The sequence below is a fragment of the Shouchella rhizosphaerae genome (assembly GCF_036700015.1).
GTDB lineage: Bacteria > Bacillota > Bacilli > Bacillales > Bacillaceae_D > Shouchella > Shouchella rhizosphaerae.
In genome coordinates this window covers 2125776-2183446 of sequence record NZ_CP144921.1, presented here as the reverse complement: position 1 = coordinate 2183446, position 57671 = coordinate 2125776, and the positions used below count along the sequence as shown (strand labels likewise).

Annotated in this window: 57 protein-coding genes and 1 other annotated feature (2 of these 58 cut by a window edge); of the genes, 18 read left to right on the top strand and 39 right to left on the bottom strand. The window is 45.2% G+C overall.

What is annotated here, in order from left to right; genetic code table 11:
* The 3 genes from V5G21_RS10960 to V5G21_RS10950 form a co-directional block, all read right to left on the bottom strand.
* Window positions 1-492 carry the start of an iron-containing alcohol dehydrogenase gene (locus tag V5G21_RS10960; RefSeq protein WP_338464676.1) on the bottom strand. It extends 693 nt beyond the left edge of the window, so 492 of the gene's 1185 nt are visible here — the first part of the coding sequence; the start codon lies at window positions 490-492; the stop codon falls past the left edge of the window.
* Window positions 493-617: 125 nt separating this feature from the next.
* On the bottom strand, window positions 618-2327 hold the full coding sequence (locus V5G21_RS10955; protein WP_338464675.1) for a sigma-54 interaction domain-containing protein: 1710 nt from the start codon (window positions 2325-2327) through the stop codon (window positions 618-620).
* A gap of 82 nt (window positions 2328-2409) precedes the next feature.
* The gene (locus tag V5G21_RS10950) at window positions 2410-2598 is read right to left on the bottom strand and encodes a hypothetical protein (RefSeq protein ID WP_338464674.1); all 189 of its coding nucleotides are present in this window, start codon (window positions 2596-2598) and stop codon (window positions 2410-2412) included.
* Between the two features lie 109 nt (window positions 2599-2707).
* On the opposite strand from V5G21_RS10950, the gene V5G21_RS10945 reads away from it, so the two are divergent.
* Both V5G21_RS10945 and V5G21_RS10940 read left to right on the top strand, forming a co-directional pair.
* Window positions 2708-2896 (top strand): hypothetical protein, encoded by a 189-nt coding sequence (locus tag V5G21_RS10945; RefSeq protein WP_035202298.1) that lies wholly within the window; start codon window positions 2708-2710, stop codon window positions 2894-2896.
* A 271-nt stretch (window positions 2897-3167) separates the two neighbouring features.
* Window positions 3168-3491 carry a 2Fe-2S iron-sulfur cluster-binding protein gene (locus V5G21_RS10940; protein ID WP_035202297.1) on the top strand — a complete coding sequence of 108 codons (324 nt, stop codon included), beginning with the start codon at window positions 3168-3170 and terminating at the stop codon, window positions 3489-3491.
* A 128-nt stretch (window positions 3492-3619) separates the two neighbouring features.
* On the opposite strand, the gene V5G21_RS10935 is transcribed toward V5G21_RS10940, so the two are convergent.
* The 13 genes from V5G21_RS10935 to murQ form a co-directional block, all read right to left on the bottom strand.
* On the bottom strand, window positions 3620-4141 hold the full coding sequence (locus V5G21_RS10935) for a 5' nucleotidase, NT5C type (protein WP_011245184.1): 522 nt from the start codon (window positions 4139-4141) through the stop codon (window positions 3620-3622).
* 232 nt (window positions 4142-4373) lie between these two features.
* Window positions 4374-4598, bottom strand: coding sequence for a hypothetical protein (locus tag V5G21_RS10930; protein WP_011245183.1), 225 nt, complete (start codon window positions 4596-4598; stop codon window positions 4374-4376).
* Between the two features lie 21 nt (window positions 4599-4619).
* Window positions 4620-4874 carry a hypothetical protein gene (locus tag V5G21_RS10925; protein ID WP_035202295.1) on the bottom strand — a complete coding sequence of 85 codons (255 nt, stop codon included), beginning with the start codon at window positions 4872-4874 and terminating at the stop codon, window positions 4620-4622.
* Between the two features lie 180 nt (window positions 4875-5054).
* Window positions 5055-6014 (bottom strand): glycoside hydrolase family 5 protein, encoded by a 960-nt coding sequence (locus V5G21_RS10920; protein WP_035202294.1) that lies wholly within the window; start codon window positions 6012-6014, stop codon window positions 5055-5057.
* A 19-nt stretch (window positions 6015-6033) separates the two neighbouring features.
* Window positions 6034-7299, bottom strand: a complete 1266-nt coding sequence (locus V5G21_RS10915; protein WP_011245180.1) for an ABC transporter substrate-binding protein — start codon at window positions 7297-7299, stop codon at window positions 6034-6036.
* Between the two features lie 154 nt (window positions 7300-7453).
* Window positions 7454-8386, bottom strand: coding sequence for a carbohydrate ABC transporter permease (locus tag V5G21_RS10910; protein WP_035202293.1), 933 nt, complete (start codon window positions 8384-8386; stop codon window positions 7454-7456).
* Window positions 8387-8398: 12 nt separating this feature from the next.
* Window positions 8399-9301: a sugar ABC transporter permease gene (locus V5G21_RS10905; RefSeq protein ID WP_338464669.1), complete on the bottom strand. Its 903-nt coding sequence runs from the start codon at window positions 9299-9301 to the stop codon at window positions 8399-8401.
* 24 nt (window positions 9302-9325) lie between these two features.
* Window positions 9326-10258, bottom strand: coding sequence for an ROK family protein (locus tag V5G21_RS10900; protein ID WP_050748925.1), 933 nt, complete (start codon window positions 10256-10258; stop codon window positions 9326-9328).
* Entirely contained in the window at window positions 10248-11636 is a 1389-nt protein-coding gene (locus tag V5G21_RS10895) for a glycoside hydrolase family 1 protein (RefSeq protein WP_035202292.1), read from the bottom strand. The genes V5G21_RS10900 and V5G21_RS10895 overlap by 11 nt, the downstream gene beginning before the upstream one ends.
* A gap of 183 nt (window positions 11637-11819) precedes the next feature.
* The gene (locus V5G21_RS10890; RefSeq protein ID WP_035202290.1) at window positions 11820-12824 is read right to left on the bottom strand and encodes a LacI family DNA-binding transcriptional regulator; all 1005 of its coding nucleotides are present in this window, start codon (window positions 12822-12824) and stop codon (window positions 11820-11822) included.
* Between the two features lie 151 nt (window positions 12825-12975).
* On the bottom strand, window positions 12976-14034 hold the full coding sequence (locus tag V5G21_RS10885; RefSeq protein WP_035202289.1) for a DUF871 domain-containing protein: 1059 nt from the start codon (window positions 14032-14034) through the stop codon (window positions 12976-12978).
* Between the two features lie 18 nt (window positions 14035-14052).
* A complete protein-coding gene (locus tag V5G21_RS10880; RefSeq protein ID WP_011245173.1) occupies window positions 14053-15405 on the bottom strand; it encodes a PTS transporter subunit EIIC in 1353 nt (450 codons plus the stop codon).
* Between the two features lie 22 nt (window positions 15406-15427).
* Window positions 15428-16318 carry an N-acetylmuramic acid 6-phosphate etherase gene (gene murQ / locus V5G21_RS10875; protein ID WP_063609442.1) on the bottom strand — a complete coding sequence of 297 codons (891 nt, stop codon included), beginning with the start codon at window positions 16316-16318 and terminating at the stop codon, window positions 15428-15430.
* Between the two features lie 201 nt (window positions 16319-16519).
* Here murQ and V5G21_RS10870 point away from each other — a divergent pair, with 201 nt between their 5' ends.
* The 4 genes from V5G21_RS10870 (at window position 16520) to pdxA (ending at window position 21548) form a co-directional block, all read left to right on the top strand.
* On the top strand, window positions 16520-18115 hold the full coding sequence (locus V5G21_RS10870; protein WP_095327233.1) for a sigma-54-dependent Fis family transcriptional regulator: 1596 nt from the start codon (window positions 16520-16522) through the stop codon (window positions 18113-18115).
* Window positions 18116-18254: 139 nt separating this feature from the next.
* The gene (locus V5G21_RS10865; RefSeq protein ID WP_011245169.1) at window positions 18255-19241 is read left to right on the top strand and encodes a 2-keto-3-deoxygluconate permease; all 987 of its coding nucleotides are present in this window, start codon (window positions 18255-18257) and stop codon (window positions 19239-19241) included.
* A gap of 16 nt (window positions 19242-19257) precedes the next feature.
* The gene (locus V5G21_RS10860) at window positions 19258-20559 is read left to right on the top strand and encodes a four-carbon acid sugar kinase family protein (RefSeq protein ID WP_095327232.1); all 1302 of its coding nucleotides are present in this window, start codon (window positions 19258-19260) and stop codon (window positions 20557-20559) included.
* On the top strand, window positions 20556-21548 hold the full coding sequence (gene pdxA, locus V5G21_RS10855; protein ID WP_011245167.1) for a 4-hydroxythreonine-4-phosphate dehydrogenase PdxA: 993 nt from the start codon (window positions 20556-20558) through the stop codon (window positions 21546-21548). The genes V5G21_RS10860 and pdxA overlap by 4 nt, the downstream gene beginning before the upstream one ends.
* Before the next feature lie 67 nt (window positions 21549-21615).
* On the opposite strand, the gene V5G21_RS10850 is transcribed toward pdxA, so the two are convergent.
* From V5G21_RS10850 to V5G21_RS10835, 4 genes are all read right to left on the bottom strand, one after another.
* Window positions 21616-22464: a MurR/RpiR family transcriptional regulator gene (locus V5G21_RS10850; RefSeq protein WP_011245166.1), complete on the bottom strand. Its 849-nt coding sequence runs from the start codon at window positions 22462-22464 to the stop codon at window positions 21616-21618.
* Window positions 22465-22586: 122 nt separating this feature from the next.
* Complete coding sequence (locus V5G21_RS10845; protein WP_338464665.1) at window positions 22587-24329, bottom strand: ABC transporter ATP-binding protein; 1743 nt, start codon at window positions 24327-24329, stop codon at window positions 22587-22589.
* The gene (locus V5G21_RS10840; RefSeq protein WP_035202282.1) at window positions 24319-25092 is read right to left on the bottom strand and encodes a MerR family transcriptional regulator; all 774 of its coding nucleotides are present in this window, start codon (window positions 25090-25092) and stop codon (window positions 24319-24321) included. Before V5G21_RS10840 ends, V5G21_RS10845 begins: the two co-directional genes overlap by 11 nt.
* A 205-nt stretch (window positions 25093-25297) precedes the next feature.
* Entirely contained in the window at window positions 25298-26272 is a 975-nt protein-coding gene (locus V5G21_RS10835; protein ID WP_011245163.1) for a substrate-binding domain-containing protein, read from the bottom strand.
* 159 nt (window positions 26273-26431) lie between these two features.
* Here V5G21_RS10835 and V5G21_RS10830 point away from each other — a divergent pair, with 159 nt between their 5' ends.
* From V5G21_RS10830 to V5G21_RS10815, 4 genes are read left to right on the top strand one after another with little or no spacing between them, the layout of a single operon-like run.
* Window positions 26432-27445 carry a TRAP transporter substrate-binding protein gene (locus tag V5G21_RS10830; RefSeq protein ID WP_011245162.1) on the top strand — a complete coding sequence of 338 codons (1014 nt, stop codon included), beginning with the start codon at window positions 26432-26434 and terminating at the stop codon, window positions 27443-27445.
* Complete coding sequence (locus V5G21_RS10825) at window positions 27438-27938, top strand: TRAP transporter small permease (RefSeq protein WP_035202280.1); 501 nt, start codon at window positions 27438-27440, stop codon at window positions 27936-27938. Before V5G21_RS10830 ends, V5G21_RS10825 begins: the two co-directional genes overlap by 8 nt.
* 28 nt (window positions 27939-27966) lie before the next feature.
* Window positions 27967-29268 carry a TRAP transporter large permease gene (locus tag V5G21_RS10820; protein WP_011245160.1) on the top strand — a complete coding sequence of 434 codons (1302 nt, stop codon included), beginning with the start codon at window positions 27967-27969 and terminating at the stop codon, window positions 29266-29268.
* 37 nt (window positions 29269-29305) lie between these two features.
* The gene (locus V5G21_RS10815; RefSeq protein ID WP_338464662.1) at window positions 29306-31711 is read left to right on the top strand and encodes a glycoside hydrolase family 31 protein; all 2406 of its coding nucleotides are present in this window, start codon (window positions 29306-29308) and stop codon (window positions 31709-31711) included.
* Window positions 31712-32008: 297 nt separating this feature from the next.
* On the opposite strand, the gene V5G21_RS10810 is transcribed toward V5G21_RS10815, so the two are convergent.
* From V5G21_RS10810 to V5G21_RS10800, 3 genes are all read right to left on the bottom strand, one after another.
* A complete protein-coding gene (locus V5G21_RS10810; RefSeq protein ID WP_035202278.1) occupies window positions 32009-32395 on the bottom strand; it encodes a hypothetical protein in 387 nt (128 codons plus the stop codon).
* A 414-nt stretch (window positions 32396-32809) separates the two neighbouring features.
* A complete protein-coding gene (locus V5G21_RS10805) occupies window positions 32810-33418 on the bottom strand; it encodes a PepSY domain-containing protein (RefSeq protein WP_051881122.1) in 609 nt (202 codons plus the stop codon).
* A gap of 606 nt (window positions 33419-34024) precedes the next feature.
* A complete protein-coding gene (locus V5G21_RS10800) occupies window positions 34025-35560 on the bottom strand; it encodes an NAD(P)H-hydrate dehydratase (protein ID WP_212930032.1) in 1536 nt (511 codons plus the stop codon).
* Between the two features lie 184 nt (window positions 35561-35744).
* Between V5G21_RS10800 and V5G21_RS10795 the strand changes: the two genes are divergently transcribed.
* From V5G21_RS10795 to V5G21_RS10785, 3 genes are all read left to right on the top strand, one after another.
* The gene (locus tag V5G21_RS10795; protein ID WP_035202275.1) at window positions 35745-36839 is read left to right on the top strand and encodes an AI-2E family transporter; all 1095 of its coding nucleotides are present in this window, start codon (window positions 35745-35747) and stop codon (window positions 36837-36839) included.
* 156 nt (window positions 36840-36995) lie between these two features.
* Window positions 36996-37490, top strand: coding sequence for a ferritin (locus V5G21_RS10790; RefSeq protein ID WP_035202273.1), 495 nt, complete (start codon window positions 36996-36998; stop codon window positions 37488-37490).
* A gap of 116 nt (window positions 37491-37606) precedes the next feature.
* The gene (locus tag V5G21_RS10785; protein WP_011245150.1) at window positions 37607-37849 is read left to right on the top strand and encodes a CotD family spore coat protein; all 243 of its coding nucleotides are present in this window, start codon (window positions 37607-37609) and stop codon (window positions 37847-37849) included.
* 66 nt (window positions 37850-37915) lie between these two features.
* On the opposite strand, the gene V5G21_RS10780 is transcribed toward V5G21_RS10785, so the two are convergent.
* The 4 genes from V5G21_RS10780 to V5G21_RS10765 all read right to left on the bottom strand — a co-directional run bounded on the left by V5G21_RS10780 (window position 37916) and on the right by V5G21_RS10765 (window position 41675).
* A complete protein-coding gene (locus V5G21_RS10780; RefSeq protein WP_035202272.1) occupies window positions 37916-38437 on the bottom strand; it encodes a DNA topology modulation protein in 522 nt (173 codons plus the stop codon).
* A gap of 219 nt (window positions 38438-38656) precedes the next feature.
* Window positions 38657-39874, bottom strand: coding sequence for a NupC/NupG family nucleoside CNT transporter (locus V5G21_RS10775; RefSeq protein ID WP_011245148.1), 1218 nt, complete (start codon window positions 39872-39874; stop codon window positions 38657-38659).
* Window positions 39875-40127: 253 nt separating this feature from the next.
* Window positions 40128-40994, bottom strand: coding sequence for an alpha/beta fold hydrolase (locus V5G21_RS10770; RefSeq protein WP_011245147.1), 867 nt, complete (start codon window positions 40992-40994; stop codon window positions 40128-40130).
* A 21-nt stretch (window positions 40995-41015) separates the two neighbouring features.
* Window positions 41016-41675 (bottom strand): potassium channel family protein, encoded by a 660-nt coding sequence (locus V5G21_RS10765; RefSeq protein WP_011245146.1) that lies wholly within the window; start codon window positions 41673-41675, stop codon window positions 41016-41018.
* A gap of 301 nt (window positions 41676-41976) precedes the next feature.
* Here V5G21_RS10765 and V5G21_RS10760 point away from each other — a divergent pair, with 301 nt between their 5' ends.
* Entirely contained in the window at window positions 41977-43875 is a 1899-nt protein-coding gene (locus V5G21_RS10760; protein WP_035202264.1) for a BCCT family transporter, read from the top strand.
* A 55-nt stretch (window positions 43876-43930) separates the two neighbouring features.
* On the opposite strand, the gene V5G21_RS10755 is transcribed toward V5G21_RS10760, so the two are convergent.
* Entirely contained in the window at window positions 43931-44404 is a 474-nt protein-coding gene (locus V5G21_RS10755; protein WP_304527773.1) for a GNAT family N-acetyltransferase, read from the bottom strand.
* A 35-nt stretch (window positions 44405-44439) separates the two neighbouring features.
* Window positions 44440-45051: an NUDIX hydrolase gene (locus tag V5G21_RS10750; protein WP_011245143.1), complete on the bottom strand. Its 612-nt coding sequence runs from the start codon at window positions 45049-45051 to the stop codon at window positions 44440-44442.
* 269 nt (window positions 45052-45320) lie between these two features.
* On the opposite strand from V5G21_RS10750, the gene V5G21_RS10745 reads away from it, so the two are divergent.
* Entirely contained in the window at window positions 45321-45761 is a 441-nt protein-coding gene (locus V5G21_RS10745; protein ID WP_035202409.1) for a YndM family protein, read from the top strand.
* A 79-nt stretch (window positions 45762-45840) separates the two neighbouring features.
* On the opposite strand, the gene V5G21_RS10740 is transcribed toward V5G21_RS10745, so the two are convergent.
* The 3 genes from V5G21_RS10740 to V5G21_RS10730 are packed head-to-tail and all read right to left on the bottom strand — an operon-like array spanning window position 45841 to window position 48220.
* Complete coding sequence (locus tag V5G21_RS10740) at window positions 45841-46212, bottom strand: SLAP domain-containing protein (RefSeq protein WP_338465511.1); 372 nt, start codon at window positions 46210-46212, stop codon at window positions 45841-45843.
* On the bottom strand, window positions 46199-46807 hold the full coding sequence (locus V5G21_RS10735) for a GNAT family N-acetyltransferase (RefSeq protein WP_422397433.1): 609 nt from the start codon (window positions 46805-46807) through the stop codon (window positions 46199-46201). Before V5G21_RS10735 ends, V5G21_RS10740 begins: the two co-directional genes overlap by 14 nt.
* A gap of 6 nt (window positions 46808-46813) precedes the next feature.
* The gene (locus V5G21_RS10730; protein ID WP_338465509.1) at window positions 46814-48220 is read right to left on the bottom strand and encodes a PLP-dependent aminotransferase family protein; all 1407 of its coding nucleotides are present in this window, start codon (window positions 48218-48220) and stop codon (window positions 46814-46816) included.
* Window positions 48221-48319: 99 nt separating this feature from the next.
* Between V5G21_RS10730 and V5G21_RS10725 the strand changes: the two genes are divergently transcribed.
* Complete coding sequence (locus tag V5G21_RS10725; RefSeq protein WP_338465508.1) at window positions 48320-49174, top strand: DMT family transporter; 855 nt, start codon at window positions 48320-48322, stop codon at window positions 49172-49174.
* Here V5G21_RS10725 and V5G21_RS10720 read toward each other — a convergent pair.
* The 7 genes from V5G21_RS10720 to V5G21_RS10690 form a co-directional block, all read right to left on the bottom strand.
* Entirely contained in the window at window positions 49171-49878 is a 708-nt protein-coding gene (locus V5G21_RS10720; RefSeq protein ID WP_035202402.1) for an SAM-dependent methyltransferase, read from the bottom strand. The genes V5G21_RS10725 and V5G21_RS10720 overlap by 4 nt on opposite strands.
* 54 nt (window positions 49879-49932) lie before the next feature.
* On the bottom strand, window positions 49933-50922 hold the full coding sequence (locus V5G21_RS10715; protein WP_338465507.1) for a tryptophan--tRNA ligase: 990 nt from the start codon (window positions 50920-50922) through the stop codon (window positions 49933-49935).
* A gap of 59 nt (window positions 50923-50981) precedes the next feature.
* Window positions 50982-51228 (bottom strand) — a binding site (T-box leader).
* A gap of 32 nt (window positions 51229-51260) precedes the next feature.
* Window positions 51261-52052: a class I SAM-dependent methyltransferase gene (locus tag V5G21_RS10710; protein WP_338465506.1), complete on the bottom strand. Its 792-nt coding sequence runs from the start codon at window positions 52050-52052 to the stop codon at window positions 51261-51263.
* 107 nt (window positions 52053-52159) lie between these two features.
* On the bottom strand, window positions 52160-52672 hold the full coding sequence (locus tag V5G21_RS10705; RefSeq protein ID WP_035202399.1) for a hypothetical protein: 513 nt from the start codon (window positions 52670-52672) through the stop codon (window positions 52160-52162).
* A gap of 1 nt (window position 52673) precedes the next feature.
* Window positions 52674-53189 carry a GNAT family N-acetyltransferase gene (locus tag V5G21_RS10700; RefSeq protein ID WP_035202398.1) on the bottom strand — a complete coding sequence of 172 codons (516 nt, stop codon included), beginning with the start codon at window positions 53187-53189 and terminating at the stop codon, window positions 52674-52676.
* A 63-nt stretch (window positions 53190-53252) separates the two neighbouring features.
* A complete protein-coding gene (locus V5G21_RS10695) occupies window positions 53253-54293 on the bottom strand; it encodes a flavin-containing monooxygenase (protein WP_051881130.1) in 1041 nt (346 codons plus the stop codon).
* Between the two features lie 51 nt (window positions 54294-54344).
* Window positions 54345-56474, bottom strand: a complete 2130-nt coding sequence (locus V5G21_RS10690; RefSeq protein WP_338465505.1) for a heavy metal translocating P-type ATPase — start codon at window positions 56472-56474, stop codon at window positions 54345-54347.
* A 200-nt stretch (window positions 56475-56674) separates the two neighbouring features.
* Between V5G21_RS10690 and V5G21_RS10685 the strand changes: the two genes are divergently transcribed.
* Window positions 56675-57052, top strand: coding sequence for an ArsR/SmtB family transcription factor (locus tag V5G21_RS10685; protein ID WP_073305857.1), 378 nt, complete (start codon window positions 56675-56677; stop codon window positions 57050-57052).
* Between the two features lie 314 nt (window positions 57053-57366).
* Window positions 57367-57671 carry the 5' end (the start) of an aminoglycoside O-nucleotidyltransferase ANT(4')-Ib gene (gene aadD2, locus V5G21_RS10680; protein ID WP_073305856.1) on the top strand. Its footprint extends 466 nt past the window's final position, so the window shows 305 of its 771 coding nt (coding positions 1-305); it begins with the start codon at window positions 57367-57369; its stop codon lies beyond the right edge, outside the window.

Sequence of the window (57671 nt, the reverse complement as noted above, 5' to 3'; positions counted from 1 at the left end):
TTTAATCATCATTTTGACATTGGTGTCTGTGTTCGTAATCACTGTCGCGTCTGTTGCTTCAGAACCAGTGCCCCCTGTTGTCGGCAAAGCAATTAAAGGAACCGCCCCTTTTTGCGCAATCGTACGCCCGTTCATGTATTCATCGATTGATCCGCCATTGGCTGCTAGCACCGCGACAGCTTTAGCTGTATCTATACAGCTTCCTCCCCCAATGGAAACAATGACATTGCAACCTTTTGTACGAAACAACTCCAACGCTTCATACACGTACGTATCTGTCGGCTCAGTTGCTACACCTAAATAGGAATACGATGGGATTCCGCTTTTCTTAAGCAATGCTTGAGCCCGTTCAACATTTCCTAGCCTTTCCATTACTGCATCGCTAATGATCAGCGCCTTGCTTCCAAGCTTCGCAGCTTCAACTCCAACTTGCAAAAAACTGTTTTCCCCATAAATAATCGTGGCTGGCAAATGACAGGTTGTTGCTTGCATCTAATCCCCTCCTTGTTGTTCTGCCATTGCAAAAACGATGCCAACTACCAATCAAGATGATTGTAAGCGTTTTCTATAAACTGTATCGCAAATTTGCGACACAGCCCCTTGCCACTGTCGTTAAATTACGACGACTCTTGTTCTTTTAGCTTACGGTACAGTGTCGCACGGTGGATGCCTAACAATTTTGCAGCTTTTGCCTTATTTCCGTTTGCTAATACGATCGCTTGCTCGATTCGCTCCTTCTCGGAACGTCTCGCCACAGTCTTTAATGATTCTTTCTTCGCTGCATGGTTTCGCAAAAATGGCGGCAGTGTATTACTTGTCACTTTTTCCTCTTCACCGATTGCCATAATATAATCGATCGCATTCGCCAACTCACGAACATTGCCTGGCCAATCATACTCAAGGAAAGCATGCAAAGCGTCTTCGCAAAATCGTTTGTGTCTCAGCCCGTATTCCTGTGCAAAACGGTCCATAAACGCGCTGATTAAATAAGGAATATCTTCTTTACGTTCACGCAACGGTGGGATGTTTAATGTGATTGCCACTAGCCTATAATACAAATCTTTCCGAAACTTGCCATCGGCCACTAGTTGGTTGAGATCCGCATTGGTCGCTGCAATTAACCGAAAATCGGTTTGGACCGGCCGGCAGCTGCCAACCCGGTCAACTTGTTTCGTCTCAAGCACACGAAGCAGCTTTGCTTGCAACGCATTTGACATTTCTCCTGCTTCATCTAAAAAAAGCGTACCGCCACTGGCTTGTTCGAATTTCCCTACTGCCCCGCCTCGTCGCGCGCCAGTAAAGGCTCCTTCTTCGTAACCGAACAGTTCAGCTTCGAGAAGCGTTTCTGGCATAGCAGCACAATTAATTGCCACAAATGGTCCATTGGCTTGGTTGCTCATTTGATGGATCAAACGGGCAAACAGCTCTTTTCCCGTACCTGTTTCACCTGTCAATAGCACTGTCGCTTTTGTGCGTGCTACTTTGCGGGCAAAACATTTGCATGATTGGAGTGCCTCGCTCCTTCCTATAAGCCGGCGCTCGACTGACGTTGCGTTCTTCTTTGTTGGTTCAGTGGATGGTGACTCCTCACTTAAAAAAACGCGTGCTCGTTGTAAGATTTCATAAAGTTCGGAAACACCTTCAAAAATCAACATGCCGACAGCTCCGACAACACGGTGATTTTGCCAAATTGGGATACGATGGACCACCATATTTTGGCCCTCAATCCGTTGGATCTCGCCTCGCTCTGGAATGCCTGATTTTACAACTTCATGCAAGCGGGTATTCTCAATGACATCAGCGACAAACTTGCCTTCAACTTCCGCTTCGTCCTTTCCGCCAATAAAGCTGCGGTAAGCATTGTTCATTTTGACGATCTTTCCTTGCTTATCGACAATGACGATCCCTTCATAGGCGTTTTCTAAAATCGCTTCCAGTATCGCTTTTTGCTCGTACTCTTCCCGCGCCCGCCGCCAGTTTTCCCTTGTGACTGCCCCAATATATTCATTGCCCTCTTTGATGAGAACCACTTTACTTCCGTCTGGACTAGGTGCACGCCTGTCCTCGATTTCAATCACTTCTACCGATTCTAGCGCTTTTTCTATCGCTGTTTCTCCATGGCTTATCGCTGCCACAATCGTTTCTGGAAGCAACGCCCCAACTGGTTCATCTTCTTCTGTCACGAGCACGATCAAAGAGCCTGCATGTTGCAACAGACGGGCCCACTCCTGGATGGTCCGTTCTTCATAGAGAGCAAAGGAAACAGGTTCGATCCAATAGTGGCTTACATGAAAACCAGATTGGTTGATGGTCATTTGCTGTACCACGGCATTTCCTCCATTCCAATAATTTGTCTAAGTGCTTTTGTTCGCGTTTTTGCATACCTCTTTTCTTAACGTATAGGAGCCCTCAAGTTAGGAAGCGACGTACATATTGTTTCACTACTGCCAAGTGATTCCCTTCAAATAAATACAAAGGAACATGTGATTCAAATGGGAATAAGTTTTTTTGGTGGGCCACTGTGAATGGCTCTGGCATCCCGACAATGTGGGCGTGGTTATGGAACATTTCAGCATTTTTTCGTTTTATTAAGATCATTTCACGCATTCTTTATCAGATCTTAAATAGATTTGGAAAGCTGTCTCCTTTACACTAACATTGAGAGCTAACGAAACATAGGCTCTAATATGACTAGAGAGGTGAGCACATGTACTCAAACGAAGATTTGCATGCAGTTGAAGAACGGGCGAAAGCATTTTTGCCTACAGCTACAAGCGAACTCTCCGCTTATTTACGGGCCATCGAAGAATACGTGCGAAGCAAACGCAAGGATCTCGGCTTCGACCAAGCTGAACATCTAGAAACACAGCTTCTTGTCCACTATGGCTTGGAATAAAGCCATCTTAATGAACACTAAGAAAGAAGCCTCGTCAAGGCTTCGTTTACATAAATCTGTATTATTGTATGTGCATATCCGGTTCAACCCAAATTCCCCTGGCCTATTTGGAACCAGGGGTTTCCTATTTTTCAAACGGTCAGCATGACCACTGCGTTTATTATCTTTTTTCACATTAATCAAATGTTTAATTAACTGCCGATCATTCCCTTTTTCATGCTACAATATTTTTAGAGACAGAAAGTTTAATAAAAAGGGGCGAATATCGACCATGCCAATGATTCACGCTGAAGGCTATCATTCTTTTGAAGCCGAAAATGGAAAGAAACTTGTATTAGCGTTGGAAGACAACGGAGTAGACATTTTGCACCGCTGCGGCGGAAATGCTAGATGTACTACGTGCATGTGCGAAATTACCGAAGGCGACGCTGGCCCAATCGGAGAGGCTGAAGCAGCGATTCGTGCCAAAAAAGGCATCACTGCTGAAAACCTACGGTTGTCCTGCCAAATTCGCGTAGCAAATGACTTGAAAGTCAAGCCGCTTCGCACCGCAACTAGCGAGCAGATGGATCCAGGCAAACGTCCAGAGGAGTAATGCCGGTCCAGTGCTATTGCCGCCAAACGGGGCTGCTTGAAGACAGCGAGGGTCCTATCTCTCGAGTAGATGAATTCAGCAAGAAAGGGAGGGCATTTATCGCTCTCCCTTTCTTGCATATAGGCCATTTACAGAAAATAGTCTCTGACATCCAGCCAATTATGGACACGGGGATAGCCCGTTACGTTCACATTATGAGGCGATGTAAACAAAATTCCTTCGCCTGAAAAACGTTCTAATTGCCGCACATTATCGTCAATCAAATAGTCGGCGTGGATGATGCTTTTATTGCCGCAAAAGACAATATTTTGGTCATCAATAAACGGGAAATGCTCTTTAAGCCATTCGTACTTTGCATTAAAGGATGTTGGAAAATCCATTGCCGCCGTTGCCACAAAAATTTCGTACGACTGGGCCAGTTCCTCTACAACCTCTTGGCAATGTTCCATCACCTCCAGGTCGCGGAAATAAGTAGGGTCGAGCAAATAGCTGCGAATTTCTTTCACTAACTCAGGGCGGAGCTCCCTTAGCTTTTTGCCGTGTAAATCATCGGTTGTTAGTTGCTCGCCAAAATCCCTATTAAACAGTGCCAAATGCTTTTTGTTAAAATCAGCCATCACTTCATCCATGTCAATTGCAATTCGTTTCATCATTCCACCCCTAATTGATTGTTCTCCATATAGATTACCATAGTTTTTAGAAACAGGTTGCCTGACAAATGTATCGTTTCAAGTTCTATGTTCTAGAGGGGTTATGTCATGTTTGACACTGTAAGTGACGACATGTTGGTTTTGCCCTTACAAGCAGCTATACTCAGAGAATTAGAAGCGGCCTTTTTCCGACTGAATCAAAAAAAGACCGCTCGATTTCAAGGATTTAACTTTATAATGATTGATTTTCTGTTTGCAAAAACCGCACATGATTGACAGCCTTTGTGTCAATATATTGGCTTGTGTCTGGTCCGTATCCATAACCATCCGTTCCATCAATAATCAACAATCTAGGGGTGACACAGACGAGGATGCCTTCAATAAAATTTGTATCTGTGGCAACCTCCACCCGCGCATCGAGTCGTTGAACTAGCCTCTTATAAAGAGTATTGCACAAGTACTTTGCCTCCTTCCGCATTCAGCTTAGTGACCTGATCGTTTCAATTTTGGCAATGCGGACAAACACGTCAGCACCCATTTCATCCAACAATTCAATATAGTCTTTCCCAACGACCACTAATTCGCCAGCGAGAAAGCCGAAGGGTGTCGAAAGTTCAATTTGTTTACCGATGAGGCCGCGTAGCAGCTCTCTTTTCGCCCGCGCCTTTTTCCAGCATCTTGGGAACCAGAACAACAAGAAAAGATTTTTTAGTGCATACCAAACACGTACCATTTTTCCCCTCCTTTGCACCTTCTTTAGTAAATGCAAAATGAGTATATTTGCTTGTTAGGTTCGCCTATGTTCGTTTAAAATTCACGAATTGTACCGATTCGCCCATTTTCTTTTGCCCACCAACACGAATACAGCAAAAAGGACTGAGATGCAAAAGCAGCAACCAGTCCTTTCTATTGATTAATCACTCTTAAGCCCATTTTCACCATAAACAATTCGTTTGCCCCAACTCGTCAATGGGCCTGATGGGCCTTCAGCTAAATCCAGGTATTCAACACCCCCGCTGTTGCCATACCATGACCAGGCCAGCCAGCCCACTTGCCGCTCTGCTGTATAGGCCAAAATCGCATCTTCATCGACATCGCCATCATGATGACTATGGCCAAATTCACCGATCACCACAGCAAGATTTTCAGCAAGCACACGATCAATGTTATAGGCAATTGTCGCCCTATCAGCTCCTGCATATTCGTACATATGGATCGAAAACATCGTGTTTTTTAATGGATCGGACGCAAACACATCGGCTCCCCGCTCGTGGATTGAGGCAGGGTACTGGCCCCAACCTGCCGCATCAACCATTAATGTATGGGAGAGGCCAGCGCTGCGCAAGCGCGGGATCGCTTGTGCGTATGCTTCTGCCCAAACGTCGCTCCTCCACGACCCATACCATTCATTGGCAACGTTAATGATTACTCGGTCTTCTGTCCCCTTGAGAACATCAGCCATTTCGATCCAATAATCGACTGCTTTCTCTAAATCAGCAGGATCGTCACTTCCTGTAGCGTCATGGACTTCCAGCACAGTTGTCAATCCATATGTTTCTGTGGCAGCCAGCACACGGGCAAGCTCAGAGGCATCATCTTTTTCCCATTGCTGTCCATTGGATAAGACCATTCTCACCGTGTTCGCCCCTGTTTCTGCTATGGCAGGGATTGCTTCCTCCAGATCTTGCTTAAACCAAGAGTGTCCATGGTTGACGCCACGCATAACATAAGGATCGCCATTTTTGTCCAACAACTCTGTACCGGATACGTGAAATCCGTTTTGTGCATATGCCGAACCGCTACCGTACACGAACAAAACCAATACCACTAGTGTTCCAAACAATTGTAACCGCTTTCTTTTCATTTGATCCATGTCCTCCCTCTTCACAAAATTAGTCCATATCAAACTCTGCACGGAGACTGTCTGCTAATTCGCCTAAAGCATCCGCTACATCCACGTCTCGGTTTTCATCCATGATTTGGTCGATTACAGGCTGAATGTTCGAGGCAGCAGCTGGCTTATCTGGAAACATGCTTTGCACGACTGTGTTTTCTTCCATGATCGTCTGGAAAGCTTCTACATTTTCTGGCACCCATTGGCCTTCGGCAAATGTATGCGTTTCACGAGTGACTGACGGATTGGCGCCAACGATGTTCGCCTGGATGGACTGGCCTTCGCCATGGGTTAAAAATTCTAACAGCTTCCACGCTTCTTCAGGATGGTCTGTTTGCGATCCAATGCCGATCGGCAATCCAAGCAGCTGCGATTTGTTCCCAGCTTTCCCTGCCGGCACTTCAACAATATCCCATTCAAACTCTCCGTCTTCTTCATATTGGCGCCAGTGCCACGGCCCTGCAAAAGCCATTGCCGCCCGGTTAGCCAAAAACAAATCGCCAAGCCCTTCCGACTCGGTTGCCAATGGAGCGACACGGTGGACATCAACCAAGTCATGCATAAACTCAATCGCTTCGATTGTTTCCGGTGAATCAATCTCGACTTTAGATCCATCTATATTAAACGAAGCACCTCCATTTTGGACAATCATTTCTTCCCAGATCAGCCCAGCAATCCCAAACTGGACAATCTTCCCATCTTCTTCAATCGTTGTCGCTTTTGCTGCTTCTAAAAAGTCGTCCCACGTCCAGCCAGCTTCCGGATAAGGATGCCCTGCCTCGTCAAACATATCTTTATTAAAAACAATATGATGAGAAGTCAGATCCCTTGGCAAGGCATACTGGACGCCTTCCCATGCGCCAATATCCCAAGCGCCAGGTAAATACTCGTCTTCTTTTATGCCGCTTTCTTCTATAAATCCATCAAGTTCCATTAACATTCCTTGGCTTGCGTAGCTCGTCATTGCTGCTGCATCGATCATCCAAAACACGTCTGGCTGATTCCGTCCAGCCGACATTGTCGTTAACCGCTCATTAAAATTATCCCAAGGAACATGGCTTAACTCCACTTTAATGCCAGGATTTTTTTCTTCAAACACATCAAGGATTTCACGCTCTCCTTTCAGTTCTGCCGGGCCATTTCCCCAGACAAGCATCCGCAGCGTTACATCGCCGCTACCGCCTCCTGCACTTTCCTCGCCTCCACAAGCAGTAAGGGCCAATAGCGAAACTAACACAACCGGTGTATACATCCATCTTTTCATCCATCTCATCTCCTTAAATGTATAATTCCGTCACCTCAATGGCCGTATAATTTGATAAACTGGCCGTTAAGGCAAAAGCAACATGTTCGTTTCCTGGACTAGCAAACAAATGCGCTCTTACTGACGCTTGCCGAAAAAACTTTGGATAAGGAATTTACCCTTTGATGCCTGACAGTGCGATTCCTTGGATAAAATGTTTTTGGGCAATGAAAAACAGCACGACGAGTGGGAAAATCACCATTGTACTTGCAGCCATCATCGGCCCCCATTGCATCGTTTGTTGGCCATTAAACATTTGCAAACCAAGGGCTAGCGTATATTTATCGATATCATTTAAGTAAATCAACGGTGTCAAAAAGTCATTCCAGCTTCCCATGAATGAAAGAATTGCGACCGTTATCAGCGCCGGTTTCGATAAGGGAACGACGATCCGCCAAAAGATCCCAAACAAGCTGCAGCCATCAATAATGGCCGATTCCTCCAATTCTTTTGGAATGGCTCGAAAAAATTGGCGCAATAAAAAGATAAAGAAAGCGTTTCCTAAAAAGGCGGGAACGACCAACGGCAAGAACGTGTTCACCCAGCCAAGCTCTGTAAAAATCAAGTACACTGGAATCATCGTCACCTGGGGAGGCAGCATCATCGTGCAAAGCAATAAAATAAACCAGACGCTCCTGCCCCTCCCCTTAATTCGTGCAAACGCGTAAGCGACAACGGCACTGGAAGCGACTGTGCCGATGACTGTCAGCCCTGTCACTACGATTGTGTTCCAGTAAAACTGCAAAAAGGGAACCAATTCAAATACTTCGCGGTAGTTAGCAAAATCAAACGGTGCTGGCCATAAAGTCGGCGGATACGAGATCGCTTGCGACTCGGTTTTGATTGATGTAGAAACCATCCATAAAAAAGGAAGAATAAACAAAATCGATAAAACAACAAGCATAAGGTAAATCATTAAACGGTCTAATTTCTTTTGCCTCGTATAATTTTTGAAAACCGGCTTTGTCTGATTAATCGGCCCTGGCATTCTTGCAGGCTGGACCGGTTCGATTTGTCTATTTGCTTGGTACCGTTCCTCCAACAGCATTTCCTCCCTTCTTCAGTCGTCGTATTCGTAATAAACTTTCTTGCCAAAAAATTTGAATTGCAGCAATGTGAAGATCAAAACAATCACAAACAATACCCAAGCAAGCGCGGATGCATAGCCCATATTGAAAAATTCAAATGCATTCTGGTAGAGGTATAGCACGTAAAACAAAGACGCATAGTTTGGCCCGCCGCCACTCATCACATAAGCTTGAGTGAAAACTTGGAAAGAACCGATCACACCCATAATCAAATTGAAAAAAATAACATGAGAAGTCATCGGGATTGTAATATGCCAGAACTTGCGCCACTTTCCAGCCCCATCAATCTCAGCAGCTTCATACAAACTTGGAGGTACGCCTTGCAAGCCGGCCAAATAAATGATCATGCCGCCGCCAACACCCCAGAGGCTCATAATAATCAATGCTGGTTTAACCATCGACTCGCTCAATAACCAGCGGGAAGTCGGCAAACCAACAGAATCAAGGAGCGCATTCGCCAAACCAAACTCAGGTTGGAAAATAAGCACCCACAACAGTGAGCTTGCTACAGCAGGCACGATGGAAGGCAAATAAAAGATCGTTCTAAAAACCCCCATAAACTTCACTTTTTGGTTTAGAAGCACCGCCAACAAATAGCCGAAAGCAAGCCCAAGGGGAACACCTAAAAATGTATAGAAAAACGTGTTCCACATCGTTTTCCAAAACAGCGGAACATGGAAAAACAAACGTTCATAGTTTTCGAGACCAATCCATTCAGCCCCGCCCATCACTTGCCACTCTGTAAACGACATATAAAACGAGTAAATCATTGGCCCCGCAGCCAATGCTAAAAAACCAATGAGCCACGGGGAAATAAACAAGTAAAAGGCTAGTGTTTTGCTTCTACGCAACCTCGCCAATGCTGGCCGATTCATACATTTCCTCCTCTCAACGCATGCTTATCCTGCAATTTCTGGTTTTGGGCAAAAGGACTGGTTAAAGTAAGCGACAGCCCCAATTAAATTGGCATCATTGCCAAATTGGCATTTCCATAAATTGGGCCGCAGATCCACCATTGAATTGGCTTTTATAAGCAAATCGATTTTCTCGTAAATACGTGGAATATAATCGTTTCGTTCACTTATTGCGCCGCCGATTAAAATCGCTTCTGGATCATAGGTAAATTGTAGATTGTACAGGCCTACTGCCAAATAATAAAAATGCCGATCAACTTCCACACGGGCGACCTCATCACCAGCTTCAGCAAGTTCAAATACGCGAATGGCATCGATGTTTGCACGTTTAGCAGCGGACACGCGTTTTGCCAGTTCAACGGGGGAGGTAATGCTGCTGAACGTTTCTCCGTGTTTATTCATAACCATGTAGCCAAATTCGCCGCCGTAGCCATTTGCTCCGCGATGAATGGCGCCATCTTTAATAATCGAACCGCCTATACCCGATCCAGCAACAACCATAACAATGTCTTTCATTTTTCGCGCGCTCCCTAGCCACATCTCCGCAAGAGCTGCGCAGTTGGCGTCATTTTCAAAGCTTACTGCTAGCTGCATGCACTCCTGTGCCTTTTGCTTAAATGGCACTTCATGCAAATAAGAGAGGGCGCTGCCGCCGTCGATAAACCCAGTTGCTTGATTCGGTATTCCAGGCGTGCTAAATGCCGCGCCTGAAAGCGTGTAGTTGGCGGCATAACGATGTTTTATGTCCTGTAACAATTCAAACAGAAGCGCCATACTTGCAGGCGTCACATCGATGCCCTTTTGCAAAATGTCACCTTTAGCCGTTACCACGCCATGTTTAATCGTCGTCCCGCCAATGTCGAATGCCAACAAATTCAGATGCTTTCTCTCCCTTCCAACAACTTCGCTAGAAGCCATTGTTTTCAATTACCGTTTTAAACCACCAGCCGCTTTTTTTAACCGTCCGATTTCCATCTTTCCCCAAATCAACAGACACAAATCCATAGCGGTTTTTATAAGCATTTGTCCACGACCAATTGTCCATAAACGTCCACAAATGGTACCCTTTCACATTAGCGCCCTCGGTTAGCGCTTTATGGAGCCAGCGCAAATGGTTTGAGATGAATTCAATCCGGTAGTCATCTTGAATAACACCAGCTTCATCACGGAATTTTTCTTCCCCTTCAACACCCATTCCATTCTCAGAAATAAAGCACTCGATATTTCCATAATGATCCTTTATGTTCATCAATAAATCATAAATGCCTTTTTCGTAAATTTCCCAGCCACGATGGGGATTGATTTTTTTGCCAGGCATATCGTAGCTATCAAAAAATGTTCCTGGCATAAGCGGGCCATCTCCTATAGGCGTCTCTTTCGCTTTCACCCGACGTGGTTGGTAATAATTCACCCCCAGTAAATCAACTGTATTTCCAGAAATCACTGCTTTGTCGCCCTCTTCTACATGAGGCATAAGCCCATATTGTTTTAAAATTGCCACTAGTTCTTGCGGGAAAGTCCCTTTCACAGACGGATCGAGAAAAGAACGGTTAAAAAAAGCATCAGCGAGTTTAGCTGCTTCTACATCTCGTTCGTTTTCCTCTGCACGAGGGTAGGATGGTGTTAAGTTTAAAATGATGCCTATCTTGCCTCCTTGCCCTAAACGGCGGTAGCGTTCAATTGCTAGAGCACTAGAGAGCATTGTATGGTAGCCAACTTGGACTGCCCGCTTGAAATCAACGACTTTCGGGTAATGGAACTCGTATAAATAACCGCCTTCCACTGGCACAATCGGTTCATTATGGGTAAACCACGTTTTCACACGGTCCCCGAAATGCGTAAAGCATATTTCCGCGTAACGGGCAAACGCATAGGCGACTTCACGGTTTTCAAAACCGCCTATTTTCTGCATCGCCATTGGCATATCAAAGTGAAATAAATTAACAAACGGCGTAATCCCTGCAGCGAGCAATTCATCAATGACTTGATCGTAAAATTGAACGGCTTTTTTGTTCACCGCGCCATTTCCTGCAGGAATAAGCCTTGACCAAGAGATGGAGAAGCGAAATGATGTATGGCCAAGTTTTTTCATTAAAGCAATGTCATCCTTATAGCGATCATAAAATTGCGATGTTTTGGCTGGCCCTACCTCGTTAAAAAAACGGTTTGGCTCGATTTCATACCAGTGATCCCAAATGTTTTTGCCTTTGCCGTCACGGTCTGCCGCTCCTTCAATTTGCGTAGCCGACACGGCCGTCCCCCACCAAAAGTCAGGTGGAAACAGATACGTCGTCATCGTTTCTCCCCTTTTCTAACGAGTTTGATTTTGTCTCTATTCTATTTAAGTTAACGTTTAAGTAAAAGATAAAGATACGATAACCTTAATATGAAAGCGATTACTAGTCAATAGCCAAAATGAAAATAAACAAAAAAACAGCTTTTGCAAGCTGTTGAAAGAAGTACGTTTAGTTGTTCAATCCTATTGAATATTCTTTACCGATTCGCGAAAGACAATCGATCCTTTGATTAATATCCTCCCATAGCCATCGCTGCCTTTATCGCCTTCGAGCTTTTCAATCATTCGTTTTGTGGCCACTTTGGCCATCTCTTCTAAATCGACTTCCACTGTTGTTAAAGGCGGGGTCGACAACGTTGCGTAAATATCATTATCAAAGCCGACAACAGAACAGTCTTCCGGGACACGGATTCCGCTATCCGACAACTTTTTGATAAGCAAATAGCCTACATGGTCGCAATTGCACACAAAAGCAGTCGGCAGCTTTTCCGGCAATACTAAGTCAATAAAACGGCCCGCATCATCGCGATCACTGACCAAGTACCGCTCATTAAAAGGGAGCCGGTGTTCTAGCAACGATTTATACATTCCTAAAAAGCGGTCTTGGATGCTACTTGTTGTGTGGACATTGCCAACAAACCCGATTTCACGGTGGCCTTGGCTAATTAAATAGTTCGTCAACTCATAAACGGCATAAAAATTATCAGTGACGACCACATCCGCATTCAATTGGTCCGTATAAAAATCAAGGAATACGAGAGGCACGTTTTCTTTTGTTACATGTTCAATGTATTCCTTTTTTGGCTGGCCAAGCACAATAACGCCGTCCGCCCTGTTTTCTAAAAATGCTTTCGGCAGCATGAGCCGCTCTTCATCATCGGAGCTCAATATTTGTAAGATGCCGTAGTAGTCATAGGATTCAAGTACCGATATAATTTGCCTGTAAAACTTTAAATAAAATGCTTGCTCATCACCGGCAAATCGTTCCGGGATCAAGATGACGATATTATTGGTGCGCCCGCTTCTCATTGACTTAGCGGCCGCATGAAAGCGATAGCCCATATCAGCTGCCATCTGCTTGATTTTTCGTTTCATCTCATCGCTAACGCCCTCTTTATCATTCAGCGCTTTCGAAACTGTTACCGTGCTTACACCCGCTTTTTTCGCGATATCACCCATTGTGACCATTTCACCACTCCTTCTCACGTTCCAACTATAGTTTACCTTTTCAGAACGATTCTGTTAAGCATAGGATGGAAAAGCAAAAGTTTAACGATAAAGTAAAACACAAACAGCAGCTATACACAAAACAAAAAGGAGCAGGTTGTGCCTGCTCCTGTTACATCCATTTAAACTTCCAATTTTGCCCGCCTTTTATGTGCTGAATTAACGGTACATCGGTGTCAATCACCCGGCCTAGCACATTTACTTTCTCATCAGCAGGCAAGTCTGTTTTGGTAATTTGTATTTCGCCTTGGTAACGGCCGTAACGGTTATTGTCAATTGTCACTGTGCCAATAGGCCGCTCCCCAGTGTTTGCCGGCGTTACGTCTCGCTTCCCAATAGATGCGAAGGAACGAGATGACTCTGACCGAAGGACATCACGGGCTGCATCTTTGCGGTTGCGGTGTTTTTCCTCTACATCAACGACATTCTCCACCGCTGGCTGCACCCGCAACAGCACTGCTTTTTCATTATGATAGACGTGAAATTGTTCAAAGCTGCTATCAGACAAGCCCTTGTCGCCGACTAAAATCGTTTCAATGCCTTCGCCTTCATATAGATCTAGAAACGAGGCAAACGGCGACATGTCCCGATGGTCTTCAAGTGTCGGCAAACCCTTGAACAACGGAGCCCTAGGCACGTCGCCAGGAATAAACGCCATTACCGAAAAGCCCATTTCAGACAGAAAGGTGTTTGTTTGACGAAAGTCTTCTCGGCTTAACCCCGTCTCAGGGCGAGGGTAAAAATTATGCCATACTTCAACTTTGTTTGGATCGAGGCCGGCTTGGCGCAAGGCGATTGCTTCCCTTTTATCGACAGTGCTTGCATTTAAGACAACTTGCATCTCTTGTGATAGGCGCACGACCGTCTCAGTCGCCACACCATAATCGATACGCAATCCTGTCACGCCCCACTCTTTTAAATTGCTCGCTTGTTCCCATGACAAGTTTAAATGGTTCATTGAGTCAGGCGACACATCGCATATAAGCCGCATATGATTTGCTTTGGCAAACATTCCAACTTGCTTGAGCCGTTCTGCATATAAAGAAGCATCGTCTTCAGGGATGTGCAATGAAGTAAACAGTACATTAAATCCAGCGGCAGCGGCTTTTTTTATATAAGCTTCTTGCTCTATAAATGGCTGGCTGAGATAAGCAGATACACCAAGCTCCACTCTTTCCTCACCTCCAACTTAAATGTCTTTTGCCATTTCTTCTTTAAAACCGAACATGTAGGTGAACAGAAAACCGAACAAATAGGCGAGCGCAATACCACCTAAATAGTAGAGGTATTTGCCTTCCGCAATTAACGGTGTTAGGGACAAGCCGGAAACGCCGATTCCTGTAGAGCCTGTGGCAAATATTGCTTGCATGGCCCCACCAACAGCCGCACCTAAACTGGCTGTCACAAACGGGCGCCCAAGCGGGAGCGTTACCCCGTAAAGCAACGGTTCCCCGATGCCAAGGAAGCCAACAGGCAAGCCGCCTTTAATAATATTACGTAGACGAGGATTCCGCGTTTTAACAAAAATAGCGATTGCTGCGCCAACCTGGCCTGCTCCTGCCATTGCTAAAATTGGCAACAGCGTTGTAAAACCGAATACATTGATAAGCTCCGCATGAATTGGCGTTAAGCCATGGTGCAATCCAACCATGACAAGCGGAAGGAAAAAGCCTGCCATGAGCGCCCCAGCAATCGGCCCACCCATGTTTAAAATCGAGTGGATGCCGGATGTGATCCCATCCGATACAATGCCAGCAACGGGCATAATCGCATAAATCGATAAGAAGCCCACAATGACGACAGTAAACAGTGATGTGAAAATGATATCGACCGATTTCGGTATAACTTTACGGATGTGGCGTTCAAAGAACGTCATTAACCATGCCGCAAAAATGACGCCGAACAATCCGCCACGCCCTGGCACAAGGGCTTCGCCAAATACGGTCACCTCGGCAAGGGCCGGGTTGAAAATGAACATCCCCGCGATCGCTCCTAGAACCGGCGTGCCGCCAAATTCTTTAGCGGTATTCCATCCAACAACAATCGCCAAATACGTAAATAGGCCGCCTCCTAAAATGGTCATTAACAAAAGCCACGTATGTTCTTCTTTTTGCATGCCTGAGTTAATTAAGAAGTTGGCCACGCCATTAATGATACCTGAGGCAACAAGGCCTGGAATCAACGGGATAAAAATATTCCCTAAGCTTCGCAAAAATTGCTTAAATGGTGTTTTGTTTTTCTTTTTCCGTTCTTGCTGGGCGTTGGCAGCCTGTTCTTCAAAAGACGTTTGCCCTGTACGAGCGAGCTTTTTCATTTCTTCCGTAACGACATTGACAGTACCTGGACCAACGACAATTTGCCATGTATCGTCTTCAACGACTCCCATAACTCCTTCCATTTTCTTTAAAGCATCTTGATTGACTAGGGCATCGTCTTTTACAGCAACACGGACACGCGTCATACAATGGGTAAGGGACTCGACATTTCCTTTCCCGCCAATATGTTCAAGAATTTCTGAGGCCATGCGTTGTTCTTTGTTCACACGTTTCCCCTTCTTTCACAAATTATTTTTCTACCGTTTTGCGAATAAACCCTTTGGCGTTTTGCAACTTTGTAAGCGCTTCATCATAAGAGCAATCAAGCAAAATCATCACAATTGCCGCCTTTACATGCCCATTTGCTTTTTGGTAATAGTCGGCTGCTGTCTCATAGGTTGAATCGGTTGCTTCCATAATAATCCGTTTGGCGCGCTCAACTAGTTTTTGGTTTGTCGGTTGTACGTCGACCATTAAATTTTGATAGACCTTGCCAATCCCAACCATTGCTGTTGTTGAAATCATATTTAAAATGAGCTTTTGGGCTGTTCCTGCTTTTAAGCGAGTTGATCCAGTCAACACTTCCGGCCCCGTTTCTACTTCAATCGCAACGGCAGCGTATTGGCTCATTTTCGCCTCCTTGTTGCAAGCAATGGATACCGTGTTAGCCCCACGAGCCTCTGCCTCTTTCAACACGCCAATCGCATACGGCGTGCGCCCGCTAGCTGCAAGAGCAATAACCGTGTCCTTTTCGCCTATATTTAAGCGGTTACAATCATTTGCACCTGCACGCTCGTCGTCTTCTGCCCCTTCGACTGCTTCTGTAAATGCTTGCTCGCCGCCGGCAATTACACCACGAACCATTTCCGGTGAAACACCAAAAGTAGGTTTGCATTCAACAGCATCTAAAACACCTAATCGTCCTGAAGTACCAGCGCCCGCATAAATGAGCCTTCCGCCCTGTTGGAAAGAAGCAATCACTAATTTGACCGCCTTTTCAATTTGCGGTAGTTGTGTTGCAATGGCTGTTGGCACCTTTCCATCTTCTCTATTCATTGCTTTTAAAATATCGTGAATCGGCATACTGTCAAGCGCCATTGTCGCTTGGTTGCGCGTTTCTGTTTTTAACTTATCAATCAAACCATTCACCTCTTAATCAATTGCATATTTATATATTTATTATCGCTCTATAGAAATAAAACGTCAATATAATTTTAATTTATTACGAAATAAAATTTCATACAAGCTATCCTTGTAGCTATTATTGTTTTCCTTAATTGATCGTGGTACTTTCTAAAAGATAACGGCTTTGCAGGGCAGTTGCATGATGGAGGGAAAACGATGCGCAAAATACACGTTACGATCATCGCCCCTTATGAGGGCTTAGCAGAAACATTTAAACGAATACAAAATGAATTCGAACATCTCGATATGACGATCCATATAGCGGACCTTCAGCAATCTTTGCCTCTATTGACAACAGAAGTACAAGCGCAGACCGATATATTTATTAGCCGTGGTGGAACGGCTAAAGTGATTCGCACTCGGACAGAAAAACCTGTTGTTGAAGTTCCTATATCTGGCTTTGATATTTTACGAATGATTTTGCTCATCCAAGCCGAGCGGGAACAAACAGAAATTATTGCCTTTGAAAACATTTCCCTAAGCTTTACGAAAGTAACAGAGTTAATCGAAACCGACATTCCAATCACAGCAGTCATGAAAGAAGAAGAAGTGGAACCAGCCATTATCGCCGCCAAGGCAGCCGGGCGGAAGATGATAGTCGGTGACGCCATTACGACGAGCTTGGCGAACAAACATGGGTTGGAAGGAATTTTAATTACATCTGGAGAAGAATCTGTCAGAACTGCACTTGAGCAAGCGGACCTTTTAGGCAGAAAAATGAATGACAGCAAGCAACAGCATCAATATTTTCGTTCTGCCTTTTTTCAGTCTGACCAGTTCCAGCTTTTAGCTGATGGAACGGGGCATGTGTTTGCTATAAGCGACAAGCTCCAAGAGAACGAGACGTTGCTGAAAGCAGCGACCAGCCAATTACATTCACTTATTCAAAACAAAACACACGCTTTCTTTACAGAAGCAGGCGGAAACAACGTTTGCTTCGCTGTAAAAAACATCGGCACTGAAAAGGCACCGACCTGGCTATTAACGGCGACAGCTCTCCACCAATCGCTGCCAAAAGGAGCTACCGTGTTTGAAGTACCTCATTTATCCGTACCGCTCGTCCTCGGGGCAAACGATTCGCTATCTCGTGACTATGAAGCCGCTACTGGCAAACATTCTGTAGTGCTTATTGGCAAAAACGGGTCTGGAGAACAGGCGCTCGCAAAAGGACTTTTGCCAAAATTGGCCATTACATGCCGGGCAAAAGATTTATTGAATGTGCCTGATTTTGAAGCAAACGGGCTTTCCTTGTTTATTACCCATGCAGAAGAACTTTCTACTACACAATGGAGACAACTAGAGGGCACAGTGCTTAAAACAGCGCCTTATGTTGTCCACAGCGAAAAGCCGTTGTCTTTTCTAAACGATATGCCAACTGTTTGGATACCGCCGTTATGTGAACGCAAATCCGAATGGCCAGGCTTTATAAGACGCTTAATTGCAGAAGCGAACCAGCTATACGGCAAGCAAATTATTGGCTACCGGGGCAGCATTCACCCAGCGATTATGGGAAATTTAAATTGGCTAAAGGAGTTCATCTTTGCAAAAGTCGTAGCAACAAGCCAACCGTATATTGACTTTAGCGACAGTTGGTCAGAAAAAGGCTTCGCTCGAATTGATTTAGAACAGACGCTGGAGGAAATGGAAAAAACGTTGATTAAACATGTGCTTGAAGAGGAAGGCTATAACCAATCAAAAACAGCTGAACGTTTACAAATTAATCGAACAACGTTGTGGAGGAAACTCAAATAATGTTGCTGTTTGCAACATTATTTGAGTTTTGTATTGCAATTTCCAAAAGAAAGCGTATCATTTTTGCTGTAATCATTTCTTTTAAGCGTTTCCAGCTTGAATTTCGTTTCAAAATGAAACAGAAAGAAGGGATCTTCTGATGAAGGTAAAACAAAGCATTGAAAAAATTCCCGGAGGCATGATGGTTGTCCCGTTGCTTCTTGGTGCACTTATCAATACGGTTGCCCCTGACTTGCTTAGGATCGGCAACTTTACACAAGCGCTCTTTGTAGACGGCGCGACTACCTTAATTGCTCTTTTCCTTTTGTGCGCAGGCTCGCAAATCAACATACGCAGTTTTGGCGTTTCATTTGGAAAAGGCTTTACGCTTTTGCTAGTTAAATGGATTTTCGGCGGCCTCGTCGGTGCGATCATTTATGTACTGGCTGGAGGGCCTGAAGGCTTATTCCTCGGCCTTGCTCCAATTGCAGTCATTGCCGCAATGACCAATTCCAACGGCGGCCTTTATGTTGCGCTTGCAGGGCAATACGGAAAAAGCGAAGACAAAGCGGCCTATTCTGTACTTGCCATGAACGATGGCCCGCTCTTTACAATGCTGACATTGTCTGTTGTCGGCGCGATGGGCGTCCAAAGCGGCTATTTTTCCATCACCGCTTTTGTCGGCGTGCTCTTGCCCATTTTAATTGGGTTTGTTTTAGGAAACATTGATGAAGACATCCGCACGTTCCTTGGAAAAGGCAGCGACATGCTCATTCCGGCATTCGCTTTTGCACTTGGCATGAACATTAGCTTTACGTCCATTCTTGAAGGGGGACTGCCAGGCGTCGTACTTGGTGTGCTCGTCGTTCTAGTAACCGGTATCACTGGCTACTGGACGTTTAAATTGTTCAAATGGAACCCACTCGTTGGCGCTGCTGAAGGATCGACAGCCGGAAATGCAGTAGCAACGCCAGCAGCCATTGCCGCAGCAAGCTCTGCTTTTGCCTACAATGTTGAACTTGCAACTGTCCAAGTTGCAGCCAGTGTCGTAACTACAGCCATTTTGCTACCGATTTTTATTGGCTTTTTGGCTAAACGTTTAGAGAAAAAAGGCCAGCTTCCTGAAGAAGCGAGGCAACAAGCGTAAGGATAGGAGAGTCATCATGAAAATTGCCATCATTGCCGATGACCTTACCGGAGCAAATGACAGCGGCGTCCAGCTTGCCAAAGCAGGCTTGGACACAGTTGTCTGGCTCAATGGCAAAGGTTCGTCAGAAAATCGCGCAGAAGCAGTCGTGGTCGATACGGATAGCCGTGCCCTTTCTCCTAAAGAAGCGAAAGCAGCTGTCCATGCTGCCATGTCTGCATTAGCGCCTTACAATCCAAATTTGATTTTTAAAAAAGTCGATTCGACATTGCGCGGCAATGTCGGGGCAGAACTCGAAGCAACTGCCGAAGCTTGGCAGCCGGAATGCATTTTGTTAGCTCCTAGTTTCCCTGCCAATAACCGTACAGTTGAGGATGGGATCCTTTACGTAAATGGCACGCCAATTGGGGAAACAGAGTTTGCCAGAAACGAAGCAGATCCCGTTTCTGACTCTGCCATTTCTGACCACATTGGCCGCCAGTTCCACGGTGCCATCGCCCATATTCCCGAATCGTTATGGGCCGAAAAACCAGAAACGATTAGCGCTTGGCTTGATCGCAACATCGCTAATGAACAAACTGTTTTTATTTGCGATGCGGTTTCAATGGAAACACTCGAACGAATTGCTGCTTTTTCGCAGCAGCAGCCGAAACGACTGCTTTTGGCTGGTTCTGCTGGCTTGTCGAATGCACTTGCGCAGACGATGGTGTCCGGCACAAATACCCCATTTGCTGACCATCCTGTTAGCAGTGACCCCATCCTTTATCTCGTTGGCAGCATGAGTGAAGTGAGCAAGACACAAGTGGCCCATTTGCTCACGCACCCACAAACGGAAGGGATTCGCCTTCATGCGGCAACAGCAGCGAGCAATGACCGCCATACGCAAGCAAAAGAGTTTGAGCGAGTGGTAGCCGCTGCTGAAAAGACAGTAGCGACCGGCAAAATACCCGTTATTTTTTCTGGAACAGAGCGCCAAGAAGTCGCTGAAGTATATGACTATGCAAAAACAACAAATACGGCAATTAGCGAATTGGCGAAACGAATTGCCGATACGATTGCGGCGATCGGCTCCAAACTAATGGATACTCGCCATTTCCAAGCGATTATTATGACCGGCGGCGATACCGCTAAAGCACTATGCCGGCGGCTAAGCATCGATGAATTGCGTTTGCTTGATGAATTTGAACCGGGTATCCCTGTTGCCCAGTTTACTGGCGAACATCATCAGACATACGCGATTACGAAAGCAGGCGCCTTTGGCAATGAGAAAACTTTCTCGAATCTATACCACCACTTTACTAAGGAGGAAAGCAAATGAGACCAATCATTGGCATTACCATGGGAGACGCAGCCGGTGTCGGCCCTGAAATCATCGCAAAAGCATTGGCGGACGAATCAACTTTTAAAATTGGGCGTCCTGTCGTGATCGGCGATGCAACTATCATGGAACGGGCTGTCGACATTACTGAAACGGAATTGAATGTTGTGTCTGTATCAACGGTTGACGAATGTGTCTTTGAACCGGGAACGATTGAAGTCATTGACTTGCGCTTGTTAACGGAAGGCGTATCTTTCGGACAAGTTAGCGAAGCGGCGGGCAACGCAGCTTTCCGTTATGTTGAACGGGCAGTGGAGCTTGCTAAAGCGAAAAAAATCAATGCCATTTGCACAGCTCCATTAAATAAAGAAGCGATGCAAAAAGCAGGGCATCTGTATCCAGGCCATACGGAAATTTTAGCTGAACTAACGGGGACCACTGATTTTTCAATGATGCTATCTGCTCCAAATTTAAAAGTGATCCATTTGACAACACACGTAGGTTTGCGCAAAGCGATTGATACGATCAACCCAGAACGGACATATAAAGTCATTTCTTTAGCGCATGAAACACTTGCGGCCGCCGGAAACAAGCAGCCAAAGATTGCTGTATGCGGCATTAACCCACACGCTGGTGAGAACGGCCTGTTTGGAGAAGGCGAAGAGGAAGAAAAATTGGTCCCTGCGATAGAAAAGGCGCGTGGAGAAGGGATCGATGTAGAAGGGCCATACCCGGCAGACACACTGTTTTTCCGGGCTGCGCGCGGCGACTTTGACATCGTTGTCGCTTGCTACCATGACCAAGGCCATGTGCCAATAAAGGTAATGGGCTTAGAAGCAGGCGTAAACATCACGGTTGGCCTCAAAGGCGGCATTGTCCGTACGTCTGTTGACCACGGCACGGCCTTTGACATCGCTGGCAAAAACATAGCCGATGAACGGAGCCTTCTGGCCGCTTATCGGGACGCGGTTGAGCTTGCTCCTAAATAAAATCAACTTTGTGTCGTTCTATATAAAAAGAGCTTTAGGCGTTGATTTGGCCTAAAGCTCTTTTTGCTTAACGGCGTAAGCGCAATGCTTCGTCACGGGCTTTTAAAAATGCGGTAATCGTGTCTTCGTCTTTTTCATGGAATACACTTAAATAAAGCGTATCAATAATGTTCAACTGCGTCATTCGCGAGGCGATCGTGCCGATGCGAAAGTCTTCTTCCACATTTGGCGTACAAAGAGTAATATCTGCCAACCTATATAATGGCGAGCGGTCCATTTTCGTAATCGCCACAACGGTGACGCCTTGCTTTTTTGCAAAGGTGGCCAATTCCACTACATCCTGCGTTTTTCCCGACAAGCTGATTGCCACAAATATATCGCCTTTTTCCATATAAGGAATGAGCGAAAGATTGTAATGGAAATCTTGAGAAGAAGATGCCTGATAGCCAATGCGCGTAAACTTATAGCTACCGTCGAATGCAGCAGCGGCAGAGCCGCCAACTCCATAAAAGACGATGCGCTTCGCTGTCATTAGCACAGCAACCGCAGCTTCAAGCTGCTTCCGGTCGATCGATGACAACGACAATTCGATCGCGCTTTTATTCGTAAACGTCACTCTGCGGAACAAATCATAAGGCGCATCTTTTTCTTGCAACGATGAAAAGTCGGTTAATCTTTCTTTTGAAGCCGTTACATCTTTCATCAGTTCCATTTTAAACAGCCGGAAACTGTTAATTCCAATTTTCTTGCAGAAGCGGATGACGCTTGCCTCACTGACCCCAGCGCGAGCCGACAGCTCTTTCGTCGTCATGCTTGGGATTTGGCTAGGACTGTCCAATATCGTTTGCCCAATTCGGGCCTCTGCCTCTGATAGGCTTTCCAGTTCTTTTTCGATTTGCGCGAGCAACGAACCCACTTTGGACGCACACCTTCCTACATGTCTTTCGTTTCATTATACCTGCTTTGGCGGCAATTACAAATTGGGAAATCGCTTTTGTGACGCCTTTATTGAACACAATGAGCGTGCGCCCACTTTTCTTAATTAAACTGAAGCTGCTGGCTTACCAGTTCCTTATAAAGTGGGTGTGTATCCAGCAATTCAGCGTGTGTGCCCGCGCCCGTTACGTTTCCTTCCTCTAGTACAATCAATTGATCCGCATGCCTAACGGTCGCTAATCGATGGGCAATCACAAGTGTCGTCCGCCCTTCCATCAGCACTTCAAGCGCTTCCTGCACAAGTTTTTCCGATGAACTGTCCAAATGTGCTGTTGCTTCATCTAGAAGCAAGATTTCAGGATCGCGAATCATCGCCCGGGCGATCGCAAGGCGCTGCCGTTGTCCACCTGATAGTCGGACGCCCCGCTCCCCTACTTCCGTATCGTATCTGTCTGGAAGGGAAGCAATAAACGACTCCAAATTTGCATGCCGAACCGCAGCCGTCATGTTCTCTTCAGGAACATCCGTCAGCCCATAAACCAAATTGGAGCGGATCGTGCCTGCCATGATCGGCGAGTCTTGGGAAACATAGGCAATCTTTTGCCGCCATTCATGCAAAGGGAGGCGGTGGATGGAATGACCCTTATATTGGATCGTGCCGTCGTCTGGCACATAAAAGCGTTCAATCAATGAAAACAATGTCGTCTTCCCTGCCCCACTTGGCCCTACAAAAGCGGTGACCTTGCCGATAGGAGCATCAAAATTCACCTCTTTTAAAATTGGCTTGTCAGCAGTGTAACCAAAGGAAACACCTTGGAAGCTGAGTGTGCCAGCAGGCGCAACTGCTCCATCTACGTTTGCAGCATTCTTTTCCGGCTCAGCTCGCAAAATCGTCTCAAGGCGTTCACTTGCGCCAAGCGCCTTTTGAAATTGAGTGAAAAAGCTGGCCATTTGTGTAAATGGCATTGCAATTTGAAATAAGTAAAAAATGATGGCAACAAGGGCTCCCGCCGATAGCGTTCCAGCCGAAACTCTCATGCCTCCGTAGCCAAAAATCACAACGAGCATAATGAGCATGGCACTCATCATCAATGGTTGAATGACAGCCATAATCTTCCCTTCACGCATCCCAAAGCGAAACAGCTTGGCCATACGCGAGAGGCCGACTTTCTGTTCGACTCCTTCAGCAAGAGACGCCTTGACAAGGCGGATATCTGATAGAACGCGGCCTAAATCGCCTTGAAAAGAGGCTGTTTCATCTTGTAAAGACTTTGACACCTTATACATACTGCGTCCTAATGGAATCATAACGAGAAGCGAAGCCGGAACAACAGTAAGCATCATCAACGTCATTTTCCAATCAATCGCCAAAAGCAAGACGATCGAGCCAATAATCGAAACTATGCCTGAAAAAAATGGGATTAGCTGCATTGTCAGAAAATCTTTTATGACAAGCGTATCATTGGTCATCCGGCTCATCAATTCCCCAGACGAGTGTCTGTCAAAAAAGGGAACAGGCAAGTGCAGCATCCGTTGCCAAGCTTCTTTCCTGAGCGCGAACACGACTTTCTGGCCAATATACATCATCGTATAAAGGGCAAAACCGGACATCACAAGTTGTGCGAAAAACACAGACGCAAGCAAAATTACCGTTTGTCCGTTTAAGCCAACTGCATTCATTTCGTCCACGAAATTCATTGTCAATAGCGGGACAATGAGCGATAGGCTAGTTTCCCCAATAACAAGAACAACTGCGAGAACGAGCCAAGCCACCTTCGGCAAAAAAGGTTTGACCATGGACCAAAAACGTCTAGCTCCCAATGAGCCGGCAAGTTCATGTTCCATCTTCTTCCCCACTTTCATTTCTAAAGTAAATTTCCATTGCTTCATCCATATATTTTTGTAACCTTTCAGGGAAATGGATGAAAAATAACCTCTCATGTTCGACGAAAAACGCTTCAATATCACCAAGCTCATCAACCACATTCGGAACCGATTTCATTGGAAAACTAGAAAATAGCTCCTTTATATAACTTTGGACTTCTTCCGCTCCTGGCTCAACGTTGTTATGAAGCGCGTTTTTCATCCGTTTGTAAAAATAAGCCGCTTGTTTGTCTATTTCTAGTTGTACGTCAGGATCCTCGTCATAGTCAAACAATTCATTTAATAGACTTTCAGGAAAATGGGCGATTAATGCATCTTTTTGCCGTTTCTCCAAACGGAACGCGTCAAGGAGCACAAACAGCAAATCATCAAGATCTTCTTCCTCGATCCCTTCTAAATCATATAAAGCTTCTGCACGCCTGATTGTCGCCAACACCTCTTCTAATTCCCTTTTCTTTTGTTCAAGCATGTTTTTCTGGGCCACGAGCATTTCTCTTCCACTCCAAGCGGAGGTTTTTAGCTTCTCTTTCATATCAGCAAGCGAGAAACCAAGATGCTTAAAAACTTGAATTTGTTGATACCGTTCCCATTCTTTGCGGGTGTACAGTTTATGCCCATTTTCATTTTGCCGTTCAGGCGTCAACAATCCAACTTGGTCGTAATAACGCAATGTCCGTACCGTGGTGCCGACTTTTTTGGCGAACATGCTGATTGTCATCTCCATCCTATTTGCCCCCTTTCCCCTATCGTAACCTGTAACGTAACGTCACACGCAAGCACCTTTATCTCAATGAACAAAAACATTCCTAATTATTTACGATACGAAGCCGGTACGGGATTCACTTCACATAAGACAACGTTGATGTTATCCGACAACGAAAAAAGAACCATCATGCAACGCTTCATGATGATTCTCCGTCCAAACAATATTATGCCCTTGGTTTCGTTGAATTTCTCCGCACCAGTTCAGGCGTTAGTTTCCGACCAGTAGCTGCTTGCTCCCCTTCTATTAAGGCCAACAGCGTTTCAACCAACTCTTTTGCGAGCTTGTCAATCGGAACGCCTACTGCTGTCAATGGCACGTCCGCTTCAGCTAGCTGTGGGATATTGTCATAGGAGATGAGCGACAAATCATTTGGTACTTGAATGCCGTTCCGCCTTAATGCCCGTAATGTACCGATCGCAATGTCGTAACTGGAACAAATGATCGCTGTTGGGAGAGTAGGCTCCGTCAACAAACGTTCGATCGCGCTATCAGCGTCACAAGCGTCAAGCCCCCTGGTATCAATTCGTTGCGACTTAAGCCCCCTCTTTCTCATGGCCTCTTCATATCCTATCTGTTTTGCTTGTTGTCGCCTTCCCGTCCCATTGATAACACCAGCGTAAGCAATGGATTGGTGGCCGATTTCTACAAACTCTTTTACAGCTAACTCCATTGCCAATTCATGCTGGACGCCTACAGTCGGAAACTGTTCAATAGCAGGCACCCCGTAAGAAAGCAAAGGGATCCCTATGTTATTTGGAAGTTTGTCTTGTGGAATTTCTTCTTCAAATAACAAAATGCCGTCAATTCGCATTCTTGAAAATAGCTCTACTGCCTCAAGTGCATGATTAATGGATAAAATCATTGTCCGTCCGCTGTTTGTTATATGTTGATTTACTCGTGTAACCAACGCCGACAAAGCAACACGCTCAATTGTCGGCCACACCAAGCCAATCGTATTTGTGCGTCTCGTCACTAAATGCTTGGCTGAAAAATTGGGCGTATAGCCGAGTTCATTCGCTTTTTCCACAATCATACGCTTCGTTTCCGGCTTAACAAGGGGGCTGTCATTTAATGCTTTCGAGACCGTCGAATAACTAACATTAGCTGCTTTTGCAATATCCTTAATCGTAACCGTCATTCTTTCTCTCCTTTAGGCAGCGTTTCGATCTAAAAAAATACTTGCTAAAACTAGTCTAATCGATATATGATGAAATAACAACGTTGTTATAAAGGAATGATAGCGGTTTCTTTTTATTTGAAAATAACAACGTTGTTATAAACTCAAGGAGGAAGTTCCATGCGTCGCACAGCTCTATTTTTTGGAAGCGTTTTTATTGGTCTCACTGTTGCGTGCGCTTCACCAGCTAGCTTGTCAACAGAGAAAACGACATTGCGCCTTGCACACAATATGAATGAAAGCCATCCCATTCATCAGTCTCTGCTCCACTTTGCAGAATTAGCTGAAGAAAAAAGCGAGGGCGCTCTGACATTTGAAATTTTCCCCAACGGCCAACTTGGTTCTGAACGGGAAGCCATTGAATTAACGCAAACAGGGGCGGTAGATGCGACAAAAGTAAGCGCTACCGCGTTAGAAAGTTTTTCGCCTGTTTACGCTTTATTTAGCATTCCTTATTTATTTGACGGAGCCGACCACTATTACACGGTCATGGAAAGCGATATCGCAACGGACATCTATGATTCAACTGCTGACAATGGCTTTTTCGGCCTAACTTACTATGATGCAGGCATTCGTAATATGTATACGATCGGCACACCGATATTAGCGCCTGAGGACCTGAGAGGCTTAAAAATTCGCGTACAGCCGAGCGAGACGGCGATTGAAATGACGCGCTTGATGGGCGGCGCTCCTACCCCGATGGCGTTCGGCGAAGTCTATACGGCCCTTCAACAAGGTGTCATAGACGGTACTGAGAATAATGAAACCGCTTTAACTTCAAACAACCATGGGGAAGTTGCAAAAGAGTATTCTTACACAGAGCACGCCATTGTCCCTGATTTGCTTATCTTTAACCAAAGCCGCTGGGAAAGTTTTAGCCCAGAGGAACAAAGGATCTTAAAAGAAGCGGCACTTGAGTCAAGTGAGTTTCACAAGGAGTTATGGGCCGCTGAAACCGCGGAAGCGATTGCCCGTGCGGAAGAGATGGGCGTCACATTCCACGAAGATGTCGATAAAGCAGCATTTCGTGCAAGTGTCGACCCCATGCATCAACAAGTAAAGCAAGACCCAGATTTAGCGCCATTTTATGAGCGTATTCAAGAAATGCGTAAGGAGGGGCATACAAATGATTGAGAAAATCAATGGTGGATTAGGAAAAATCATCATGTTCCTATCGTCGGTCATGTTTGGGCTGATGGTGCTTGTCGCGATTTGGCAAGTCATTAGCCGCTATGTCCTCAATGCCCCCAGCACTTTTTCAGAAGAATTTCTTCGTTACTCGCTTATCTGGGTCACGATGATTGGCGGTGCTTATGCCTTCCATCTCAAAAAACATATTGCAATTGAAATGCTCGTTAACCGCTTTTCAGCTGCGACTCAAAAACGAGTGCGCCAGCTCGTCCAGCTTTTTTTGATTGTCTTTGCCTTACTTGTCATGGTATATGGCGGCATCCAGCTTGTGTCATTAACGCTGTCCCAACAAACAGTTTCACTTGGCATCCCTATGGGTTTTGTCTACTTATCATTGCCTATCTCTGGCCTGCTGATTACTTGGTTCTGCCTGACAGAACTACTAACAGGCAAAAATGGGACAACCCAAGGCTCCGATGAACCGATTGACCTATAAGATTATTTCATAAAGAAGGATTGATAAAATGGCTCTCCTTGCAGGTATTAGTTTAATTGTCGTGTTTTTAGGATTGCTTTTACTAGGCGTGCCAATCGCCATCAGTGTTGCAGGTGCATCCATTGTCACGATGTTTCTGATCGCCCCTTTTGATGTCGCGATCTTTACATCTGCACAAAAGATGGTGACAGGCATTGACAGCTTTACACTGTTAGCGGTTCCATTCTTTTTGTTGACAGGCATTATCATGAACCAAGGAGGCATCGCTCTCCGGCTTGTCAATGTAGCAAAACTATTTACAGGCAAATTGCCAGGTTCCCTTGCCCATACGAACATTGTCGGAAACATGCTTTTTGGATCGATTGCCGGCTCTTCCGTCGCTTCGGCTGCGGCAATCGGCAAAGTCATGAACCCATTGCAGGAAAAAGAAGGGTATGACCGGAAATTTTCAGCCGCAGTCAACATTGCCTCCGCCCCAACTGGATTGATTATTCCTCCAACAGGGTTGTTTATTATCTATTCTCTCGTTAGCGGTGGAACGTCAGTGGCGGCCCTTTTCCTTGCTGGTTATTTACCTGGTATCCTTTGGGGTCTTGCTACACTGGTTGTCGCTTTTTTTATTGCTAAAAAGAAAGGCTACACGACATCGTCGGCTACAAAGGTTGAATCTCCCTTAAAAGTTATCTGGGAAGCGATCCCTAGCTTGTTTTTAGTCATTATTATCATTGGTGGCATTATCGGTGGTCTATTTACAGCAACCGAAGCGTCAGCAGTCGCGATTGTATACGCGTTGCTTCTGTCTTTTGCCTACAAAAGCCTAACGTTGCGGCAGTTGCCAGGCATTTTTAAAGAAGCCGTTGAACTAACCGTTGTCATCATGTTCCTAATTGGGACATCGGCCATGCTTTCCCTAGTCATGTCATTTACGGGCATTCCGAGCGCCATTAGCTCCGCGATTTTAGCTTTGACGGATAACCCTATTCTTATCTTGCTGTTGATCAATGTGATTTTGTTACTAATCGGCATTGTCATGGACGTCACGCCGGCGATCTTGATCTTTACGCCCATCTTTTTACCAGTGGTGATGGAGTTTGGCATGGACCCAGTCCATTTTGGCGTCATTTTAATCGTCAACCTTTGCATTGGCAACATTACGCCACCAGGAGGAAGCGCTTTATTTGTTGGCAGTACCATCGGCAAAGTCAAAATTGAAGAAGTCATCCGCCCTTTGCTTCCATTTTACGGCGCGGTCATTGTCGTTTTAATGCTCGTAACCATGTTTCCTTTTTTAAGCACGTGGCTGCCAACTCTAGCGGGATTAATGGAATAAATAGATAGATAGACCATTAGAAGGAGAGAAACCCATTATGAATATTCAACAACGTTATTCATTTACTGTTGCAACGAAACACGACGCCCATATCGAATTTTCTGCTCCAAACACAGACATAAAAGCACATGTTTTTGTGCTAGAACCTAAAATCATCCGTGTCTTATTTGAAAAAGAAAGCGGGCTTGAACTTGAACGCACGTGGAGCATCGCCCCTGGTCTGAACGACCTCCCTTACGAAGGGCGAGAGCGCAAGAGCACGGAACATTTTAGCTGTCCCCGATATGATTTTCGTGAAACGGAAGACGCCTATGTCGTCGAAACAGAAATGGTAAAAGCGACCATTAAAAAAGAAGGCTTTCGCATTACTTGGCACCGGCGTGACAAAGACAAGTGGACTTGTTTTGCCCAAGACCGAGACACACAAGCATATAATTTCAAAGGCGAGCTCGGGACAGGGATCAAGCATTATTTAAAACGAGACATTCGTGAACGCTATTATGGATTAGGGGAGCGGACAGGCACCCTGAACCGCCACCATGGCCGTTTCCGTAATGTAACGATTGATGCTATGGGCTACGACGCCGAACACTCGGATCCATTGTACAAACATATCCCTTTTTACATCACACACCAACCTGAATCAGCCTTTTCTTACGGCTTGTTTTATGACAATTTGGCTCCTGGCTATTTTGACCTGGGCAAGGAACTGGATAACTACCATGGGCTATACCGCTATTTTGAGGCTGAAGCAGGTGACCTAGATTATTACATGATTGTTGGTCCTTCGATGAAGGATGTCGTGCAAACCTATACATGGATGACAGGGAACACGGCGCTCCCGCCTAAGTGGAGCATTGGCTATTCTGGTTCAACCATGACTTATACTGACGCTGAAAATGCCCAAGAACGGCTATACGAGTTTATCGAAAAATGCGAGGAAAACGATATTTTATGCGATTCATTTCAACTATCGTCTGGCTATACTTCGATTGGCGATAAACGGTACGTCTTCCACTGGAACAAAGACAAATTCCCTGATGTCCAGAAGCTTGCCCGTGACTTTAGCGACAAGGGGCTACGGCTTGCAGCCAATATTAAGCCTGCTTTGCTTAAGGACCATCCACAGTATAGCGACTTGGAACAACAATCGTTTTTTATTAAAAATGGCAAAGGCGAAACAGAAACGGCTCAATTTTGGGATGGCGGCGGCGCTTATATCGATTTTACAAATGAAGCCGCTTATCGTTGGTGGATAGACCAAGTGCAGCAGCAATTGCTCGCATACGGCATAACATCCACTTGGAATGATAACAATGAATATGAAATTTGGAGTCAGGACGCTACTGTCAATGGATTCGGAAGCGAGCTGCCATTCCAAACAATCCGCGCTCTCCAGCCGCTTTTAATGATGAAGGCCTCATTTGAAGCGCAAGCAGAGCACACGCCAAAAGAACGGCCTTTCTTAATTTCACGTTCTGGCGCCCCTGGCATGCATCGTTATGTGCAAACATGGACAGGCGACAACCGTACCGAGTGGAAAACGATTCGCTATAACATCAAAACGGGCATCAGCCTAAGCCTATCTGGCATTTACAACTTTGGCCACGATGTCGGTGGATTTGCTGGTCCAAAGCCTGATGAAGAGCTATTTATCCGTTGGGTGCAAAATGGGATATTCCATCCGCGTTTTACGATCCATTCGTGGAATGAAGATCAGACCGTTAACGAACCTTGGATGTACGAAAATGCCGTCCCTGCTATTCGGGAATTGATCCAACTGCGGTCGATGTTAACGCCTTATTGGTACACCGCGTTTTACCATGCCAGCGCCAACCATGAGCCCATTATCAAACCAACGTTTTTTGATTTTGAAGAAGACACACGCACGTGGGAAGAGAACGATGATTTTCTTGTCGGCCCATCCATGCTTGTTGCTTCCGTTGTCGAACCAGGCGTTTCCGAACGGACTGTTTACGCACCTGCACACAATGGCGGATGGTATGATTTTTATACAGGCAACCATGTCGAAGGCGGCACAACAACTACTTTGCCGGCCCCATCCCATCAAACACCGCTGCTCGTCAAAGCAGGAGCAATTATACCTGTAAACGAAGCAAAACGAACATTTGCCAAAAAAGACGAGGACAAACGAGGATTTTTACTGTTTCCTAGCCGCGGCGCCGGACACACATCAAACTATACGTTATACGAAGACGACGGCATTACAAAAAATTGGCAGTCCGACCACGCGCTTGTCTCAATCGAAATGACGACAACAGCCGATGCCATTCATGTAACAACAAACGTCGTTTCAAAAGGCTACTCCCTGCCTTATAAAGAAGCACGTTTCACCATCATGACTGACGACAGCCGCCCTTTATTTGTAAACGGTAAAGAAGTGGTGGAGATGGGAGCGATTGGTGGTGGCATAGAGCAATAAAAAAAGAAAGCTAATGACAGTGTCACAGAAAATGAAATCGAGTGAATCGCTTCCGATTCACTCGATTTATTATAAGCTGTTTCTTTTGACAAAGATACTTTTCGTTAATCAGAATGGCGAACAGACACAGCAAGTTATAAGGCATCTCTATACACCGCAGCAGAAATAGAGCAATCGACGTCTATTTAGTATACAACCTCCAAACAAATTGAAATCCGTTCTAGCGTAGCTTTACCGGCAACTCGACCCTTTTAAAGCATGAGAAGAAAGAGGGATTGGTTGTGAATCTAGTGCTTTTTAAGGGTCTATTATATTTAAAAATTCTTCTTGGTCTTCTACAGGTATAACACCCAATCTTTTTTCTTTCTCATCATAAACTTCAATTTTTGTGCTGTTTAAAACCCAAATCGAGAAAGAAAATGCTTCATCTTTTACTACATAATCAGGGGGAGAGCTAGCACTTATTTCAATAACATCTCCCCATTTAATATTATTTAAAGTATGTTGTATATACTCAATATCTTTTTCACTTTTAATTTGTATAGGCTTTTTGTTTTTAGAGTCTTCAAATTCAACTGTAATACCATTAGTGTCACCAAAACTATTTTCAGTATTATTGAAAATTACTAGATAGGTGATAACAGCAATCATGCATATTAACAGCAAGGTGAAAAATTTATTCATGATGATTTTTCTCCTTTAAATATGTAATAGTTACTTTACTGCTTCTCGAGCGCCTGTTCGATCAGCCGCTTGGTGTGTGGTGACAGTTCTTGTTTCTGTGCCATACATTAATTTATTTCTATTACTACTATTTGTTAAATCGCCAAGACCAATTGAATGACCAAGTTCATGGGTAGCTGGTGTATTTTTAGCAGCAGCGCTCCTACCAACGCCTGGCTAATAATCTTGGTTGATTAAGCTATAACGTTTTAGCTAACTTTAGCCACACTATAAATAACAACGCTTACGTTTGCAATTCTTTTTTTATTGCCTACTTTTAAAAAAGCGAGTGTCTTACTTGAATGATAAGACGGGTAGTTGGCCCATATGAGCAAAAAAACAAGCCAGCTACATAGCAGCCAGCTTGTTTCGCTATCAATCATCTCGGTCCGTTCCAAGTACCTCTCCGTTCGTGGCATCAAGTTTAATATCATAATCGTTGCCTGCATTGGTAACCGTTACTTCATAGTACGTCACTTGGTCGTCCTTCTCTAACTTCCAGCTGCTTATCGCGCCTTCCGCTTCCGATAGAGCGATATCAACCGCTTCTTGAGGATCGATGATGTTGTCCATGTCCAATGCATCCTCTTGACGCTCCACGCCTCCAGCATCATTTGCATCAAGTGCTTCTTCCCGTTCCTTTGTTACTTCTTGTGTCTTTGCGTCTACGATGACCTCATATTCCTTCTCATCGTCAAGTCCTTGAATCTCGTATTGCCACGTACCGCGCTCCGCCTCTAACTCGATGCTTGAAATAGAGGCGTCGGGATAGGCGTTCTCAAATTCAGAAACCGCTGTTTCCATGTCGACTTGAATGTCTGCATTATTCAAGTCTTCTGAGCTATCTGCCCCTTGGCCTTGCTCTGTGCCAAGATCGGCCTCTTGCTCTGGAGCATTGTCATTATTCCCGTTATTGTCTTGGTTGCATGCCATCAAGGCCATGACCATAAACGTCGAAGCTAATGTAACCTGTAATTTTTTCATAGCAATCTCCTTTGTGCATCTGAAAATCTTCCTACCTTTATATTCTCATCATTGCACAATTTAAAACCCGCTATACACTAAAAAGTGATTGTAAATCCGTGGAGAACCGTGAAAAAACATATTGCAGCCCCGGCAAAACCGTGCGTAGGCAGTTAAAAGAAGCACGTGACATGATCATCGACTTCAACTAGTGTGTTACACTACGACAAAAGGGGGTTATCCTATTTTAGTTCTACTAGCCATCATGTTTGTAACAACTTGTTATGTTTTACTTAACACACTATTCACAAGAAGAATGGGTAGAATTAATTTTTATGCTGATTTCATTGTCCCCGTTTCATTTATCTGTTTAGGCTTGCTCCCTACCGTTTTAACCTTAATAGTCAGTCAACGTTTCTCCTTACAATTAGGCTCGATTCTGCTCGCTATCGCTTTATCTTTACTAAGCTTCATCTTCACGTTGATTAAAAAGACCAGGCTAAACAATCAAGCTAAGATAATTGAGTGAAACTAAAAAACCACCGTTTGGTGGTTTTTTCATGCTGTCTGTTAACTTTGTAAAGATGACGATGCACATTATAACAAGGGAAATGGCAAACGTTCAACCTAATCATCATCAACGATTGAGAACGCCTCTGGCAAATGCTCAATAATATCGCTTGGGGTGATAGTGGCAAGGACGTGTCGTTGTTTAGCCAGCAAGTCTGCTGCATAGCCATGAAAAAATACAGCTGATGAGAGAGCAGGTTGAATCCGTTGCCGGGCAACGAGTGCAGCGACCATCCCTGTAAGCACGTCGCCTGAACCACCTTTGGCAAGCCCGGCATTGCCTGTGACATTGACAGAAATGCAACCACTTGGTTCAGCAACAATGGTGTTCGGCCCTTTTAAAACGACATACACGCCATATTGCTCCGCATAACTCTCTGCTACTTCAAAGCGATTTTTATTGACATATGAAACCGATTGGTCAATTAACATCGCCATTTCGCCAGGATGAGGCGTAATCACCGTTGGAGCGGATCGCTCCTGGACAATCGGCCCACACTCTTTCAAACAATGCAAGGCGTCAGCATCGACAATCAACACACCTTTGAAATGAACAAGCAAGTACGCAACCATCTTTGTTAGTGCAGGCGTGCGTCCAAGCCCAGGTCCGACCGCAATCGATTGCTTATTGTCCATAAAAGCGGCCAATTCTGTCTCTGTAGGAGCAAGATAACCATGTTTTTCGCTAAAAATCGTATACATCGCTTCTTTTACGTGGCTGGCAATTACCGGCACATTTTGTGCTACTGTCGCTATCGTCGTAAATCCTGCTCCGCTGCGAACAGCGGCCGACCCAGCCAGCGCTGCTGCTCCTGGCATTGCCTCGCTGCCGGCAATGATGCCAACCCGTCCGTTATCGCCTTTGTGGGCATTCGGTTTGCTCATCACCCAGCTATTGACGACTTCATTTTTGCCCCAAATGTAGCGTTGTGACGCGAGATGACGCAACGTGTTAGGTGGAATGCCGATCGGGACGACGTCCACTTCTCCGTAATAGGGTTTGGTTTCTTCTAAATAATAGCTTACCTTTGTCCATTGTAAAGTAAGGGTACGGTCTGCTTTTATTGCTTCGTGGTTCAGCTCGGCGCTGCCAGCTGGAACGCCGCTTGGCAAATCAATTGATACAATTTCATTTTTCAATTTGTTTATGCAGGCGATCACGGAAGCATATGGTTCCTTAACTTGGCCACTTATGCCTGTGCCTAGGAGCGCATCAACAATAATGTCTGTTTCATAAAGCATGGTTGGCCATTGGCTCTCAATGTCTTTCCAATACTTCCAACGGTAGCCACTCTGCTCGAATACACGTTTATGCAGTTTGGCATCTCCTTTGTACCGGCTTTCTTCCGGCACGATGAATACTTGTACTTCTGCGCCTTCGTCTTTTAGCACTCTCGCGACAACAAACCCATCGCCGCCATTGTTTCCGCTGCCGATGACAATAAAAAAGCGGCGCTTACGTCCATAGTGGTCTAACAGCTTACGAGCAATTCCGCGTCCAGCATTTTCCATTAGGACAGCGCCAGGGAGCCCCACTTTGTTCATTGTAATGGCATCAATGCTCGCCATTTCCTCGCCTGTTACAATCCGCATCGCTACCACCCTTTTTATAATATTCGTTCTCTTCCCGGTAAACTGTAGCACAAACCGGGGATTTTTGCATTTTAAGAGAACTGATTCATCTATTTCCGAAAGAATGTGGTATAGTACTGATACAGTTTCTTTTTTCCTATCAAAGGAAGCAAACGTATTGTGAAAAAGAAAGGTTGAGCGTGCAATGATGGAGAGCAAAGCATTTCGTTTTGCGTGTTGGATTATTGTCCTTTTGTTGATCGTTTACTTAAGTTCATTGGTTAACTTTATTTTTATGCCGATTGCCGTGCTTTTTCAAACGTTGTTTACGCCAATCGTCATCTCTCTTGTCATCTACTATTTGCTTAGACCATTTGTTAACTTGCTAAACAAAAAACTTCACCGCGGCCTGTCGATTCTCATTGTCTTCCTTGCATTGGCTGGCCTTGCCACAACCGCTTTGCTTTATGTCGGGCCACTCTTACAAGAACAATTTATGACATTTGTTGACAATGTGCCAGGATATGCAAACGATATTCACCACTTATTCGTAGATTTGCAAAAGCAGCCTGCGTTGCAAAATTTCTTGGAAAGCACTGATTTTTCATTGGATGAGCTTTCTGGGACGCTAACAGAAAACTTGCAAGGCTATTTACAGTCGATCATTGACAGCATTGGCACATTCATTGGCGCCGTGGCGAATGTCGTCATTATTGCTGTGATTATTCCTTTCGTGCTTTTCTACATGCTGAAAGAAGGCAAGAAGGCGCCGATGATGGTCATTAACCAGTTTCCAGCAAGAGAACAAGAAGAAGGAAAGCGCGTGCTTGGCGATTTAGACAAAGCCTTAAGTTCGTACATACAAGGGCAAATTCTCGTCAGTGCTTGCGTCGGCGTTCTCTGCCTGATTTGGTATTTAATCATCAAACTAGATTACGCGTTGATTTTAGCGCTCGTCGCCCTGTTTACAAACGTTATTCCCTTTATCGGCCCGTGGATTGGCACCGCCCCTGCCGTTATCGTTGCATTATTCGATTCACCCGGAAAAGCGTTTCTCGTTATTGTCGGTGTCGTGATTATCCAGCAAATTGAAAGCAATGTCTTCTCGCCACAAATTATGGGGCGCCAGCTTTCCGTACACCCGCTGACGATTATTTTTGTTCTCCTTGTCGCCAGCCAGCTTGCTGGTTTTGTCGGGATTCTCCTTGCCGTGCCTGCCTATGCCGTCAGCAAGGTCATTGTCCAGCACACGTACCGTCTTATACGCATCCACAGACGGTCAAAAAACATAAAAACCTAAATGGGCAAGTTTAAAAGAGGATTGACAAAAACATAGGCAGTGAATACGGGCAAATAACAGTTATGTCCAGTTGCTTCTTGCTTTAGACGCTGTTTGAAGAACCCAAGCAATCATGCCAGCAAATCCCCTATTTCAGACTTGGAAAGGATGATCAATATGCTCTCAGAAAAAATTGTCAAAGCGTTGAACCACCAGATGAATATGGAGTTTCAAGCTGCCCATGATTATATGGCGATGGCTGCCTACTGCCACCATATTAGTTACAATGGCTTCGCCGATTACTTCCTTAAGCAAGCAGAGGAAGAGCGGGAACACGGCATGAAAGTGTATGACTATTTAAATGACAAAGGCCAAAAAGCCGTCTTTGAGGCGATCCAAGCCCCAAAAGCCGATTATGGTTCACTCGTCGCCACATTTGAGGCTGCGCTGGCCCAAGAGCGGGAAGTAACGAAAAGCTATTATAAAGTGTACCAGATCGCCCAAGAAGAACAAGAATACCAAACGCTTTCTTTCTTAAACTGGTTCCTCGACGAACAAGTAGAGGAAGAGGCCACATTTGAAACGCATATTGATTATTTAAACCGCATCAAAGATGATGCCAATGCTCTTTATATTTATGAGCAAGAGCTGCGCAAACGAAAAGAAGACTAACAATGGAAAGCCGCTTTGCTTAGGCGGCTTTTTGTTGTTTCCCGCCTCGCTCGCCCAATCGAATAAGTCTGTGGTGACATAGGCTAGCGGTAAGAAGGAAGAGGGGGGACTTCAATATGTTTCCGTTTCGACAGGGAAAAGCAAACATGCCTGCCACAAGACCACTGCCTCCTGCACCAAGGCCTTTTGTACAAGAATACATTGTTCAAGAAATCCAGCCTGTCTTAACAACGTACGTCACAAACCGTGTCTACCGCCATGTGCACACTTTCCCGCACTCAGCATCCGTTGCCAATGTCGTCCACAATCAACAAGCTTTTCCCCCTACGCACTATGTTCCAGGCCGACCTCCTCGCTAAGCGAGGAGGTGAGGTTGTTGGAAAGGCCGGCAGCGTGAATTGCCTGTATCGGCTGGCTATATTTCCTCAAAACCGTCCATTCTCGTTAACCTGATCCAAAAAACGTTGGACTTCTTTCCTTGTCTTTAGTATGACAACGCGCTTTCGCTCTTTTACTTGCTCAAGCGCTTGAATCACTTTGGGCCTGCTTCTCTTCTTATAATTCCAAACCCAAACAAAAAAAGCCCAATCTAGTTTTTCAGGGCAATCCTCGTTCAAATCAGGTCTTGTTTTTCCATGATAAATCACTCTTCTTTTTATAATCCTATAGATGCATAACAGTCTAGGCATATCTAAAAATATGACGGCATCTCCTTCATGCAGCCTCATGTCGAGCGTCCTTGAATAATTTCCATCGATAATCCATTTATTTTGGCTTACCGCATCTTTAAGAAACGCATCCCATTCTTCGTTTGGGGTTGGCGTCCAGTTAGGCTTCCAATAAAATCGGTCTAAATGAATAACGGGCAACGATAAACGTTCACTAAGTTTTCGAGACAAGGTAGATTTACCAGAGCCAGCTGATCCGATGACAACGATTCGATTCATCCCTTTATCCTCCTTGCTCTATTCTGAGATACTCCTCATCCTATTCTAACATGGACACAGCCCCATAAAATCCTTCGTTTTGTTCTTGTGTCCATCAAGGCTCCATTCAAGTTGTTTCCAGACACAATAAAGCAGGCTAGATGCCAGCCTGCTTTTAAAATAGAAATCTGATACAAAAGAAAGACTCTAATTTTTTATAGAAGAATCGATAGCCATTACTTATCCTACAAGCATGCCCGCAATGGCTGCGTTCATTAAATTGACAAGCGTTGCGGCAATAAGTGCTTTCATCCCATATTTAGCGATTAAAGGGCGGCGTTCTGGCACGAGACCGCCAAGGCCGCCAAGCAAGATCGCGATCGAGCTAATGTTCGCAAATCCACACAACGCAAAGCTCGTAATGACATATGTTCGTTCTGATACCTCGCCTGCAGCCGACGCAAGGGCATCAAAACCAATAAACTCGTTGACAATCGTCTTTTGCCCGATAAACGAGCCCGCTTGCACGGCCTCTTCCCATGGGACACCAATGATCCACGCCACCGGGGCAAACACGTACCCGAGGATTTGCTCTAGCGTAATGGAACCATAGCCAAACCATCCGCCAATCGTACCTAAAAACAAGTTGATCAGTGCAATTAAGGATACAAAGGCGATCAGCATCGCGCCTACATTGAGCGCTAATTTCAGTCCATCCAATGCCCCGTTTGAAGCGGCATCGATCACATTTTTGGACTCGCGCTCGACTTGAAAATGAATGTTGTCCTTTGTTTCGCTTATCTCTGTTTCTGGCACAAGCATTTTGGCCATCAAAAGTCCGCCTGGGGCAGCCATAAACGTCGCTGCAATTAAATATTCCAGCGGAATGCCCATCTGCGATATTCCTGCCATCACGGAGCCCGCTACTGTCGCCATCCCACCTGTCATGACGGCAAAAATTTCAGACGACGTCATTTTGCCAATATAAGGTTTAATTAGCAAGGGAGCCTCTGTCTGCCCAACAAAAATATTGCCTGTCGCCGATATCGACTCTGCCCTGCTTGTCCCAAGCAACTTGGCAATGCCGCCTCCTAAGTATTTGACAACAAACTGCATGATGCCGAAATGATAGAGAATACTAATAATCGCTGAGAAAAATATGATCACTGGCAACACTTGAAAAGCGAAAACGCTGCCGACTCCTTCCGCTTGCAGGACACCGCCAAAGAGCATATCAATACCAGCAGCCGAAGTGTCAATCGCCGCTTGTACAGCGCCTGTCACTTCCTTAAGCACATAACTCCCTGCATCGGTCCATAAGACAATCACCGCAAAAACGAATTGTAACGCCAGAGCCGTCAAAACCGTTCGCCAGTTAATCGCTTTCCTATTTGCAGAAAGCAAGTAGGCAATCCCTAGCAAGATGGCCATTCCCATTAAGCCCCATAAAAAATTCATCTTTACCTCCTGTATGGTCAGTCGTACCCGACTTTTGCTTACTATTCCCGGTGCGCGCCAATTTTTGCACGTTTTCCTAAAGAAACGCACACAATATGGCTAAGCTTATGAAAAACGGCTGGCACTGTCAACCATCATTCAAGTAAAAAAAATTATCAAAAAACCCCACATCCGTTGCTTCCTTTTTCCACCATCCATGATTCCTACGACTCTCTTTTCTTGTTACACAAAAAAAGCCTCTTGACTCATTTCGTCAAGAAGCTTTGTGCTGTTGCAGAAAATCGGCCAATTCGTGGGTGTGCTGCTCTGATCCTTTACCAAGGCAGACAAGGTGGCCCCACGTATCTAAGCAGACTAGCTTTGAAGAACGAATCCGTTCATGGGCATAATGGGCATGCTCCAAAGGCACGATTGCGTCATTTTTGCTATGAACGATAAGTGTGGGCGCCGTAATCGTTTCTAATTCTTCCTCAAGGGACTGACGCATATGCTGCAAGTCGATATAAAAGCCATGTCCTGAGCGCTGAAATTCGGTCATTCGATCAAACAAATACCAGTCCCTGGCGAGCATCCTCTGTTTAATTTCTTCATACGAAAGTGTGCTGTAAGCAGGCGCAATTTTTTTGAATGCATAATCTGGTGAAAACCGAGCTAAAGAAGAGAGGCTCCGCCAGACAAACCGCTCAATGAAAGGATGGAATAAGAAGCGGCTCAATACTGCATCACGGACACTCGCTTCTTGCCACGGCTTCGTGACGGCCCCTTGCAATGTAAATGATTGCACTCTCTCTGGGTAGTGACTCGCTAAATAAATGCCAGACGGCCCGCCAGTCGACGCCGCAATTAAATGGACTTTATCAATATTCAATTCATTCAATAGTTCAATATAAAAGCTGCACGCCTTTTCAAGCGACTTGCCAATTTGCCTTGATGTTTGCCCATATCCTGCCCGCGATGGCACAATTACGGAGTAGCCATTTTGCGCAAGCTCCTCAATCCCCAGTTGTTCCAAGCAGTTGGAATGGCCACCATGCAAATATAAAACTGGCTCCCCTTCTCCGGTTATGGCGTATTCAAGCGTACAATCTGAATACGTAAAAGAAGCGATGCCTCTTTCCATCGGTCTCTATCCCCTTTATATTTATGATAATCCTTTTTTTTCGAATCGCTTTAAATCGCTGTTTTCGCCTGCCAAAATTAAAAGATCATTTTCATAAATGACCTCCTCAGGTGACAAATGGATATTCAGTTGCCCATTTCGTTTGTAGCCAATTAATGTACAGTGGTACTTTTTACGAATGTTTAGTTGGGCAATGGTCTTATTAGCTATCTTTTCCGTCGCGGCCAACTCAACAATACTGTGCTCATCCGACAGTTCAATATAGTCAATCACTTTAGTGGAATCAAGCAAATGGGCAATACGAATACCCATTTCATGTTCTGGCCGGATGATCCGGTCGGCACCGACTTTCTCTAAAATACGGTAGTGTTTCGCATTGCTTGCTTTCACCCACACATTGGCGACGCCGAGCTCCTTTAAAAGCAACGTAGCAAGGACGCTCTCTTGAATATGTTCGCCAATCGCCACAACGACATAATCGAAATTGCGGATTCCAAGCGCTTTAAGAGTACGCTCATCTACTCCATTTGCGACAATCGCTTTTGTCGCATAGTCGCTGGCAAACTCGACTTTTTCTTCAGACCGGTCAATAGCAAGAACGTCATGGCCCATTGCATAAAGCTCTTGGCATACACTTGTGCCAAAACGGCCGAGCCCTATGACAGCAAACTGTTTTTCCACTTTGTCCCTCCTGAATGCAGGCAAGATTTTAAGTCTAAGAGTGATCTTACTCCTGTAGCATAAGAAAGTCAACGCGTGCTCAGCAATTTTTATCTTTTCTTTAGGAAGTGATGGATTATATTCATTCGCTATATTAAGATTTTTGTTTATTATAGCTAGAAAAAATGATATTCTAACTATTCAACTTAAATGCCAGTCTTTTTTATCGGGGTTTACCGTCGACTAATCGGGGGAAATTGAAAAAGAGTCTTTCTCCTTATCCATACAACGTACTTTTAACTGCAGGAAAGGTGGTTTGCGCATGCCGCAAAACTCTGACACAACATCAAAAAAATCCCCCTTTGTCCTCTATGCGTCTGCAACAGGAATGACATTATTCGTGTTGTGGGGCATTGTGAACCCTTCCCACTTAGGCGCTACAGCAGAAACGGCCTTAGCTTGGATTATCGACAACTTCGGTTGGTTTTATATGACCATTGCCAGCATTTTCATCCTTTTTGGTTTTATTGTGGCCGTTACGCCTTTTGGCAAACTTAGGCTCGGCAAAGACAACGACGTGCCTGAGCATTCTTTCATTTCATGGGTCGGGATGCTGTTTGCGGCTGGCCTCGGTGTTGGGTTCGTCTTTTTTGGTGTAGCTGAACCTATTCTTTACTATATGGATCCGCCACCTGGCTATTCGTTCCACTTGCCAGAAGAGTCGGCGAACGCTGCTGCGATTGGGCTCCGTTACGGCGTTTTCCATTGGGGGCTCCATGCTTGGGGGGCATTTTCAGTCGTTGGCTTAACGCTTGCCTTTGTCCAATACCGCAAAAATCGGCCAGCCCTGATTAGTTCTGCCTTTTATCCCATTCTCGGTTCGAAAACTGACGGTTGGATGGGCAAAACGATTGATTTGCTTGCGGTTATTTCTACTTGTGCAGGTGTTGCAACGACATTTGGCTTAAGCGCTTTGCAAATTTCAGGTGGCATTTCCTTTTTAACGCCATTGTCGAATAGCATTCCTTTACAGCTAGCAATTATTGCCGTCATCACTTGTTTGTTTTTATTTTCGGCCGTTGCCGGAATCAATAAAGGCATTAAACGGCTCACTAATTTGAATTTGGTCCTTGCGGGCATCTTACTGTTATTCGTTTTATTTGCAGGACCAACCATTACACTGCTTGAAAGCATGGTGACGACTTTAGGTGGCTATTTGTCTAATGTCGTGTCAATGTCATTAACGATGACGCCTTTTTCAAATGATGAATGGCTAGGGTCAAACACGATTTTCTTCTGGGCTTGGCATATGTCATGGTCGCCATTTGTCGGCTTGTTTATTGCACGGATTTCAAAAGGGCGTACCATCCGCGAATTTATCGCAGGCGTCCTGCTCGTCCCGACGCTCATGGCAGTCGTTTGGTTTTGTGTGTTTGGCGGTACCGCCTTACATATTGAGATTTCCGGCTTGTTCCCCCTCGCGGAGATTGCTCAGTCTGAAGTGGAGCTTACGCTCTTCTATATGCTGCAAAATCTCCCGTTCACTACAATTTCGAGCATTTTAGCCGTCATTGTCGTCGGAATCTTTTTTGTCACGTCCGCCGATTCAGCTGCGTTTGTACTCGGGTCGATGACATCGAACGGCATGCTTAATCCAAGCTTTAAATTAAAAATGTTGTGGGGCGTATTAATTGCTGGTACAGCGTCTGTCCTCCTAATAAGTGGGGATGGAGGACTGGATGCCTTACAGACTGCCGCATTGACGGCTGCACTCCCATTTGCCATCATTCTCGTCTTTATGCTGTTCTCGATTGGCATGATGATCGCGAGAGACTGGCGAACAGAGCAACGAAAGGCACGGCTGGCACATGATAAAGCATTGAAGCAGCGTCTGAAAGAAGAAGCGTACGAAGAGTTGCGTCAGGATTTGAGCCAAGAGTGGCGTGATGAACTCCGTCGTGAACTACTGGCCGCTGGGCGCAACACAGCAGAAATGCTCCACTTCCAAACGACAGAGGATACGGCCATTGTCGGCAAAACACTTGCTGAAGTCGGTTTCCCTCCTCATGTCAATGTTAGTGCTATTGAACGGGGCGATGATGTGATTTCCCCTTCCGGAAGCACTGAAATTAAAGCAGGCGATTATTTGTATATCCTTGTAGAAATTCAGCAAAAAGAAGCGTTGCAGGCGATTTTACGGCAAACGAAATCGGGGAAATAAACATGAGCGCGACCGACAAGCAAAAAAGCACGATGGCTTAAGCCATCGTGCTTCTTTATTCACGGTTAAAACGATATTCCATCTCAATAAAATCATAAACGTTGCCTTTGATTTCCCGCTTATGAGGGCTTCTTTTTTCAAAGCCGCACTCTTCAGACACATGAATGGCCCGTTTATTATCCGCAGCAACGAATAATTTAGCAGCCGTTATCTCTTCGAAGTTGTGTTTAATAAAGGACAAACAATTTTGCAAAAATGAACGGCCAAATCCTTTGCCTATGTAGTCCGGTTTCATTCCGAGTCCGATCTCGGCCACATCCTTTTTCGGTTTGATCCCAAGAAACCCTACCATATCTTCGTCTTTATAGACGGCATATTGTCTTGCACTGCTTTTTCCAACATCGATAAATGCGTGCAATCCAAGCTTTTCAACGTCAGTATGATAAAAAGCATAAGCGCCCTCATATTCCCATTGGTAAGCAAGCCATTTCGCTTGGTCTTCTGACATGGCTACAAAGCGCAGTTCCATTTTTCGCGAAGCCTCCCTTTCACACCCTTTTCCTGTTAGTCCATATACGGCTGTCTTTCGTTCAACTGATTGCGAATAATTGAAAATTGTTCTAGCGTATTCCGGTTTGCCGATAGCGGCGGCAAATCATCAAAAGAAAAGAAGCCAACGTTGCTCGTTTCCACGCCTGTTGTTGCTGTTCCCCCGGTGATCGTACAGTGCAAAACCAACTTATAAAAGTGGAACATATGGGGCGGATGGCGATGTTTTTTCGTATCGAACAGGGCAAGCACCCGCTCGTATTTGCTATCATAACCAGACTCTTCTTTAATTTCTTTTACGATGTTTTCTGCAGGCGACAATCCTACTTCACAATACCCTCCTGGCAGCGCCCACGTGCCGTCGGTTTCTTCTTGCACGAGCAAAATATGGTTGTCCTTTATGACCACGCCTCGGACATCGATTTTCGGTGTCTGGTAGCCGTTTTGTTGGACAAACGTTTCCTTCACGCTCGCAGCATCAAGATTTTTCGCACATGCCATCATTTCGGCACTTATGGCCAATAGCTCGTCATAACGTTCCATGTCGTATTTGTCTTTTGTAAATGTGATTCCCGCCTGCGCTAAGGCTTGAATACGCTGCGCCCAGTTAAGCCAATCTGAATTCACCCGAGTATCCTCCTTCTTCTTGCTGTTGATGCAACGCAAAGAACACTGCTCTAAATAAGTTGCGGCTCTCCCTTATCGCCAAGTTTCCGTTTGCGTATCCATTTTTACTAGTGCCCCTCCCTAAATCATATCAATAATTAGCCTTGCTGCAACCCTTGGACCAGAGCCCGCTTGTGGTCGTTCCCAACTCGTTAAGATGAAAAACAGGCATTTGACGTATACGAACGACACCGGACAGAAACACTGTTAGTAAAAAGGAGGAACATCCCATGAAGCATTCCTTGCTGTTGCTTTGCAAATTCATCGCTTCCTTTATTGCGTTTACAATTGGATTTTTTTATTTTTCAGAAGCGACCTTTGTTGATGTCACTACATTTGCGCTCCTCGTCACCGTCGTTTCCTACATCGCCGGCGATTTGTTTCTGCTTCCTCGCTTTGGAAACACGATTGCTCTCGTTGGTGATTTTTTGTTCACATACTTGGCTGTATGGATTTTCGGGTCCGTTTTGTTCCATAATTACATGCTAATTGCCTGGGGGAGCATCCTCTCCGCTTTCGTCATCACAATTGGAGAAGTTTTTGTGCACCGTTATATGTTAAAACATTCCCGTTCTGTTAAATCAAACGAGAGTACGCAAACACGTTTTGCTTTTAACACAGAGTTCGGCGAAGACGAGGACTATTCGAAGATACAAAAGAAAGAGGACTAACCATCCTCTTTCTTTTTGAGGCTTCACAAGCATAGAAAAATGGAGGTGGAGAGGGAAAATGCCCTAGCCACTGTCTCTTCTAAGGACGCAAGCGAAGCGCCGCCCCTTTTAGCCGCGGTGCTTTTTTCTGTGTTTCCTTTGGAAAAATAAACGTCCACGGCATACTTACGTGACGCTTCAAGCCAAGGCGTTTAAGCGAAAAGTGATCAGCTGCCACTTCCTCGCCGTCCTCTAAATAGACATACTCCCGCTCGTCATTTGGCCACTCCCCGTCCCCTGTATGCTGAACAAGAACCGTTACTAAAAGATCGCCACGGTGGTTAAGCGCTTGCCATAGCGGGAGAAACGGCTGCAGTTCCCCTTGCTGGGCTGCAAACACGTTTTTTATGGCTTGTATATCCTTCTCCGAAATCGTCCGTTGCCAGGCCTCTTCAAATTTAAGCGTTTGCATCAAGTGATTCTCCTTTCAATTGTTTCACATAGCAGCGGCATTCATGGACACGTTTAAAAGCGTTCCGTACGTCCTCTTCCCGGTCACCACTATAGTGGGCAAAAACGCCTACTGGTGTAACGCCTTGGCAGTGGCTATGGGTACTCCTTTTCGCTTCTTCTGCGTCCATGTAAACATGAAGATAGCTCGTGTGTTGTCTAAAAAGGTGGCGTTTGTACCATTGGTTAGCCGCCGGATCTTCCCTCGTCCACGCTTCTAAGTAATCAAGCCTGTGTCCGTGTGCTGCTTTTTCCACTTCAGCAAGCAACAAGGAGGCGATGCTTCTTCTATGGTAATCAGGATGAACGGCAATGTGCCAAATCATGCCGCCCTTTCCCTCTTTTAAGGAACAGACAGAGCGCCTATCGCTATCAAGCTCAACATCAATAAGCCCGACTAGCTGGCCCGCTTCGACGCATACCAATTCAATTGCAGGGTTACGGTACCTTTCTTTCGCTTGCAGGACATTGTCGTAATAAGGCGTGTCCAAAAAAGCAAGCACTCGCAAGCGCAACCAGTCTCTCTCGTCATCAGCAACATAGGGTCGCACTTTCACTGTCACTCACTCTCCTAGGAATTGGTCGTCATACGCTCTTCGTACTTGCAGGAGACCCTTTTCCATGTTTTCCAAGCTTTCAAACGCAAAAGAAAAGCGGATCGATGCCTGTCTTTCCTCTCCGTAAATAAATCCAGGATGAAGAACAACGCCTCTTCTGTGGCAAGCAGCCACAAAACGTTGCATATGAGGCGCTCGCTCTTTTTTAAACGTAAACCAAATGAAGAAACCGCCTTGCACGTCCCCACATGACCCTAGTTCGCCAAAGTATTTCTCGAGCAAACCAAGTAACCAGTTTTTCCGCTCCCGTAAATGTTCTTTCAACGTCCATATATGGTGGCGGTACGTACCCGTTTCCAATAGGTGACGGCAAACAAATTGGGATAACATGCTCGAACCATAATCCGTTTGCATCCGCAAGTCGGCCAACTTCTGGACAATATCAGGCGGTCCGACTAGCCAGCCAATCCGTAAACCTGGGCTAACCGTTTTTGAAAAACTGCCTAAATACAGTACTTGGCCTTTTCGATCATAGGCTTTTAATGGCTTCGGCCCTTCTTCAAATGACAAATCGCCATAAATGTCGTCTTCGATTATCGGCGTCCTTGTTTTGCCTGCAAGCAAAAGCAACTTGCGGCGCGCCCCTTCATCAAGCGTCATGCCTGTTGGGTTGTGGTGTGTCGGGTTCACATATAACGCATGGGCACTCTGCTTGGCCAACTCTTTTTCTGCATCGTTGGCTGCAAAATCAAGAGGCGACGTCCGGATGCCCAGGCTTGTGAAAAACGTTAAAGACCGCAAATAAGAAACAGGCTCGTGGAACAACACGCTGCCCGTCTGCAAAATCCCTGTGCCTATTAACTGCAAGCCGCCGAGCGCTCCGGAAACAATTAAGATCGAATCAGGAGATGCTTGAATCCCCTTTTCCTGTAAGTACACAGATAGTGCCTGTCTTAACCTTTCATCCCCTCTTCCGTCGCCATAACCGAAACCAACATTTTGTGCAGCCATTGCCGTGAGCGCTTCCTTGATTGCATTCTTTGGCTGCAATTCATGAGCAAGCACCCCTTTGCTTAGCTGAATAAGAGTAGCATCGTTTTCCCATTCGTTCAAATGCTGGACAAGCGCTTTGTTTTTCGGATAAAACGACCATTTCGCCAACTCTTTCCACACAACGCCTTCTTCATTGCCAGAATCGTTGCTAACAAAAGAGCCTTTTCCTTGAATCGAAACAATAATGCCTCTTGCCTTTAAACGGTCTAAAGCTGCTATGACAGTGCTTCGGTTTACCTGATAATAGGCAGCAAGCTCTTGTTGGGTCGGCAGCTTCATCGTCGGATACCATTCGCCAGCTTCAATTTTTGCGCGAATGTCAGCCGCAATTTTTGCACTTTGCCCTGAAATGATGCTCACTCCTTCTAGTTGTTGGTTTTATTTTCTCATAAGTTGTTGGTTTCTCCAAACTAGATTTGCCTTAGGCTAGACCCACTAGCTAAAAAAGGAATGATCACCATGAAACTCATTTTTGTTTACGGAACGGCTGTCCTTCTGTGGGCTTCGGCTTTTCCCGCCATTCGTGCGAGTCTTGGCTATTACTCACCCGAGCACCTTGCCGCTTTAAGGCTTCTTATTGCCTCGGCTGCCTTGCTTCTCTTTGTCTTGGCTGCGCGTATCCCTTTGCCGAAACGAAAAGACGTGCCCGCCATTTTTTTGCTTGGCTTTTGCGGCTTTTCTGTTTACCATGGCGCACTTAGCATTGGTGAAAAAACGGTCGAAGCTGGCACAGCATCACTGCTTGTGTCGACGACGCCGCTTTTTTCAGCGCTGCTTGCAGCCCTGTTTATGAAAGAGCGCCTGCACCTAAAAAATAGGATTGCTTCTTTCATAGCATTTCTAGGAATTGGGATCATTATGCTAGGCAGCGGCGCTTCGTTTCATTTGCAGCTAGGGGCACTTATTATCCTCGTAGGCGCTTTTGGCGAAAGCATCTATTTTGTTTTTCAACGCCGCCTTTTGCCGATATACGGTTTTCTGCCACTGACTATTTATGCCATTTTAACAGGGACGCTATTTATGCTGGCGTTTACCCCGGGCCTAGGGCAAATGGTGTTAGCGGCACCTTCCTCTGTCAATTGGACCGTTTTGTACTTAGGGCTTTTCCCAACGGTTATTCCTTATTTTTGCCTCGCCTATGCTACGGCAAAAGTGGGCGCCTCAGAAGCTACGAGTACTCTGTTTTTAACCCCTGTCGTGGCGCTTTTCCTTGCTTGGCTTTGGCTCGGGGAGACACCTGCCCTGTTGTCTCTTGCAGGCGGTGCACTTACTCTTGCAGGAGTGGCGGTTGCCATAACCGGAAAACAACGTTAACAATACGGTGAAATTTGCATAGTTATTGCTCGCCGAATGATCGCGACAGAATCGGCGCCTTTTTGAAATTGATAAGACACGCGTTTTTCCACGACAGTATATCCTTTTTGCCGAAGACGTTTAAAAAGAGGGTCCACATGGACGGACCGTTTCCCATCCAACGAAACAAGCGGGAAAACACGCACTTCTTTTGCCACTCGTAGCAATTCATCAAGTGTAGACTGGTGGAAGGCGCGATCAAACTGTTCGCTGTATGTGAACAAAAAATGAGCTGACAAAACAAGGTCAAACGTGTGATTGGCAAATGGCAGCTTTGGCAAAACAGCGGCCACATAACGTTCTGGCCGCCTGTCCATATCTTCTGTCGCCAATAGAAGTGCCTGCTTCCGTTGGGCAGCCAACGCTGGAACGTCGGCAACATTTGTCCAGATGTAATCGTTTTTAGCTTGTTTGATTTTATCGATTGTATGACCAAGATCCGCTAGCCCTTTTTGTCGAATCATTGCTGGCGAGAGCTGATAGGCCATATCGCTTGCTGTTGCATCTATGCCTAAATCAGCAGCTTCCTTTGTAAAAGAACAAGCACCGGCCGGACAGTCAAGTATACGGCGTCCTTGAAGCTTGGCCATATCTAGGCCAAACATGGCCACATATTCAGCAAATGTCCTGCCGATAAACACAACTCGATCTAATTCTAAACTCACCTTTACTCAACTCCGCTAAATTAAAATTGGTCAATCGCTACAAACAGTCTTTCCTCAAAGGCCGACTGCTTTCTTTATTTCCTGTAAGAATGGCTGGCTATATGCTCTAGCCCGTTCCGCCCCTTTAGCGAGTAGGCGGTCAACTTCTGGAGATGCCAATAACTCGTTGTACCTACGTCTCGGTTCGCTCATAAACTCATCGATCGCCCAATACAGCTCTTTTTTAACTTCCCCCCAACCAATGCCCTCAGCAAACCGGGCCCGCATCGCTTCCACTTGCCTTGGCCCGGCAAATTCTTTATAAAGAGTAAACAAGTTGGATGTCTCTGGGTCTTTTGGCGCTTCTGGCGGCAGTGAATCGGTTTTAATCCGATTCACGAGCCGTTGCAGTTCGTTCGCCTCTGAAAACAGAGGGACGGTATTTCCATAGCTTTTGCTCATTTTCCGGCCATCCAGTCCAAGGAGAACAGCAACTTTTTCTTCGATATGGACACGAGGCAGTTTAAACACGTCGCCGAAGATATGGTTAAAATGCTGCGCTAAATCACGAGCAATTTCAATATGCTGGATTTGATCGCGGCCAACCGGCACGACATCTGGCTGGAACAACAGGATATCGGCCGCCATTAAGATCGGGTACGTAAACAACCCCATATTAACGCCGGCATCTGCTTCTTTTCCCGCCGCCTTGTTTTCATCGACTGCCGCTTTATAGGCATGGGCGCGGTTCAAAAGTCCTTTCGGCGCCATACATGCCAAGAGCCAACTAAGCTCAAATACTTCCGGCACATCGGATTGGCGATAAAAAACCGACTTTTCTGGATCTAGGCCCAGAGCCAGCCATGTTGCGGCGATGCCTCGTGTCAATTGCCGCATTTCTTCGCTGTCAGTAATTTTCGTCAAGCCATGAGCGTTAGCAATAAAATAAAACGATTCTAAGCCAGGCTGTTTAGCAAATGTCAGCGCTGGCTTAATCGCGCCAATGTAATTGCCAAGATGGACTTCCCCAGTTGGCTTAATCCCAGTCAAACTCCTTGTCGCCATTGCGTTTCCTCCTTTTGCTTTTAACTATTTTTGAACGCCAAAAAGGGCTATCCATCCTAAAAAAGGACGGATAACCCGCGGTGCCACCTTCATTCGCTCCACAAAAAAGCGCTTCTCAAGACGCACAGAAGTCTACTGCTTCAATGCGCTGCCTTTTTTAACGGCAAGGCACCCGCTTCGCCTACTCTCTCTTTCAGCCAAGAAGCTCCGAAGCCCATTCCGCCTTGCTCCTGCACTGATTTCCACCAACCATCAGCTCTCTAAAGCATTACACAACGCGTACTTACTCTTCTTCATCGCCTAAACGTTTTTTCTATCATAGCCGATTTGATCAAGGCCTACAAGGGAAATTTGCTCGCTTGACGTTCTCTTTTTTTACAGACATAGACCATTTCACTGCTATCGTTTGTTATAACCGTCTCGTTCCAGTCTTTATAAACATCGATGATTTCAAACCCGTGGGCTGTTAGAAGCCGCTCCATTTCTCTCGGAAACGTGTAGCGCAAACGAATGTTGCTTCGTTTCTCCTTAATAATAGCGCCAACGTTGTTTTTGTATTTTCTTATAGTAATATAATGTTGGATTTGCTTGAGCGCGTCGTACTCACTCACCGTATAAACATCGACTGGAAAGCTCGTTTCCCGATCTACGTATGTCCGCCAATACTCCTCCGTGCAGGGTTGAAGCAATTCTTCCTGATTCGGAAACCGTGTATCAGAAATGAATACGCCGCCGCTATGCAAATGCCTGTTGACAGAAGCGAGCAGCTGATTCTGGGCTTCGTTTGTTAAAAAATGTTGAAACGAATGGCCAACACAGTAGACCAAATTGCTTTTTAGCGGTAGATTCAGGCTCGTACAGTCTTGCTCCACCCATTCAATTGGCAAACTGGTTGATTTTCTTCTCGCCTCGTTTAACATCCCTTTATGGACATCGACACCTACTAGCTCAAACCCTTTTTCAGCCAATGGAATTGTTGCTCTCCCTGTCCCACATGCCAAGTCAATGATAAGCCCCTTTTGTTTGGCTGCCCATTTTAGCAAGAAGGGGATTTCGCTTTTGTGTTGGCCATTTTCTTGATCATATAATAGAGGGTCATCGTACTCCTCGAAATTGTCAAAATCGATCATTTCACTCACTCATTCCGTCTTTATCGGATCTTTTCAGTTACAATCGCACGGCGAGATTATGCACATCGCAACCACAAACAACGAAGAGATTCGTTTTAATTTCTTGTCTAAAGTTCAAAAAAACCCATTGTTTTCACATCGGCTAAAGAAGATACGTAGTCATCAATGATGTAATCTTCAAAATTCGTTTTCTCTACCTCTGGCAAGCCGGCGAAAAAGGCGACCAAGTTATATAGTCTGTTAATCGTGCCACCAATATAACAACCAGACACCGTCTCAAAATCATCTGTTTCTAAAATGACGAGTGAACCAATTGTAAGGATCGTGTCGGTATCCGTTAAAGGAACGGATCTTTGAGCTAATTGTTGAAAGGCCCTATCATTGACACTTTTTACTTTGCCATTAAGAAGCGCAGTAATGGACAAATCATATACCCCATAAATTCCACCTATTTTATTCCTTTCAGGTATCTCATGCTCGATCAAAAATGGTTTGAGATCTTTATCAGACATGGAAAGGAATTTCGCTTTTAAAGTATTGATAAAAAAATCATCGACATCTTCGATTGGCCAAGGTGTATGTTTATTTTTTGTTTTTTGGTATAACGCATATTTATTCAATTTAGTGATTCCCCGTACGTTCCCAAATGTAATGGACAAACATTACTTTTTCGCCATTGAATTCAAATGTTTCCTCACTAGTGCCGACTTTTTTGAAGCCGTTGTTTTCCATCGTTTTTTGAGAAGCGATATTGTTGCTTGTCGTTTTTCCTTTTATTGCTTGAAAGCCTGTTTCCGTTTCAAGTAACTGTTTTAATGCATTAGAGGCAATTCCTTTTCCGACATAATGTTCTCCTACTCTAAAGCCAACTTCGGCCACACGCTTAGGCTCATCAATCGCAACCACATTGATTCTGCCGACTATGGTTCCCCTTTCATCCCTAATTAAATAAAATCTCGAGTTAGTGTCGTCTTGTTCAGTTAGCAGTACTCTATGTCTAACCTTGAACGTTTCAAATTGATAATATGCTTCGCCTCGGCTCGGCACCATTTGTTCGAAAAAAGCCCGATTATCCGTTTCAAACTTATATAACTGTTCGGCGTCGCTTTCTTGTAACCTATTAATTGATATTTCCACGTATAATCATTCCTTCAACATTTTTCCCTCTCGTTTGCATCATACCATGTTTCCAATGTCTATTCATGAATGTTTCGACAGTTGGCTAACCATGTATGCCGCGTCTTCCCCCACTCCTTTGACAAGGGCAGAACCTCGTTTATATTGCCAACTTAAACCTACAAAAAACAATCCGTTTACATTTGTCACACCTCTAACGTGAATGGGTTTTTGCTCCTGATCGAAAACACCATCAATATCAATCCACGAATAATCATTTCTATACCCTGTTGCCCAAATAATCGTGTGAACCGAAACAGGAGAACCTTCCGCAAAATAAGCCTTTGAATCAGTCACGTTTATGAGGCGCCCTTTTAATTTCGCCCTTTTTCTCACTGTATAAAAATCGTTTCCGATAATTGGATCTCTTTTTTGCAGCCATTTTCCGAGTGGAGAATGGACCGTTGCCTTCGAAAGGCCAAGCTTATCAAACCACCAAAATAAATTTTTCCCTAGGACAGACTGGGGCAAAACGTTCGGTTTGTTTCCACAAGCGAGTACGACATCGTGGTGCTCCACTAATTCAGCCGCTATTTGCACTCCTGTATTGCCAGCACCAACAATCAAAACGGGGCCAGCAACGATTTGTTCCGGCCCTTTGTAATCAAAAGCATGCAATTGGGCGATTCCAGGTTGGATGCTGTTGGCAAGCGGTGGGATAAAAGGCGTATGAAAGGCTCCTGTGGCGATAATGACTTGCTTGGCGTCATAGATTTTCCCCTCACTTGTCCACACCTTAAAGCGATCACGCGTTTTCTCTAGCTTTTCTACCTTTGTCTCATAAACAACTGGTAGCTGAAACGTTTCTTTATACGTCCATAAATAGTCGGCCATTTCATCTTTTGACGGATAACCGTTTGGGTCGCCGCTAAAGTCAAGGCCAGGCAAGCTGCTGTAACACCTTGGTGTAAACAAAACAAGGGAATCATACCGTTTTCGCCACGAATCGCCTGCCTCGTTTTGCTCATCTAAAATAAGAAATGGTTGCTTTTGCTTTTTTAAATAGTAACCAACTGCCAGGCCTGCTTGGCCGCCACCTATAACGACTACATCATACTCCATCATGACCAACCCTTTCCTACAAAAGTCCAAAAAGTTGCCTGCTACCCAAATGGCCTACTCTTTTACACCGATGAGCCTCATGCTGTTTAAAGCAACCAATAGCGTAGCACCCATGTCTGAGAGAATCGCTATCCAAAGGGTTAGCCATCCTGGGACAACGAGGAGCAATGCCGCTAGTTTAATAACAATTGCAAAGGCAATGTTTGCTTTAATGATATTCAATGTTTTGCGGCTCAGCTTAACTGTAAAGGGGAGCTTCTTTAAGTCGTCCCCCATTAGCGCAATGTCAGCAGTCTCTAACGCCGTGTCTGTGCCTGCTTTTCCCATAGCGATGCCAACTGTTGCCGCAGCAAGTGCAGGAGCGTCATTGACGCCGTCACCAACCATGGCCACATTTCCATGTTTTTTTTGCCACTGTTTAATAAAACGTAATTTGTCTTCGGGCATTAACTCTGCCTGAATATCAGCAACGCCTATAGCTTGGCCGATGGCATGGGCAGTCCGCTTGTTATCGCCTGTAAGCATTACTGTCTTTGCTATGCCTGCTTCATGAAGTTTACGAATCACTTCTTTGCTTGATTGGCGCACTTCATCTGCGACAGCGACGATGGCGAGCAACTCCGTTTCTGTCCCGACCAGCATCGCTGTTTTCCCTTGTTGTTGCAAGCTTTGGATGTTTTGCGCAAATAGCGTTATATCCTGAGTCGGCAACCGTTCTTGGAACAGCTTCGGACTGCCAACGTAATACGTTTTTCCATTGACTATTCCTGTAATGCCTTTGCCCGTGAGCGCCGTGACGTTCTCAACCATATAATCGTGATAAGGCAGTTGTTCGTCTTCTGCCTTGGCGACGATGGCAGAAGCCAAAGGATGTTGCGAACGATTCTCTAATGCCGCCACAATCGCAAACAGTTGCCTTTGATCAAGTTGGGGATTCAATAAGGCAAAGTCGGTAACAACAGGGGCACCTTTCGTCAATGTCCCTGTTTTGTCAAATGCAATCGCTTTTAGCGATGCCATTTCTTCTAAATAAACGCCACCTTTGACAAGCACCCCTTTTTTAGCAGCATTGCCGATCGCAGAGACAATCGAAATCGGCGTGGAAATGACTAACGCGCATGGGCAGCCGACAACAAGAACAGCTAACCCTTGATAAACCCAAGTACTCCAATTTGCTCCCGTAACTAACGGGGGAATGATTGCAACGAGGGCAGCGACCACCATAATGATTGGCGTATAATACTTAGCGAATTTATCGACAAACGCTTGTGCCGGAGCCCGTTCACCTTGCGCTTCTTCGACAAGGTGGATAATTTTTGAAATCGTCGTGTCCTCGACTAGCTTTGTAACTTCGATTTCAAGCAGCCCTTCTTCATTTAACGTGCCAGCAAAAACCTCGTCATCAACCGCCTTTTCCACAGGAACCGATTCTCCTGTAATCGCTGCTTGGTTTACAGAAGAATGGCCACGCACGACTATTCCATCCATTGCGATTTTCTGGCCAGGTTTCACAATCATGATGTCGCCTACGACAATATCACCAACATGAACAGTCAACTCTTGGCCATTCCGTTTAATGAGTGCTTCATTTGGGGCAATGTCCATTAACGACTGAATCGACTTTCTCGCCCGGTCCATCGAAAATCGTTCGAGCGCTTCGCTAATGGCGAATAAAATCACAACGACTGCGACTTCCCCCCATTCGCCAATGATGGCACCACCAATGACAGCCACCGTCATTAACGTCTTCATATCAAATTCAAGCTGCGCTACATTTCGAATTCCCGTTTTTAGCAAAGGAAAGCCACCGACGAGAATCGCTGTTAAAAACAAACCGACCGTTCCGATATTCGACTCGCCATATTTAAATTGAAACACGTAGCCAAACACAAGCAATAAGAACGATAAAAGAATCGCGCGATGTTTTTTATAAAAAGGAATTTGTGTATATTGAAAAGGCTGCCGCCGGCTCGGCTCCTTTGTCACTTTTAGCTGTTCAAATGCACCTGCTTCCTCCAGCGCTTCTATCGTTGCCTCACCGTAGACGGTTAGTTTCGAGGCACCAAAGTTCACTTTTGCATCTTTGACCCCTGGCAAGCCCTTAACGTTTTTTTCAAATTTCCCTGCACAGTTCGCGCATGTAAAGCCCTCTACACGATAGACAGAGGCATGTTCATCCCCCATATCCTCGGCCCCCTTTTAAAACTAGCTCCATCATTCAAACATTTATTTGAATGTTAGTGTATCGACAACGATACGCTATGTCAATCTATTATTCAAACATTTATTTGAGTGATGCCGCATTTGCCCGTGCAAGCAGAGAATTGACAAAAAAACAGAACCTGTCTAAAATGAGTGACACCATTTTTATGACAAAGGAGGGGATGAATGTGAACAAGAAAGCAAACGACGGCGATCAGTGTGACGTGTTTTGTTATGATGAACAAAAAGTGAAACGTGTCCAAGAAAGTGTAAAAAATGAGCCGTTTGCGCCCCTTTCTGCTATGTTTAAAGCGTTAGCAGACGAAACAAGGCTAAAAATTGCTTATGCCTTAACAACCGAACAAGAGCTATGTGTATGCGATGTTTCCCATATCATCGGCAGCTCTACAGCAACGGCATCGCACCACTTGCGCCAATTAAAACAAGCAGGTGTCGCCAAAAGCCGCAAAGACGGAAAATGGGTATTTTATTCTTTGCAAAGTCCCCATATTGCCGCTTTTATTGAATATTCATTTACACAACAAAAAACATCGGTTTAACACTGCTTTTTCTAAAAGTGCGCCGTTTTTCAAACATTTCCCCCTACTAGGAGCTTGGATAATACCTGCAACCATCCCTCGAAATCCGGTCATGAGATCGAATTCAAGCGTGCGAAATCGTCACTATCTGAAACAAATGGCAAACAATTATGTCATTTTCCTTGCCAATGAAATGCCTTTTAGGTAACCTTTTCTTAATCAAACATATAGGGGTGGTTCAAGTGCACCGAAAAAAAGTCCCCCGTTAATCTCGAGGTCCTCCATTCATCGTTCATGTCACACACTCAAATTGAAACAAAAGGAGATGGAAGTGAATGAATATGAATGGACCTGCATCAATGTCGCAAAAAGAAAGACTTCAAACTTGCCAAGAAATTGCCAAGAGATTACACGAGGTTTATGGCAACGACGTTCTCGCCATTGGCGTCTACGGTTCTGTGTCCAGAGGCACAGATGGCCCTTTCTCAGATATTGAGATGTTTTGCGTACTCCGTGACTCGGCTGAAACGGTAGATAAAAGTTATGAATGGTCAGCTGGACCGTGGAAGGCGGAAGTTAACGTTTGCAGTGCGAGTATACTGCTAAAAGACGCTGCAACCGTTGAAGACCGATGGCCGCT

What these genes read in the sequence shown, in the direction of transcription:
- V5G21_RS10685 (WP_073305857.1), top strand. Translation starts at nt 56,675, where the DNA reads ATGAATGTGAACAAGAAAGCAAACGACGGCGATCAGTGTGACGTGTTT.
- V5G21_RS10715 (WP_338465507.1), bottom strand. Translation starts at nt 50,922, where the DNA reads ATGGCGACAAGGAGTTTGACTGGGATTAAGCCAACTGGGGAAGTCCAT.
- V5G21_RS10945 (WP_035202298.1), top strand. Translation starts at nt 2,708, where the DNA reads ATGTACTCAAACGAAGATTTGCATGCAGTTGAAGAACGGGCGAAAGCA.
- V5G21_RS10825 (WP_035202280.1), top strand. Translation starts at nt 27,438, where the DNA reads ATGATTGAGAAAATCAATGGTGGATTAGGAAAAATCATCATGTTCCTA.
- V5G21_RS10830 (WP_011245162.1), top strand. Translation starts at nt 26,432, where the DNA reads ATGCGTCGCACAGCTCTATTTTTTGGAAGCGTTTTTATTGGTCTCACT.
- V5G21_RS10755 (WP_304527773.1), bottom strand. Translation starts at nt 44,404, where the DNA reads ATGGAACTGCGCTTTGTAGCCATGTCAGAAGACCAAGCGAAATGGCTT.
- V5G21_RS10835 (WP_011245163.1), bottom strand. Translation starts at nt 26,272, where the DNA reads ATGACGGTTACGATTAAGGATATTGCAAAAGCAGCTAATGTTAGTTAT.
- V5G21_RS10840 (WP_035202282.1), bottom strand. Translation starts at nt 25,092, where the DNA reads ATGGAGATGACAATCAGCATGTTCGCCAAAAAAGTCGGCACCACGGTA.
- V5G21_RS10805 (WP_051881122.1), bottom strand. Translation starts at nt 33,418, where the DNA reads ATGAAAAAATTACAGGTTACATTAGCTTCGACGTTTATGGTCATGGCC.
- V5G21_RS10745 (WP_035202409.1), top strand. Translation starts at nt 45,321, where the DNA reads ATGAAGCATTCCTTGCTGTTGCTTTGCAAATTCATCGCTTCCTTTATT.
- V5G21_RS10920 (WP_035202294.1), bottom strand. Translation starts at nt 6,014, where the DNA reads ATGGATCAAATGAAAAGAAAGCGGTTACAATTGTTTGGAACACTAGTG.
- V5G21_RS10865 (WP_011245169.1), top strand. Translation starts at nt 18,255, where the DNA reads ATGAAGGTAAAACAAAGCATTGAAAAAATTCCCGGAGGCATGATGGTT.
- V5G21_RS10950 (WP_338464674.1), bottom strand. Translation starts at nt 2,598, where the DNA reads ATGATCTTAATAAAACGAAAAAATGCTGAAATGTTCCATAACCACGCC.
- V5G21_RS10775 (WP_011245148.1), bottom strand. Translation starts at nt 39,874, where the DNA reads ATGAATTTTTTATGGGGCTTAATGGGAATGGCCATCTTGCTAGGGATT.
- V5G21_RS10925 (WP_035202295.1), bottom strand. Translation starts at nt 4,874, where the DNA reads ATGGTACGTGTTTGGTATGCACTAAAAAATCTTTTCTTGTTGTTCTGG.
- V5G21_RS10940 (WP_035202297.1), top strand. Translation starts at nt 3,168, where the DNA reads ATGCCAATGATTCACGCTGAAGGCTATCATTCTTTTGAAGCCGAAAAT.
- V5G21_RS10795 (WP_035202275.1), top strand. Translation starts at nt 35,745, where the DNA reads ATGATGGAGAGCAAAGCATTTCGTTTTGCGTGTTGGATTATTGTCCTT.
- V5G21_RS10790 (WP_035202273.1), top strand. Translation starts at nt 36,996, where the DNA reads ATGCTCTCAGAAAAAATTGTCAAAGCGTTGAACCACCAGATGAATATG.
- V5G21_RS10890 (WP_035202290.1), bottom strand. Translation starts at nt 12,824, where the DNA reads ATGGTCACAATGGGTGATATCGCGAAAAAAGCGGGTGTAAGCACGGTA.
- V5G21_RS10820 (WP_011245160.1), top strand. Translation starts at nt 27,967, where the DNA reads ATGGCTCTCCTTGCAGGTATTAGTTTAATTGTCGTGTTTTTAGGATTG.
- V5G21_RS10905 (WP_338464669.1), bottom strand. Translation starts at nt 9,301, where the DNA reads ATGAATCGGCCAGCATTGGCGAGGTTGCGTAGAAGCAAAACACTAGCC.
- pdxA (WP_011245167.1), top strand. Translation starts at nt 20,556, where the DNA reads ATGAGACCAATCATTGGCATTACCATGGGAGACGCAGCCGGTGTCGGC.
- V5G21_RS10780 (WP_035202272.1), bottom strand. Translation starts at nt 38,437, where the DNA reads ATGAATCGAATCGTTGTCATCGGATCAGCTGGCTCTGGTAAATCTACC.
- V5G21_RS10760 (WP_035202264.1), top strand. Translation starts at nt 41,977, where the DNA reads ATGCCGCAAAACTCTGACACAACATCAAAAAAATCCCCCTTTGTCCTC.
- V5G21_RS10690 (WP_338465505.1), bottom strand. Translation starts at nt 56,474, where the DNA reads ATGGGGGATGAACATGCCTCTGTCTATCGTGTAGAGGGCTTTACATGC.
- V5G21_RS10770 (WP_011245147.1), bottom strand. Translation starts at nt 40,994, where the DNA reads ATGGAAAGAGGCATCGCTTCTTTTACGTATTCAGATTGTACGCTTGAA.
- V5G21_RS10710 (WP_338465506.1), bottom strand. Translation starts at nt 52,052, where the DNA reads ATGATCGATTTTGACAATTTCGAGGAGTACGATGACCCTCTATTATAT.
- V5G21_RS10870 (WP_095327233.1), top strand. Translation starts at nt 16,520, where the DNA reads ATGCGCAAAATACACGTTACGATCATCGCCCCTTATGAGGGCTTAGCA.
- V5G21_RS10900 (WP_050748925.1), bottom strand. Translation starts at nt 10,258, where the DNA reads ATGGCTTCTAGCGAAGTTGTTGGAAGGGAGAGAAAGCATCTGAATTTG.
- V5G21_RS10860 (WP_095327232.1), top strand. Translation starts at nt 19,258, where the DNA reads ATGAAAATTGCCATCATTGCCGATGACCTTACCGGAGCAAATGACAGC.
- V5G21_RS10725 (WP_338465508.1), top strand. Translation starts at nt 48,320, where the DNA reads ATGAAACTCATTTTTGTTTACGGAACGGCTGTCCTTCTGTGGGCTTCG.
- V5G21_RS10740 (WP_338465511.1), bottom strand. Translation starts at nt 46,212, where the DNA reads ATGCAAACGCTTAAATTTGAAGAGGCCTGGCAACGGACGATTTCGGAG.
- V5G21_RS10895 (WP_035202292.1), bottom strand. Translation starts at nt 11,636, where the DNA reads ATGACGACGTATCTGTTTCCACCTGACTTTTGGTGGGGGACGGCCGTG.
- V5G21_RS10785 (WP_011245150.1), top strand. Translation starts at nt 37,607, where the DNA reads ATGTTTCCGTTTCGACAGGGAAAAGCAAACATGCCTGCCACAAGACCA.
- V5G21_RS10915 (WP_011245180.1), bottom strand. Translation starts at nt 7,299, where the DNA reads ATGAAAAGATGGATGTATACACCGGTTGTGTTAGTTTCGCTATTGGCC.
- V5G21_RS10845 (WP_338464665.1), bottom strand. Translation starts at nt 24,329, where the DNA reads ATGGAACATGAACTTGCCGGCTCATTGGGAGCTAGACGTTTTTGGTCC.
- V5G21_RS10910 (WP_035202293.1), bottom strand. Translation starts at nt 8,386, where the DNA reads ATGCTGTTGGAGGAACGGTACCAAGCAAATAGACAAATCGAACCGGTC.
- V5G21_RS10815 (WP_338464662.1), top strand. Translation starts at nt 29,306, where the DNA reads ATGAATATTCAACAACGTTATTCATTTACTGTTGCAACGAAACACGAC.
- V5G21_RS10695 (WP_051881130.1), bottom strand. Translation starts at nt 54,293, where the DNA reads ATGATGGAGTATGATGTAGTCGTTATAGGTGGCGGCCAAGCAGGCCTG.
- V5G21_RS10800 (WP_212930032.1), bottom strand. Translation starts at nt 35,560, where the DNA reads ATGCGGATTGTAACAGGCGAGGAAATGGCGAGCATTGATGCCATTACA.
- V5G21_RS10810 (WP_035202278.1), bottom strand. Translation starts at nt 32,395, where the DNA reads ATGAATAAATTTTTCACCTTGCTGTTAATATGCATGATTGCTGTTATC.
- V5G21_RS10935 (WP_011245184.1), bottom strand. Translation starts at nt 4,141, where the DNA reads ATGAAACGAATTGCAATTGACATGGATGAAGTGATGGCTGATTTTAAC.